Raw genomic sequence first — 57,296 nt, 5'->3', positions numbered from 1 at the left:
GTGCTACCCGACGGCTCGCCGATGACGGTGGAGCGCCTGCAGCTTATGGGCAGCGACTTTGGCATGAAGCCGAGCTTTGAGCGCATGCATTGGATTATCGACCACGCTTTTGTTGACGGCGACGGCACGCTGAGCTGCGGTGCCTCAGTATCCGATAGCTTTTTGATGTGCGCCTTCGAGCGCACCAACACGCGCGCGAATCCGCTGTACTGGACGCTTCAGGAGTTCATCTACGCCGACGGCGACACCATGCCCATTCGCTGGGCCGCGGCAGAAGAGAAAGCCCATCGTACCGAGTTCGACACACTCGCGCGCCCGCTCATGTTTACCGGCGAGGCCATGTTCCCGTGGATGTTTGAGCAGATGCCCGAACTTAAGCCCTTCAAGCCCGCGATGGATCTGCTGATGGAGGACACCAGCTGGGACAAGATCTACGACCCGCAGCGCCTGGCCTGCAACGAGGTGCCGCTCCAGGCCGCGGTGTACTTCGATGACATGTACGTGGACTCGGGCCTGCAGCTCGATACGCTCAGCCGCGTGGGCAACTCGCATGCCTGGGTGACGAACGAGTTTGAACACGATGGCCTGCACGGCAGCGTGGTGTTCAAGCACCTCTTCGACGAAGCCCTCAACCGCGGAAACCTGCGCCAGATCTTCTAGCAAAGGAGTGTCCCCGTCTGCCGGCACAAAAGGAACGTCCCCAAGTGCCGGAAAAGGAGAGGCAGCACTGCTGGCAAAACGAGCCGCAGCGCTGCCTCTCCTTATGCAAACACTATCAAGTTGTCCCTATGGATCGCGGGCTTCTCGGCCAGGTCTGCGAGCAGGCGGTTGCTGGCAATCTGGTCCTGGCGGCGGCCGGCTGCAAGCTCCAGCACGTCCGAATCGGCCTCGGCGATACCACGGGCGACAACCATGCCGCTCGGGTCGCACACGTCGAGCACATCGCCCTCGGCAAACTGGCCATCGACCTCGCGAATACCCACCGCGAGCAGCGACGATCCGCGGCTGACCAGCGCCTTCGCGGCGCCGTCATCGACCGTCACCGAGCCGTGCGCCTTGTCGCCCAGTGCAATCCACAACTTGCGCGGCGCAATGTCCAGGCGCTCCGCCGGCGGATCGAACAGCGTACCCACGCTCTCGCCGCGGGCCAGACGCACGAGCGCATCGGGCTCCTCGCCCGAGCAAATCACGCTTTGAATGCCCGCCGTCATGAGAATGCGGCTCGCGCGAATCTTGGTGATCATGCCGCCCGTACCCACCGATGTGGAAGAATCGCCCGCCGAGGCGATAATCTTGGCATCGATCTTATGCACGACCGGGATAAACTCGGCCGTCGGATCCTCATGCGGATTGGCGGTGTAGAGGCCATCGATGTCCGAGAGCGTCACGCACAGATCGGCGGAAACCAGGCAGCTCACAAGCGCCGCCAGCGTGTCGTTGTCGCCAAACTTGATCTCATCGACGGTGACGGTATCGTTCTCGTTGACGACCGGCACCACACCCAGCTCCACAAGGCGCAGCAGGGCGTCGCGCGCGTGCAGGTAGGACGTGCGGCGCGCCGTGTCGTGGCGCGTGAGCAGCACGAGCGAGGTGAGCAGGTCGCGCGCATGGAACTCCTCGTCATAGACCGACGAGATGATGCACTGACCAGCCGAGGCGCAGGCCTGCAGGCTCGGCAGGTCGCCGACCGGCTTACGGTCGAAGCCCAGCACGGGATAGCCGCAGGCAATGGCGCCCGAGCTCACCACGACCAGGCGCCAGCCAAGCTCGCGCAGCGCTGCGGCCTGATCGGCAAGCCCGCCGATAAAGGCGCGGTTGACCTTGCCGTCGGCGCCCACCACCGTAGACGAACCGATCTTTACCACCATCGTTTTATAAGAAGTCGTCATACGTTAAACCAATCAACTGTTCAGCGAACGGGCGAACGGGCGAGCGAGAAAATAATCCGTGTTCCTCCGTCCCCTTCGGATTATTTTGCCCAGGGGAAGGCCGAAGCCGCGGCCATGTTCTTGCGCACGAGCTCGTCGCGCACCTGAGCCAGGCCCTGTTCCATGCCCACCACATAGGTCTGCGGGTACAGGAAGCGCTTGAAAGCTGCGTCCAGATGATCGAGTGCCCAAGCACAGCGCTCGCGCGCGTCCTGGATGCTCTCACGCGGAGCCACCGCGCTGCCATCGCGCACGATCGGCACCAGCAGCTCGCGATACTCAAGTTCGGACACGTCGGTCACCAGGGCGGCATCATTCACGGCCACGAGGGTATTGCCGCGCGCGGCACCCTCCCCCGCCAGATGGTCCTCGTCGTAGATCATGTCGCAGACCGGGCCGCCAAAGCCGTCGTAATAACGGCGCACGCGTTGCACACCCGGGATCGTGCGCTTGTAGGGCTGCTCAGAGAGCTTGACCACCGGCGTCCATGGATCTGCCTCGCTCGCACGGCGGGCGGAAAGCTTGTACACGCCGCCCAGCGCCGGCTGGTCATAGCAGGTCGCAAGCTTGGTACCCACGCCAAAGCTGTCGATGGGCGCGCCCTGGTCGAGCAGCGACTGAATCGTGTACTCATCCAAATCGTTAGAAACCGAGATCCCCACATAGGGCAGGCCCTCGGCATCAAAACGGCCACGAACATACTTGGAGAGCTTGGCGAGGTCGCCCGAGTCAATGCGAATAGCCGACAGACGCTCGCCCACCGCCTCCATCTCCTTGGCAACCGTAATGGCATGCTCGCAGCCCTCACGCACATCGTAGGTGTCGATGAGCAGCGTGCAGTTCTTAGGGCTCGACTTGGCAAAGGCACGGAAGGCCTCGAGCTCAGAATCGAAGCTCATGACCCAGCTGTGCGCATGCGTGCCAAAGACGGGAATACCGTAGCGGCGACCGGCGAGCACATTGGACGTAGAGGAGCAGCCGGCCACATAGCTTGCGCGGGCGACGGCCAGACCGCCATCGGGACCCTGGGCGCGACGCAAGCCGAACTCGGCAACGGGGCGACCATCGGCGGCCAGTACCACGCGCGCCGTCTTGGTGGCAACAAGCGTCTGGAAGCCGACGATGTTGAGCAGCGCGGTCTCGAGCAGCTGACACTCCAACGACGGGCCGGTGACGCGCACCATGGGCTCGCGCGGAAACACGAGCTCGCCCTCGGGCACGGCGTCAATGTTCACGTGCGCACGGAAGTTGCGCAGGTAGTCGAGGAATGCAGGCTTAAACATCGCGCCGCCGGCCGGAGCCTGGAGCGAAGCTAGATAGTCGATGTCCTCGGGCGTAAAGCGCAGGTTCTCGACCAGCTCGGGCAGCTCGGCGGTGCCGCACATGACGGCATACGCGCTGCCGAAGGGATGGTCGCGGTAAAACGCGGTAAAACAACCCTGCTCATTAGCCTTGCCGCTCTCCCACAGGCCCTGGGCCATAGTGAGCTCGTACAGATCGGTGAGCATTGCAATGTCGGTGGGATGCGAGATGTCGGTCAAAGCCATGGGGCGACCTTTCGGATGTGTTGTGCAGAGGCTGAGGGTTGGGCGAGGCGGACGTGCGGGCATGGAGCCCGGCGCGAACAGGTTAGTGCAGGCCCATGCTGCCCGTGATTGTGTAGGCCATAAAGACGATAAACGCGATGAGGGCGAGCACGATGATGATTTTTTGAGCCGGAGCCATGCCGGGAATCTCATTCTCGCCCGTAGGCTCCTTGGAGGTGACCATGCGCTGGGCAAAGGTCATCTCGTCGCGGCTCGGTTTGGGCTCGACGGGCTTGGGGCGAGCGGCTTTTTTGGGCTGAGGTTTGGGTGCGGCGGGCTTGGGCGCAGGCGCGGGCTTCGCGGCGGCGGGCTTGGGCGCGGGTGCAGGCTCGGATGCGACCTTCGCAGCGGCCTCCTCGGCCTTCTTGCGCTCGGCACGCAAGGCGGCCAGCTCCTCACGCTCGCGGCGCGCCTCTTCCTGGGCCTCGCGACGAGCCTTCTCGGCGCGGAGCTCTTCCAACTCGGCGCGCTCCTCGGCAGACAGTGGTTGGGACTCAAGCTCGGCCATGGTACAGCCCTTTCTTTTTAAAAAAAGCCGCCGACACAATGTCAGCGGCTTATCAAATCCAAGGGTGGAGACGAAGGGAGTCGAACCCTCGGCCTCTGCCATGCGACGGCAGCGCTCTCCCAACTGAGCTACGTCCCCAGGACAAGTTGATATTTTACCTACGGCTCGCCAACTGTCAACGCCCAATACCCAGTCTTTTTGGGACGGGGCTTTTTTGACTACTTTTCGAGCAAGCGATCCTCCCGATGATTTTTTAATCCCCGCCCCAGAAATATCATCGGCAAACGACTACTTTGCACTGGTAAGGACGCCGGTGGTGTCGAACGCCGGGGTAAAGCTCTCGTCTACCGCTCCACCCTCTTGCCAGAACATCGTCGTAAAGCCCAGGTCGTCGGCATGGTCGAGCACCTGCTCGTACTCCTCGCGCGTCACGGCACGTGCCAACTCGCCGCCTTGCTCGCGCATGAGTGCATTGGGCGTGTACTGGTTCATGACCGAAATCGGCACGTCGCCCACCGTCTGCCACACCAGGTCCAGCACGCGGCACGAATCGTCAGCATGACCCGGCAGCACCAAGTGACGCACGATCATACCGCGCTTCATGAGCCCATCGTCGTCCACCAGCTCTCCCCCGCGGCGCTCGATCTCGCGCGCCATCTGTGCCAGGCCCGACACGGCCACGCGCGGGTAATCCTTAATATGAGAAAGCGACTGCGCAAGCCCGGCATCGGCATATTTAAAGTCGGTGAGCCACAAATCAACCAGGTCACCCAGGGCAGCCACGGCACTCGCCCTCTCATAGCCGCTCGTGTTGTAGACGATCGGGATGTCCAGCCCGCGCTCCCGCGCTGCGGCAATCGCGGCCGGCAGCAGGTGAGCATAATGCGTCACAGTCACCAGGTTAATGTTGTTGGCGCCCTGGTCCTGCAGCTCCAACATAATCTCGACCAGGCGCTCGGGCGAAATCTCAAGCCCAAAATTGCCCGTCGAGATCTCGTGGTTTTGGCAGTAGACGCATTTGAGCGAACAGCCACTAAAGAAAATCGTGCCCGAGCCGGCCTCGCCCGAGATAGGCGGCTCCTCCCACATATGGAGCGCCGCGCGGGCAACCTTAAGCGTGTCGTCTGCGCCGCACACGCCACGCGCGCCCTCGTCGCGTGCCGCGCCGCAACGGCGTGGACACAAATGGCAGGCGGGCGAAAAAAGTTCGGTCAACGACGTCGGCATAAAAACATGCTCCAAAACAACGATTCAGCAGCTCAAACGCAAAGGCCCGGACCGCACAGACGGCTCCAAGCCCAAGGCGCCGTAATCGTCCGACACGAATTTTGTAATGTCAAGACTGGAATCAACAAAGCGCCGCTTTATGATATAGGTATTCCGCCCCCCGCGGAGCAACTGGGTGAACCGTCGCGTTTATTTAGGGAGCCCACACAGTCGTACTTAGTACAGGTATCCTTCGTTGTTAAGGACGCTGGAACGGTCGATGAGGGCACCCACCTGTTTTAGGTGGGTTCATTTTCGTAACGTGGGGGGTGGTTTTCTTTTGCCGATTTTGCCAAGAATTGCCATCGCAGATCCCGTATGACACCCAACAACGGCACTCGGCAGAACCTCCGCCAACATCCCAATATCTGGTAAGCGCGTGATAATCGCACGGCGCAAACCCCCGCGCCCCCTCGGTCGAGTATCATGGGTCAGCTATGCCCTTTTGCGCGTAGCGCCCTTTGACCTTTTCCTTCGACGCTTGGCGGTTTTCGATTCATGGCTTCATCCCCGAGCTTCATACCGTACTTATGCGTGGCGGCCGCTGCCTTTATCACGACCTTTCTCACGGTGCCCCTGGTCAAGCGCCTGGCAATTAAGCTCGACGCCGTCGACTATCCCTCCAAGCGCCGTATCAACACTAAGCCCATCCCGCGCATGGGCGGCACCGCGGTCTTTTTGGGCCTCGTCGTCGCCTGCATCGTGCAGATCCTGGGCACCTGGTACCTGGGCTGGCCGCCCGTTTTGGTGCCGCACCCGCGCCTGCACATCAGCTACCCCGTGCTGGCACTCTCCTTTACCGTGATCTTTGCGACCGGCGCGATCGATGATGTCTTCCAACTCAAGCCCAAGCAAAAATTGGCCGGTCAGGTGCTCGCCGCGCTTATCGCCTGCGTGGGCGGCCTTAAAATCGGCGTCATCGTCAACCCGTTTGCCCCTGGCGAGATCGTGCTCGGCTGGCTCGCCTACCCCATCACCGTGATCTACCTGGTGGCGTTCACCAACATCATCAACCTCATCGACGGCCTCGACGGCCTGGCCACGGGCATTTGCGGCATCGCATCGTTCACCATGTTCACGATGGCCATGCTTTCGGGCCGTATCGACGCCGCCGCGCTCTCCATCGCGCTCTTTGGCTCGTGCGTGGCTTTTCTGCATTACAACTTCAACCCCGCGAGCATCTTCTTGGGCGACTCGGGGTCGCTGCTGTTGGGTTTCGCTTTGGGCTCCATCTCGCTGCTCAACGTGAGCCGCACCGCCGCGCTCACCTCACTCATCATCCCGCTCATCGTAGCCGGCGTGCCCATCATCGACACGTTCAGCGCCATCGTGCGCCGCAAGCGCGCCCACATTAGCATCGGACAGGCCGACAAGGGCCACATCCACCACCGCCTGATCCAAGAGGGTTACAACCAGAAGCAGGCCGTGCTGCTCATCTACGCCTGGTGCATCATGCTTTCGGCCGGCGCCGCCGCGATCAATCAGGTCGAGGTGCCCACGCGCGTGCTCATCTTTGTCGTGCTCGCCATTGGCTCGGCTGCCTTCGCCAAGCATCTGCACCTGTTTGAGCCCGTCCTGCGCCACCATTACAACAAGCGGACGCACGAAGACGAGCTGGTAACCCCCGACGACCCCGCCTTTAAGCAGGAGGAGCAGGCAGCCGAGGAACGTAGGGAAGAGCGCCACCACAGGCGCTAGGGTAAGCTGCCGAGGATGCGCCCAGGTGCCGCTGGCCAAGCGCAGCCACGCCGCACCCGTCGCACAGCTCTGTACCCATCGCGCAAGTCGCCCTTTCTCGCCCCTCTCCTGCTTACGCCTCACCCCCTTCAATAAACGCGTTATCATCTTGACCAATACGCATACGTAAGGAGCAATCATGCCAAACGAGAACAGCTACGAAGTCGCGCTGCAAAAGAGCAACGCCATTCGCGAGGGCCTGGCAAAGACGCCCGAGAAGTTCACCATGCTCACCGGCGACCGCCCGACCGGACGCTTGCACCTGGGTCACTACTTCGGCACCCTCAAGGGACGTGTTGAATTGCAGAACATGGGCGCCAAGACCAACGTGCTCATCGCCGACTACCAGGTCATCACCGACCGCGACACCACCGAGCATATCCAGGACAACGTGTACAACATGGTCATGGACTACCTTGCCTGCGGTATCGACCCCGACAAGACCATGATCTACGCGCACTCCGCCGTACCCGCCGCCAACCAGCTCATGCTGCCGTTCCTGTCGCTGGTCTCCGAGGCCGAGCTGGCGCGCAACCCCACGGTTAAGGCCGAGATGGAGGCCTCGGGCCACGAGCTCACCGGCCTTCTGCTCACCTATCCGGTGCACCAGGCCTGCGACATCCTGTTCTGCAAGGGCAACGTGGTTCCCGTCGGCCGCGACCAGCTGCCGCACATCGAGCTCACCCGTACCATCGCACGCCGCTTTAACAACCGCTACGGCAAGGTATTTCCCGAGGTCGAAGCGCTGCTGTCCGAGACCCCGCTGCTGCCCGGCCTTGACGGTCGCAAGATGAGCAAGAGCTACGGCAACGCCATCAACATCTCGATGACCGCCGAGGAGACGGCCAAGCGCATCAAGAAGAGCCAAACCGACTCCGAGCGCATGATCACGTTTGATCCCGAGAACCGCCCCGGCGTGTCCGGCCTGCTTTCGACGGCCGCCATCTGCACCGGTCGTTCCGAGGTCGAGATTGCCGAGGAGATCGGCATGGGCGGCTCCGGCCAGCTCAAGAAGTACGTGACCGAGGCCGTCAACGAGTACTTCGCCCCGATCCGCGAGCGTCGCCAGCGCTACGAGAACGACCTGGATTACGTGAAGGACGTGCTGCATGAGGGCAATCGCCGCGCCAACGAGATCGCCGAGCAGACCCTGGCCGAGGTTCAGGACGCCATGGGCATGGTGTACTAAACCGATCTGCTGGCTTGAGCTTTCGATTGCTTTAGGGCGGGCGCTACGGCGTCCGCTTTTTTGTTACCCGACCGGTTCGGCTCCGTCCATCGCACTCCCCCGACAAACAGGAACAGGCCCGCTGGCAGTTAGTTGCCAGCGGGCCTGTTCCCGAAGTACACCGTTGAATCGCACAGAGGGGAGGAACGCGAATCAAACTCAACAGGGCAGGCTTTTTCATCGCCTAATGCCTGCTCCGTTGCTGAAACCAATATAGTTCACCGTGGTTTACTTTCAGGCGGAAATTAGCGCCGCCATAACTTCTCCATAAGTTAGCTCAGGTAAACTAAAACCACCACAAAGGGGACAGGCACCTTTGTGGTGGTTTTGGCCACGGCGGAGCCGCTAGAGCCCTGCTGGCCAGCGACAGACGGCCAAGTCGACGTGCATGTCGTCCTTAAACGTCACGCCCTCCCCCAGCATAAGTTCGCGCTGAGCATCGGGACCGCCAAAAGCAAAGCCCTCGCAAATGCGGCCATCGGCAAACACCACACGATGGCAGGGAATCTGACCAGGGCGCGGATTGCTATGCAGGGCATACCCCACGTACCGCGCACTTCGTGGACGACCGGCAAGCAGCGCCACCTGGCCGTACGTGGCGACCATCCCTTCGGGGATCTGCTCGACCACCTCGTACACCCGCTCAAAAAAGCCCTCAGACGCCATTGCTCGCTCCCTTCAACCCAAACCAGCATAAACCACCAAAAAGGGGACAGGCACCTTTGTGGTGGTTTTGACCGGAAAGCTAGTTGGCGGGGCGGAAGAAGGCTACGGCTACGGCGCCGGGGCCCACGTGGGTGCCGATAGTGGCGCCAATGGTGTGGATGGGCAGCTCGCTCTCGGCATGGCCAGCCCACAGCGCCGCACTGTCCTCGATATACTTCTTGAGCACTGCATCCGAAAGGCCCGTATAGCCGAGCGCCAGCGGCATGGAAAAGTCGATGCCGCCCGCCTTTTCGACCTTCTGGTTGAGCAGGTTACGACCGTTCTTGGAACCGCGCGCCTTACCCAGTTGCACGATCAGGCCATCCTCGGCGGCCACAACAGGCTTCACGTTGAGTAGCGTACCCACGGCGCCGGCCGCAGCAGACAAGCGGCCTCCGCGCACCAGGTACTCCAGCGTCTCAAGCAAACCGATGACCACCACGCGGTCGCGAACGGCCTCGACAGCCGCCGCAACCTGAGCCGCGCCCTGGCCCTCGTCCACCAAGCGCAGCGCATACTCGACCAGCACGCGCTCGCCCAGGGTGACGTTGTTGCTATCCACCACATACACGTCGCTGCCCGGCGCCTCGGCAAGTGCGGTGCGAGCACTCTGGTTGGTGCCCGAAAGCTTGGCACCCACGGTAATAATCACCGCCTCGTCGCCGGCCTCACGAACCTCGGCAATCGCCTGCGAAAAGGCGTACGGGTTGACCTGACCGGTCTTGGGCAGCTCATCACGCTCCACGAGCATCTCGTAAAAGCGTTGGTGATCGATGTCGACGCCATCCATGTACACATCGGTGCCAAAGGTGACGGACAGCGGCAGAACACGCAGAGCGGGGTGCTCCGCCGGAGACATATCGCTCGCGGAATCGGTAATAATGCGGACGGACATAGCGAATCCTTTCTTGCGCAGGTCTCGCGCAGGGAATTTTGACAACAATGTCCCGGCGCGGCGTGCGCGCTCAAACGGGACGATGCAGTTGTTGGCTGAAAGATAGTGCCAGCGCGGCTCTAAATCTCGCGCAGGGTGCTGAGGATCGTGCGCAGCGACGCATACATCTGCTCGCGCTGCTCCACGCCCATGGCCTTGCCGGTGGTATCGAGCACATCGCGAATGATGCGATCGGCCTCGCTCATGCTCTCGCCGCCCAGAGCAGTCAGGCGCACCGGAGCACGGTACTTGACGGCCGCATCACCCGAGTCGTCAACCTCGACGTAGCCGCCCTCCTCCAGATGAGCCAGTGTGCGCGAAACGGCGGCACGGGTAACGCCGGCCATGCGGGCGAGGTCGGCGCCAGTCAGGCCGTCCTTGCTGCGCTCAAGATAGTACAGGCACATGACATCGGAGCCCTTAAGGCCGAGCCTTGCGCCTTCGGACGTCTTGATGCGCTGAATCTCCTTGTAGAGGCCGCTGATCAGTCCGACAAAGTCCTCAAAACGTGTCTCGTCGTTCTGCTGCATGGTGACGACCGCCTTTCGCTTACATGATGCTAACGGGTAAACATCTTAGCCGCACAAGGCAACACCCGTACCCAAATATCCGATTTGTTAACCCATCAACATAAAAACCACCACAAAGGGGACAGGCACCTTTGTGGTGGTTTGAACCTCAATAAGTTTTAGGCGTTGCTACAACTCCACGCAAGGATTGTCGCGGGTCACAAGCGTCTTAACGACAACCGTCGCTCCCAAATACCGCTCGAGCAGCTCAGCGAGGCGATCGATCGCAGCCTGGCAATCCCCCATGCGCTCGGGCTCTACGCACTCAATCGCCAGGAACGCATCGGCCGAATCGTCGGACAGCGCCGTGCGAACGCCATCGCGCCAGTTCCAGCAGCGGCACACGGCGCCTGCATCGTCGATATAGGCAAGCTCGTCGGGCAGCGTCGGATCATCCGCCTCCTCGCCAAGTGGCAAGAACGCGTCGCCGCCGTCGGTCACCGTCAGGCGCAGATTGCCCTCAATAGCATGCAAATCCTCACCGCCAACGGGCAGCGCATAAGTCAACGAAATCGTGTTGTAGATATCCACCGCCGGCGTGATGTGGCCGACCGGCTTGCCTTTGAGCACGCGCTTGAGCAGGTTCTCAACTGAGCAACGCGCGCCCTTCTTGGTCTTGAACAGGCGATAGGCCTCGCGCCATGCCTTGACCGGCGCGTTCTCGCTGATGGTATCGCTGGTCAGATGGCGCTCCGCATCGATGTTGGCGCGGTCAAGCAGCGCGGCGATTGCATCCACGTCCTCCTGGGGAATCTGAGCCGCGGGCTTCATGCCCTTTACGACCACGACGCCGATAGCCGCCTGCGGAAACAGCTCCCAAAACGAATCCTCGGCAACGAAACTCTTCATATGTTCTCCCTTCATAGCGGACGCCCGAGTCCGGACGCCTAAACAAAAAGCGCCCTCACAGCGGCCACCTTCAAAGTCCTACGGTGCCGCCACAAGAGCGCTTACGCTGCCCCCATCCGGAGAAGGGGGCGATATGTCAGGCGTATTGTAACCCGAGTCATTCGCGTGAGTAAAACCACCACAAAGGCGCCCGTCCCCTTTGTGGTGGTTTTGGGCCTGAGGCGACGCTAGTGGCGGAGCCCCAGCAGGCCGCGGCCGCGATGACGGGCCTCAGCGGGCACCTGGGCGTGCGGGCCGGCGGCCTTGACGGACTCGGGCAGGTGCGAGTACTTCTTCTCGAAGTTCTCCTCGAACATCACGGCCAGGTTGTGCGCTGCCTCGTCGTAGCGAGCGGTGCTCTGCCAGTACTGGCGCGGCACCAGAATGCCGTCGGGCACACCGTGGCACGTGGTGGGAATGTCGACGTTAAAGATATCGTCATGCACGAACTCGCTGTCCTCGATGGTACCGTCGAGGGCACGGGCCACCAGGGCGCGCGTGTAGGCAAGCTCGATGCGATGGCCCACGCCATAACCGCCGCCGATCCAGCCGGTGTTGACCAGGTACACACGCGTGCGGCCGTCGGCGATGCGCTCACCGAGCATCTTGGCATAGACCATGGGGTCGAGCGGCATAAACGGCTCGCCAAACAGCGAAGAGAACGTGGGCGTGGGCTCGGTGACGCCGACCTCGGTGCCGGGGATCTTGGCCGTAAAGCCCGTCACGAAGTGGTACATGGCGGCATCGGCCGTCAGGCGTGAGATGGGCGGCAACACGCCAAAGGCGTCGCAGGTCAGGAACAGCACGACGCTTGGAGTGGTGCCCATGCCCTTGGTCCACGCGTTGGGAATGTGCTCCACAGGGTATGCCACGCGCGTGTTGTGCGTGATCGAGATGTCGTCGTAGTTGGGCTTGCGGTTCTCGTCGAGCACCACGTTTTCGCAGATCGCGCCAAAGCGGACAGCGTTGAAGATCTCGGGCTCGTGGAAGGCGTCCAGGCCCTCGCATTTGGCGTAGCAGCCACCCTCGATGTTGAAGATGCCCATGTCGGACCAACCGTGCTCGTCGTCGCCGATCAGCAGGCGCGTGGGATTGGCCGAAAGCGTGGTCTTGCCGGTGCCGGACAGGCCAAAGAACACGGCAGTCTCGTGCGTGACAGGATCCATGCTGGCCGAGCAGTGCATGGGCAGCACGTCGTCCTCGACGGGCAGCAGGTAGTTCATGACGCTGAAGATCGACTTTTTGATCTCACCGGAGTAGCCGGTGCCGGCGACCAGAATCACTCGCTCCTGGAAGTTGATGACCACGGCGGCGCTGGAGTTGAGGCCCTTGATGGCGGGATCGCACTGGTAGCCCGGCGCGGCGAGCACGCAGAAATCCGGCTCGCCAGTGCGCGCGATTTCGCGGGCGAGCGGGCGGGCGAGCATCTGCTTAATGAAGAGCGCCTGGCTGGCACGCTCGCAGGCGACAAGCAGACGGCGCGTGTGGTTGCGGTCGGCGCCGGCCATGCCGCGGGTGACGAACACATCGCGCTCGTTGAGATAGTCGACGATGCCGGCTTTGATGACCTCGTAGCTTTCGACGGACAGCGGGCGGTTGACGGCGCCCCAGGCAATCTTGTCGTGGACATCGGGGGTGTCAACGATAAAGCGGTCGTTGGGCGAACGTCCGGTACGCTCCCCCGTCTCGATCACGAGTGCGCCGTTGGAGGCCATACGGCCCTCTTCGCGGCGAATCGCATGCTCGACGAGCTCGGCTGCCGGCAGGTCGACCAGCAGGCGGGGCTGGTTCTCGGCGGGATCTTCGACCAGCGTAATGCCAAAGTTGGATAGAACTTCTGCAGGGGTAACACCAGGCATGGGGCCTCCTTTAAAAACGCGACACGTGGACGCGGCGCGCACTTTACTCACGTAAAGCCCGTTGTACCCGATATGCAAAAACGTTTTTGCGGCAAGGGCGAAGCGCCCGCCCAACGGTCAAAAATCGCACGCAAGCGGCCTAGTCATTGGGGACGTTCTTAAACGACTAGTCGTTGGGGACACTCTTGAACAGGCAACATTCAAGGAGTGTCCCCAGATGCCGGCACTTAGGGACGTTCCTAAAGTGCCGACTACTGAATGGCACCGCCGAATATATTGAACAACCTGGTCAAAAACACGAGTCGATACCACCGCGGCTATACTAGAGCGCAGCAATAGAAAGGAATCGCCTTGAGCATCACGCCCCTCGATAGCATCCGCCGCACCATCGCCCGCCGTAATGGCGTCGCCGACCCCGCCGCAACGAGCAGCGGTACCGCAAAGGCCCAGGGCGGACGCATCGAGAACGGCCTGTTCCCCGCATCGCACACCGCCGAGGAGCTCGCACGAATCCAAGAGCTAAGCCAGCGTAACGCCGGCGGTCCCGACAGCAGCCAGGCCACACGCCGTCGCCGCGAGCGCGATCGCCAACCCGGCCCCATCCACCGCATGGTTAACGCATGGTGGAACCGCCTGCTCGGCGCTGTCTACGGCGGCGGCTTCTCCACGCAAGAAGCCGAGTACGAAGATCACGCCACCCGTCTCGACTACCTTTGGAATACCCTGGGCACCGCCGTGTGGGGCATGGCGTTTCCGTTGCTCACCATCGTGTCCACGCAGCTTGTGGGCGCCGAGGAAGCCGGCAAGTTCTCCATCGCCTTTGTCACCGGCACGCTCATCATGATCGCGTGCAACTACGGCGCGCGTAATTTTCAGGTCTCGGACATCGACGAAAAGACGTCCTTTGCCTCCTACCAGCTCAACCGCTGGCTCTGCGGAGCGCTCGCCCTAGGCTGCGGCCTCATGTACAGCAGCGCCCGCGGCTACGATGCGCAGATGGCCACGATCGGCCTGGGCGTCTACCTCTATAAGGTAATCGACGGCGTGGCGGACGTGTACGAGGGCCGCCTGCAGCAGGCCGACAAGCTCTATTTGGCCGGCATGAGCCAAACGCTGCGTTCCATCGGCGTCATCGTGGTCTTTAGCGTGGCGCTGTTCCTTACGCGCAGCATGCCCATCGCGGCCATGGCCATGGGCGTCGCCGCCATCGCCTCGCTCGTGCTGGTCACCGCCCCGCTCGCCCTGCTCGAAACTGAAAAATCGCGCCGCGTGAGCCTGCGCGAGGTCGGCTACCTGTTTGTCCAGTGCGCCCCGCTCTTTGGTGCGCTGTTCCTGTTCAACCTTATCGAGAGCAGGCCCAAGTTCGTGATGGAAGGCACGCTGGCCTACAAGTATCAGTTGTACTTTAATGCCCTATTCTTTCCGGCGCAGGCTATTTTATTGAGCATTGAATTTATCTATAAACCGCAGCTCCTGCGTCTGTCGAGCATTTGGGCGAATCCGCGTAAGCGTCGCCGCTTTGACCTGATTATTGTTGCCGTTATGGCACTAATCGTAGTCATTACCGGAGCGTGCGCCGCATTTATGGCAGGCCCCGGCATCCCCATCATGAGCTTTATGTACGGCCTTAACTTTGAGCGCTACCGCACGCTGGCGCTGCTAATGGTTGTCGCCGGCGGCGTCACCGCGGCAATCGACTTTATCTACGCCATCATCACGGTGCTGCGCCACGCTGGAGACGTCACCAAGATCTACCTGATCTGCTTTGCCGTAAGCGTGGTGCTGCCGGTGATCCTGATTAAGCTGCTGGGTCTGATGGGCGCTGTGGTGAGCTACCTAGCCATCATGGCCCTACTCCTGGTGCTACTGATTATCGAGTACGCCCACATCCGCCAACGCATCGAACGCGACCGCAACCCATACGGCGCCTAATTCGAATCAATTTGAAGAAAAGAAACGTCGATGTTTTGGCACCGACAGCGAGCAGTCTCGAAGTGCCCCAGGTTGGCGCGAAAGAGGAGCGACGCGTACTTCTGTACGCGAGCGACGGTTTGAGCGACAAGATGGGGTGCTTCGGGGCTGCGCAGCGTCAACGTGACCGCCGTTCGGTAGAACGGCGGAACAAGGTTATTCGCCCGGGTTGATGTTCGCATAGAACTCCACACCATCATCCAGGCGCAGGATGCCTACGCGGCCGAACTCGGAGCCGGTGGCGGCGGCGCAGTCGATGTCGATGCGATCGGGCACGCCGGCGGTGTCCTCGCCGCCCAGGCGCACGATCTGCCCGCGCCCCGACTCCTCATCGAGCCCCGCCAGGCCGCCTACCTCGCAATAACGCCCGAGCGACACCGTGGGCGTGTGGCCGCTCACCACGACCGGACCCTTGCCCTCGGCAGAAAGAAGCCCCGTCGGCGCATCCCAGTAGCCATGGCGAATCCACAGCAAGTCATCGGACGACTGCACGGCAAGCATCTGCTGCAGTAACTCGCGATCGGCATCCACTGCCCCCGCACCATCGGCACAATCAACCCCATGTTCAAGCAAAAACGCCCGCGCCGTCTCGGTCTGGATGCCGGCATGTACCAGCAGGTACGGGCGCTCGCCAGTCTCGGCAACCGCGTAGAGCGGCAGCGTCGCCATCCAACGCACAAGCTCCTCGTACGTCTCAAATTCCATATCGTTGAGCTGCTGGCGGGTATTCCAACCGCCGTTGATATCCCAGGTCTCGGCATCGAGCGGATCCTGGCCAATGATGGCGTCGAGCATGATCTGCTCGTGGTTGCCCTTGAGCACGCGAGCGTTGGGTAGCGACCGCACGAGCTTAATAACGCCAACCGGATCGGGTCCGCGATCGATCATGTCACCCAGCACGTACAGCGTGTCGTCGGACGCCAGCGAAATCTTGGACAGGGCCTCGTCAAGCGCACGCACGTGCCCGTGAGCATCAGATGTCACATAGATCGCCATGGTACGCCTCTCCTTGCATTGCGGCCGAAGCCCGGCGCCGCAACTAAAACTTCAAGTTGAACTTAAACGTTACCCATTGTACTCCGTAGCAATAAAGCTGGAAAGGGTTGCATACCGTCAACAGTCGCCGGCGCACGCCCGTCAACCCGCACCGCTCACGCCGCGCCGTCTGATACAGCGCCCCAACCAGCGCCGCCCGCACCTTCGCCTCGTGTCGAAAATGCGCACGCCTGCAATCCGCCCCCATAAACCCACCATCTTTGGGTACAAATAACAGCAGACAACTGACCGTGCCACGCAAACCACCCAGGAGCGGACACCATCCATGAACCAGATACTTCTCTTTATCGGACTCGTCATTATTCTGTGCCTGACCATCAAACCCGTCGGCAAAAAGCTCCCCTTCCCCACCCTGCTCATCTTTATCGCGCTCGGCATGCTGCTGGGCGTCAACGGGCCGGCGCACATCGACTTTAGCGACTACGCGCTCACCGAAACCGTCTGCAGCACGGCGCTGCTGTTCATCATGTTCTACGGCGGCTTTAACACCAACATCGACCGCGCCAAACCTGTCGCTGTGCCAGCGGTGCTGCTGAGCACGCTCGGCGTCGTCATCACCGCTGGCATCACGGGCGTGTTCGCGCACTTTGTACTGGGCTTCGACTGGATCGGCGGCCTGCTGCTGGGATCAGTCGTGGCATCCACCGACGCGGCCAGCGTCTTTAGCGTGCTGCGCGAGCACAGTCTTTCGCTAAAGGCCGGCACCGACTCGCTGCTCGAAGTCGAATCGGGCTCCAACGATCCCGTCGCCTACATGCTCACCGCCGTGCTCGCGACCCTCGCGGCGGGCGGCGACGTTAACATCCCCGTGCTGCTGGCCAAGCAAATCATCCTAGGCGTGGGCCTGGGCATTGTCATCGGCTGGGCATCGGGCCGCTTGATCGAGCGCGCACATGCAACAGCCGAGGGCGCGCAGACCATCTTCTTGTTCGCTGTGGCGATCGTCGCCTACGCACTGCCGAGTTATCTGGGTGGCAACGGCTTTTTGGCCGTGTACCTTGCCGGAATTGTGCTGGGCGCGAGCGACATCACCGGCAAGGTCGAGCTGGCGCACTTCTTCGACACCCTCACCGAGATGGCCGAGATGACCATCTTCTTTTTGCTCGGCCTGCTCGTGACGCCCGCCCGCCTGCCGCAAATGCTGCCGCCGGGCCTGGCACTCATGGCGTTTATGCTCTTCGTGAGCCGCCCCATCGCCGTGGGCATGCTGCTGGCGCCCTTTAAGACCAATCCTCGCCAGGTAGCACTCGTAAGCTGGGCGGGCCTGCGCGGCGCGGCTTCGGTCGTCTTTAGCCTCTTTGCCGTTGTGGCCGGTGTTCTCGGTGGCCACGACCTGTTTGACCTAGTCTTTGTGATTGCCGTGTCGAGCATTGTGGTGCAGGGCTCGCTGCTGCCGGCGGTGGCAAAGAAGCTCGACATGATCGACGCGGAAGGCGACGTGCGCCGCACCTTTAACGATTACCGCGACGAGGACGGCATGTCGTTCGTTAAGCTCAAGGTGGGCGCGGGCCATCCGTTTGTCGGACGCTCGCTCGCCGATATTGGCAGCGTCACGGACATGCTCGTCGTCCTGGTGCTGCGCGACGGTGCGCACCCAGTGCTGCCCAACGGCGATACCGTCATCGAGGAAGGCGACCTTCTGGTTATGGCCGCGCCAACGTTTGAAGAGCGTGCCGAGGTTACGCTGCGTGAGATCACCGTAACGCCCCACGGTCGCCTGGCCGGCCAGCGCCTGCGCGACGTGCCGCAGGGCAAGCATCCGTTTATTGTGGTGATGCTCAAGCGCGACGGCCAAACGATCATCCCCGACGGCAACACCCTCATATACGCCGGCGACGAAGCCGTCATCGCCACGCTGGCATCGTAGCGGGCGGGGGTAGCTAATTTGCGACGAAGAGATCAAGCGCCCAGAGAACCTCATGCCTTCGCTCGCAGATTTGGATTTTCCTGAGAAGTAAGGCACCCCTCCCCCATGTAACCATCCTGTAAATCATAGCGGCGCACTCGAGTTTTACCGTGATGCGGTCGCGCCTGACGCTGCACTGTGCTAAAGTATCCCGAACGTTCAAACGACTACGAGGGGAACTAGAAGATGGCACGTGTGCACAACTTCTCAGCTGGCCCGGCCGCGCTGCCTACCAGCGTGCTCGCCGAGATCGCCGACGAGATGATGGACTACCACGGTTGCGGCATGTCCGTGCTCGAGATGAGCCATCGATCTAGCATGTACCAGCAGATCATCGACGACGCCGAGGCAACCCTGCGCCGCCTGCTGAGCATCCCCGATAACTACCGTGTTCTGTTTTTGCAGGGCGGCGCCACGCTGCAGTTTGCGGGCATCCCGATGAACCTCATGCGCCGCGGCCGCGCCGGCTACGTCGTGACCGGCAACTTCGCCAACAAGGCGTACAAGGAAGCCGCCAAGTACGGCGAGGCCGTGCTGCTCGCGAGCTCCGAGGACGCCAATTTCGACCGCATTCCCGCCATGGCCGACATCAACGCGAGCATTGCCGCCGAGGCCGCGGGCGGCGGGCTCGACTACGTCTACATCTGCCAGAACAACACCATCTTTGGCACCATGTACCACGAGCTGCCTAACTTCGGCGACGTACCGCTGGTCGCCGATGTCTCGAGCTGCTTTTTGTCGCAGCCGCTCGACGTCGAGCGCTACGGACTCATCTACGCCGGCGCTCAGAAAAACGCCGGCGCCGCGGGCGTCACCGTGGTTATCGTGCGCGACGACCTGATCGCCGACGGTCCAGCCTTTGCGCAGACGCCGCAGTACATGGACCTTAAGACCCAGGCCGCCAAGGGCTCCATGCTCAACACGCCCAACACCTTTGGTATCTACGTGTGCGGCAAGGTGTTCCGTTGGGTTGAGCAGACCGGCGGACTTGCCGCCATGGCCGAGCGCAACTGGGCCAAAGCCAACCTGCTCTATGACTTGCTCGAGCAAAGCAAACTGTTCCATGGCACCACGCAGGCCGACAGTCGCTCCATCGCCAACGTCACCTTCCGCACCGACGACGCCAGGCTCGACGCGGCCTTTGTCGCAGGCGCGGCCGAGCACCAGATTCAAAACGTCAAGGGCCATCGCCTGGTGGGCGGCATGCGCGCCAGCGTCTACAACGCCGTCACCATGGAGGACGTGCAGGCGCTGGCCACGTACATGAAGGACTTCGAAGCGCAGCATAGTTTGAGCCCGCGATCTAACTAGCCCGCAGCACGCGGGCCGACCAGCCATCTCAAACCACCCTGTTTAGATCAAAACCTGCTAAGGAGTTTTTCCATGCGTAAGATTAAGACCATCGACGACATCACCAAAGACGGCAAGGTCGAGTTTGGCGAGGGCTACGAGTTTGTGGGCACCGCCGAGGAGGCCGACGCCATCCTGATGCGCTCCACCGACCTGCACGGCTACGAGCTGCCCGAGGGCATCCGCGCCATCGCCCGCTGCGGCGCCGGCGTCAACAACATCCCCGTCGAGGAGTACGCCAAGAAGGGCGTCGTCGTCTTTAACTCCCCCGGTGCCAACAGCAACGCCGTCAAGGAGCTCGTCCTGGGCATGCTGGTGCTCTCGAGCCGCGGCGTGGTACAGTCGATGAACTGGGTGCGCAACAACGCCGACGACCCCGAGATCCAGGTCGACGCCGAGAAGGCCAAGAAGGCCTTTGTGGGCCGCGAGCTCAAGGGCAAGCGCATCGGCGTCATCGGCCTGGGCAACGTGGGCTCCAAGGTCGCCAACGCCTGCGTCGACCTGGGCATGGACGTCTACGGCTACGATCCGTTCATTTCCGTCGAGCACGCGTGGGTGCTGAGCCGCGAGGTGCAGCGCGTGGGCACGCTCGAGGATCTGTGCCGCGGCTGCGACTACCTCACCGTGCACGTGCCCAGCAAGGCAGACACCATCGGCATGATAAGCACCGAGCAGATTAACCTGCTGGCGCCCGACGCCGTGCTCATCAACTACGCGCGCGAGACCATCATTGACGAGGACGCCGTCGACGCCGCCCTGCGCGAGGGCAAGCTCAGCTGGTTTAGCTGCGACTTTGCCACGCCCAAGACCGTCAAGATGCCCAATACGTTTATCACCACGCATTCGGGCGCCGGCACCGGCGAGGCCGAGGCCAACTGCGCCGACATGGCCATCAGCGAGCTCAAGGATTACCTGGAAAACGGCAACATCGCGCACAGCGTCAACTACCCCGCCTGCAGCATGGGCAAGGCGCGCGCCGCAAGCCGCATTGCCTGCCTGCATGCCAACGTGCCCAACATGATCGGCCAGATCACGGCCATTCTCGCCAAGGACAACGCCAATGTGCAGCGCATGACCAACGAGTCCGCTGGCGAGAACGCCTACACCATGTTCGACACCGATGAGCACCTGAACGGCAGCACGATCGAGGCGCTCAAGCAGATTCCGTCGATGTATCGCGTGCGCGTGATTAAATAGCGCCGGTGCCAAGCCTGCCAGACAGACCACGAAGCCCATTCGCCCCCCGTTTTCACGAAACGGGGGGCGATTTTGTTGCTCCGGACGACTTTAAAATGATACCCAGAACAAGTTTTTTCAGATAATCGATAGTGAGGCTCCAGTCGCTAAGCACACCCGCTTTGATAAACAGCTTTATCAGGGACTTTAGTAGGTAAAAATCGATCTCTATGTGCCGAATGTAAGTTGACTGTCGATTTTCCGAAACAACTTATTCTAGATAGCATTTTTAAGGCCCCTCCAAGGCAAAATCGAAGCCTTTTTTGCGACCAAAACTCTAGTCCGCGCGACCGTTTTCCACCCGCGCGGCTACATTCCTGCCCAATCGATAAAAATCTCCTCACGAAGCCGCCGTTCGAGCTCCTGCTGTCGCGGCGTCTTGTCTTTCAGCGGCACATCGAGATAGGCCATGATGAGCTCCATCACCACGCGGAAGGCATCGGAGTCGGCCAGCTGACCATAGGTCATCAGAATGACGGGATATCCCATCGCTTGCAGCGCCGTCGTTCGATCGGAGTCCGAAATCTTGGATTCTATGGATCCGTGAATGGCTTTACCTTGGCATTCAACCAGACACTCTCTGCTGCCGTCCTTATTTGCCAGCAGGATATCGGCATAGCGCCTATCAAGCCCCGAAATCAGGCGGGCGCTGCGCGTCATACGAATCTCAACGTTATTGGTAAGGCGCAGCCCTTCGCCGCCGCGCAACCTCGTAAGGCCAAACAGCATCGAAGCTTGGACCTCGAGCGGCGATGCCGCCACCCCCGTAATGCATTTCGCGGCACGCGTGAACGATTTAGCGCCGCGGAGCCCCGGGATCTTATCGACGTACTCGGTAAGTTCAGAGAGCTCAATCAAGGGAGGTCGTTTCCACAAGTCTGTTGGATTCCCCGAGGTATCCTTTACGTTTTCCCAGCCCGACCGTGCGTCACCCCACCGGCCCCCGTATGCCTGCTCAAGTGCCGACTTTACCTGAGGCGCAATCTTGCACACGGCAAAGGTGCCGCACATCTCATACATGCACATGATCAGACGCTCGTTTGAGACCGAGGAAGCCAGGGTCAGCAGGGTAAAGAGCGGGGACGCGACATCGAGGCCAAACTCTGTCTGTCGCATGGAATCAAACGGCCTCTCCCCGTTCCAAACATGCCTGACAATGCGATCGCCCTTACGTCCGCAGCTGCCCTGCGCCAACACGTGTAACGGGGTGCCCAGGAAATGCGTGACGAGCGGATGCTCACATAGGTGCTCCCTGCGCGGATCGTCTACAGAATCAGGCAGGTCCGACATTATTGCCAAGACCTGTGGGGGTATCCGGTGATACCGAAAGGCAGATATGTCGCACAGCATGTCGTCCATGAAGGGTACGTACCCGCTGCGTCGCTTGTGAACCCGCTCGGACGGCAAACGCGCTGGCTCGGCCTGCGAACGGTAAATACTGCCACGCCCACGTCGCGGATCTCTCAGGAGGCTTACAATCGGTTTGGAAAGCAAACTGATTGTGAGGTTGCATATGGTTGATGAGGACTTTGCCTGGCGGCTTGCGCAGGAGCTTGTGCGGATCGAAAGCTCAGACCCGGGCGCGTATGAGGACGAGATCGAGCGCTTCATTAAGAGGCTCATTGAGCAGCAGCTGGCACAACTTGATAGTTCTGCGCTCGATGCCGTGCAGATTGAGGAGCTCGAAGTGCTGCCCGGGCGCCGCAACCTTAAAGTCACCGTGCCGGGCCAAAGCGACGAGCCGCGGCTGATCTATATCTGCCACATGGATACCGTCACCTTGGGCGATGGCTGGGACGCAGACATCGCACCGCTTGGGGCGGTTGTGCGCGACGATAAACTCTATGGCCGCGGTGCCTGCGATATGAAGGGTGGCCTGGCCTGCGCCATTGCCGCACTGGTCCATACGCTCGAGCGCGTGGCGGCGGATGGCGCGCTGCCACGCCGCGGCTTTTCGCTCATCTGCTCGGTCGACGAGGAAGACTTCATGCGCGGCTCAGAGGCCGCGATCGATGCTGGCTGGGTCGGCTCGCGCGAATGGGTGCTGGACACCGAACCCACCGACGGACAGATCCAGGTGGCGCACAAGGGTCGCACGTGGTTCGAGATTGAAATGGCTGGCGTGACGGCGCATGCGAGCCAGCCTTGGAAGGGCGCGGATGCCGTCGCCGCCATGGCCGAGGTCGTGTGTTCGCTTCGTCGCGCGTTTGCGGCGCTGCCCGCGCACGATGAGCTGGGGCCTTCGACCATCACGTTTGGCCAAATCGAGGGCGGATATCGCCCCTACGTCGTACCCGACCGCGCCAAAGTTTGGGTCGACATGCGCCTGACCCCGCCGACCGATACGGCCGCCGCAATCAATATGGTCGAGCATGCCATCGCCGTCGCCGAAGCCACCGTTCCCGGTTGCCATGGCAGCTACACCGTGGCGGGCGACCGCCCCGCCATCGAGCGCGATCCGGTCTCTCCCCTTCTAGCTGCACTCAAGTGCGCAGCAGACGATGTAACGGGCACGGATACGACCGTCGGCTTCTTTACCGGCTACACCGACACTGCCGTCATTGCCGGCAAGACGGGTAACCGTAACTGCATGAGCTATGGCCCAGGCTCGCTCGCGCTCGCCCACAAGCCCAACGAATATGTGCCCCACGCCGACATCGTTCGTTGTCAGCAGGTGCTAATCGCGCTCGCCGATAACGTGCTCTGGGACGCGAGCGGCCAAGTTGGGGCATAATAAGCCGCGAACAAACCGACTCGTGCGTTAGGACCGCCCCATGAAAGCACTTCCGTTTCCCTGCATCCGCCCGGCTCAGGACCGCGTGCTCGAGGCACTGCCTGCAATGGGCAGCATCCTGAGCGGCAACGATGCTCTGCGCGGAGCCATTGCCGATGGTCTGATGCTCAAGGATCCAGGCGCGGCGTATTACGTGTACGAATGCTCGGGTGAGCCGGGACGCGTGACGGGTGTCGTGGCGATTTGCCCGGTTAACGTGCTGACGGGCGGCGACGAGGCTGCCGCCGAGAGCATCGACGCACTCGCCACCGCGCGCGCGATCGCCGAGCTCAAGGTGCAGCCGCGCCCCGTGTCGCTCGCCTACGAGGCGTCGCCCGTCATGGATATCATTTTGAGCGCTGCCAAAGAGGGCGCATCGCTCTACGCCGTCACCGATCCCGCGGGCGTCACACATCGCGTGTGGGAGGTCAAGCGCGAGGACGCCGTTGCCGCCATCCGTGCCATGCTCGATCAGGCGCCCGACCCGGTGTTCGCCGGTGACTCCGCCTATGTCGCCGCACTGGCTGGGGCATCGCAGATTCTGGCCGACGAGGCCCGCGCTGCCGGCGCCTACTCTGGCAAAGAGCCGTTCAACTTTGCTGTAGCCGTGCTGTTCCCCGCCGCGCAGGTCAGCGGCAGCGCGCCGCAGGTTCCGACGGGTCTGCTCACTCACCAGGTCTCACGGTTCTAGCGAACTCAAACGCTAAGCTGGAAAACCCAGCATCCAAACAAACAAGGGGCGGAGATGCAGCAAACGCATGCACCTCCGCCCTTTTCGCATCAAACAATTACGCCGGTAAACCGGGCCGCAACGTCAGCGTTATCCACGCTGCGGACCTGCCGCCGCCACGAGCGGCTCTAGCCCCAGCTCGCGCGCGTAGTCTTCCTGCGTAAAGACTTCGACCAGTTCAAACGTATCGGCCGCATCGTCAAACGCAAAATGCAGCACTGAGCAGTTGCCCGGCACGCGTTCGCGCTCGTCGGCCGCCGCGCCCCGCACGTGGTCCAAAAACTCCTTGATAGCTGAGCCATGACTTACCGCGAGCACGCACGTATGGTCCGGACGCTGCATAAGATCGGTCAGTGTCGCCACCATGCGCGTGCGCACCTGGATCTGGCCCTCGCCGCCAAACTGCCGATAGAAGTCGCGCCACGGGCGCTCGGGCATAAGCATCACGCGCTCGGCCTCAAAGTCGCCAAAGAACCACTCACGCAGGCCGTCCAGGCGCTCGTACGCCAAGCCCGGCCACAAGTTGGCGATAGTCTGCTCGGTGCGATGAAGCGTAGAGGTGTAGGCATGATCGGGCTCAATGCCGCGCGCACGTAAAAACATGCCGGCGCGCGCCGCCTGGTCGCAACCCAGCTGCGTAAGCGGCGAGTCACTCCACCCCTGAATGATACGCTTAAGGTTGAATATCGTCTGTCCATGACGGACCAGATACAGATCTTTATTCATAGGGGTCCTTTCGTTCGTTACCAACCCAAGAGCGAAAACGCCCCGTCGCAATAGCCAAAATGAAGCACGGCACCGTTGTCGGGTAGCTCTCCCCCGCCAGTCACATACTCAAGAAACTCCTGGCAGGCTGAGCCGTGGGAAACCGCCAGCACGCAGTCGTGCTGCGGCCGGGCCATAATACGGGACAGCGCCGCGACCATGCGCGACTGAAGCTGCACTTCCGACTCGCCGCCAAAGGCCACCGGATAATCGCCCCAGGGCTGCGGCGGCATCTCGCGATTTGATGTGCCCTCCAGCGAGCCAAAATGCCACTCACGCAGGTCATCGACCAGCTCAATGGAACGGCCCTCGCCAACGATAAGCTCGGCCGTATGCCGCGCCCGGCCCAACGGCGAGGAATACACATGATCAAAGGCCACGCCACGCGCCGCAAACGCCGTACGCGCCGTCAGCGCCTGCTCGCGCCCGTGCGCCGTAAGCGGCGAATCGTGCCAGCCCTGCAAAATGCTCTGCACATTGAGCTCAGTCTGCCCATGCCGCACCAAATACAGATCTGCCACACACCCTCCCCTCGTACCACCACAAAGGGGACAGGAGCCTTTGTGGTGATTTTGCCGCCGGATTACACCGCAACGACGCTCAGCTACACCAGCACGTCGGCGAGCGAACGCTTGGGTACGTGGTGCACCTGTGCCTCGTCGCGCCAATAATTGATGGAGCCATCGGGGTTGGAATCGATCGCATCGATCACCTGTATCTCGGCCGGAACGCCAAAGGCCATGATCAGCTTGAGCTCATACTTGTCGTTATCGAGCCCCATGGCATCGATCGCATGGGGCGTAAAGGCCTTGAACATGCAGGCTGCCACCTCGGGCGTAGCGCTGCGGGCGGCGAGCATCATCGTCTGCGCGGCAATGCCCGTGTCGACCTCGGTAATGGGAGCGGCAGGCTTGCCCGGAACGGCGCGCTCAGCCAGAATCGCGATGTAGCCGGTCGGGCGCTCGCCCTCGGCAGGACCCGGCCAATCCTTGAGCGCACCGGCCCATGCAAGCTCGTCAAATACACGCGCGCAGTCCTCTGCACCGCTTACCACATGAAAACGCAGACGCTGAGCATTGGCACCGCAGGGAGCCAGGTGCGCCAGTTCCGCCAGCTCGAGCAAAAACTCGCGCGGCACGCGCATGGACTCGTCAAAGCGACGGCACGTACGGGCACGACGGACCAGCGCATCAAACGCTTCCAGACCGAGCTTTTCGCAACCTTGCTTTGCCATCGATTCGACACTCGACGGTGCCTCGGGAACTGCTTCGTTCATAGGGACCCCCAATACAAGCCAATTGTCCTTAGGAAAATCTAACCTAAAACGTAGGCAATAACGAACAGGGCCGCAATGTTCTACACCTGTTGAATAGAAAATCGCGACGTGGGGAACAACGGAAACAATTCGGGGCCTTTGGGTTACGTTTCGCCCTCCCCGACCCATACGTCAGCGCCCTTAGGGGATACTGGTTGTAACGATCAAGGCTTACGCCGCACGGAAAGGAGACATTATGGGCATCTTTAAGAACGATGACCAAAAATCGAGCCAGTTTGGATTTGACGAGAAAAGCATGGCGGGCAAAGCCGTCAAGGCCGTACGCTGGATCTACGCCATCACGGGCGTCTTAGCACTCATTGCTGGTATCGCGCTGCTTTTTGCACCCGCCAAGTCCCTCGTCTTTTTGACGACCGTCCTGGGTTTTTACTTTGTAATCACTGCTGCCATCAGACTGTTCACTGCCATTTTCGAGCCGCTGCTGCCCACCGGTTGGCGCGTGACGAGCATCATCTCCAACCTACTCATTATCTTGGGCGGCGTCATAATCCTGCGCAACCAGGCCTTCTCGACCGCGACGCTCACCACGATGGTGGTTATCGTGGCCGGCTTTGGCTGGATTGTCGAAGGTGTCATGTCCATTCTGGAGTCCGAGCTTTCGTCCAACCGCGCCCTTGCCATCCTGAGCGGTGCACTCTCCATCATCGCCGGCATGTTCGTGTTTATCTATCCGCTGTGGTCGGCCAAGATGCTCGTCATCTTTAGCGGCGCCGCGCTGCTGGTGTTTGGCGTAACGCTGATTGTTCGCGCTATTCAATTTGGCAAACTGGTGCACTAGATGCCGCGAACGCTCTTTATTGATGCCGACGCCTGCCCGGTCACGCGCGAGTCGATTGACTGCGCGCGGCGGGCGGGCGTCGCCGTTGTTATCGCCGGCAACAGCACGCAAAACCTGGAACGGCACATTCGCCGCGACGACCCGCGCGATGCCGAGCACGCGCGACGCGGCTTTTGGGTCACGACGCTCGACGTGAGCGTGGGCGCCGACAGCGCCGACTTTGCCATTGTCGAACGCCTGCAGGCGGGCGACGTGGTCGTGACGCAGGACATTGGCTTGGCGAGCATGGTGCTCGGGCGCGATGCCGCCGCCATCGGTGTGCGCGGGCGCGTGTACGACAAGGCGACTATCGATATGCAGCTGTTTATTCGCCACGAGGAAAAGAAGGTACGCCGCGCCGGCGGACGCACTCGCGGTCCGGCAGCATTTACCAGCGAAGACCGCGCCCGCTTTAAACGCAACCTCACCGAGTTGCTGCACTAACCAAGGTAGATTTTTTGGGACATGCCTAAAAATCTACCTTTTTGTTTTGGCGATTGACGCGCATCCAACGCCCAAGTCATGGCGGTAGATTTTACGGCATACCCCAGTTTTTACGGCATATCCCAAACATCTACTTAGAGGCCAACGGCGGAGAGGATGAGGCCCCAGCCAGCGCCGATGACGTACATCATGATCAGGAACACGGCATTTTCGCGGGCGCTGCGGTTGGTGCGGAACAGCACCAGATAACCCACGCCGGCGGAAATGAGCGTGCCGGCGAGCATCGGCGCCAGTTGCAGCGCGCCTTCCAGATACAGCTGTGTAATGACCACGCTCGCCGAGCAATTGGGAATCAGCCCGACAAGCGCCGAACCCAGGACAGCGAGTGTCTCGTTGCCGCGCAGGAACTGCTCGATCGCGGACTCGCCGAACGTCTCGAGCACGGCGACCAGAATCAGCGTCACCAGAAAAATGAATACCGAGACCTGCACGGTGTGCGAGATCGCACTGCGGATGATCGACAGGACAGGCGTCCCTTCGTGGGAGTGAGAGTGACCGTGACCATCATGGTGTTCATGTTCGCCCTCATGACCGTGATCGTGGCCATGTCCGTGTTCGTGCTCGTCCTCGTCTTCATCACAACCGCAATGGTCGCGCTCGCACAGCTCGTGGATGTGGTCGGCGCTCACGCCTGCCTCGGCCACCTCGTCGATGATGTCACCGCCGCTGTGGTCGTCGTGCGCGCAGTTCACGTGGGCCGGGTTGGCCGCGGTTCCCAGCACGGTACGGCGAATCGCCGCGTGCGCGCGGGCGTTACGGCGCAGGCCGCGAATGGCAGCGTCCACGATAAAACCCGTGACCAGTGCGATCAGCGCTTTCGAAGCCAAAAGCATCGCCATAGTCTGCACGGGAACCTGCTCGGCAAGTAGCAGCGGCAGCATCTCGTCGGAGGTCGAAAGGAACACCGCCACCAACGTGCCCAAGGTCACGACACGGCCGGCGTACAGCGTTGCTGCCATGGCCGAAAATCCGCACTGCGGCACCATGCCCAGCAGCGAGCCAACCACGGGACCCGCGGCGCCGGCACGCTTGATAGCGCCGTTGACGCGGTCGCCCGCAACGTGCTCAAGTGTCTCGAGGGCAAGATACGTCACCAACAAAAACGGCACCAGGGACAGCGTGTCCTTGCCAGCGTCGAGCAGAATATCAATCAGTAAATCCATGACGGATGGAACCTTTCGTGTCTTTCGGCAACATTGTAAAAGTCCTAGCGGTCAACTAGGGTATTGTAGTTGTCCCGGGCGCGGTGCCAATAGTTGCCCATGGTAAACTATCATCTCGCCACAACTCAGTAACCCCGAGCCGCGCGACGCGGCCCGTCCAAGGAGCAGCATATGAACGTATCGCAAGCACTCGAATACGAGCGCCAGCCGTTTATCCCCATGTTTATCTACGGCGACCACGGCGCCATGGAGTCCGAGCGCCAGAAGGGCGAGGAGGCCCTCAAGGTGCTCGAGACCGAGTACTTTACCGCCGAGGGCGACCCCGGCTTCGACTTTGCCACCGTGCGCGACCTGGCCGACCGCAACCGCGACCTTTGCGACCAGATTGGCGAGGCACGCCTGCGCAATGTGACGCCCGCGACGCTCTCGCGCGGCCTGTCCGACGCCGACACCTGCGCCGCCATCGGCAAGATGCAAAAGCGCACCGCCGCGTCCGTTATGCGCGAAATCCGCGGCGACCGCGACGCGCTCGGCGTGGCCTACGCCCGCAAGCCCATCCAGGGCACCGTGCTCGGTATCGACATCGAGACCACCGGCCGTGCGCCCGAGCGCGGCTATATCATCAACGTGGGCTGGGAGATCATGGAGCTCACCAGCGACGCCGTCCCGCACGACGCCGAGGCACACTACTGCGGCCTGCCCGACATCTACCGCGGCGAGGATGTACCGCTGTCGAATATCCACCACATCACCTGGGACGACATCGACGGCAAGAAGCCGTTCCGCGAGAACAAGGAGCTGCAGAAGCAGCTGCTCAAGCTCATGAAGAAGTACCCGTACATGGCACACAACGCCGCGTTTGAGGACAGCTGGTTCAAGATCCACCTGGACGGCTACGCCGAGGCACGCCGCGCGGGTAAGATCATCGTCATCGACTCGCGCCAGATCTGCCGCAGCCTGGACGCCGACGTGCGCTCGCTCCCCCGCGAGTCCGCCCCCGCCGCGCTCGAGAACTGGGCACGCCGTCGCGGCACCCTCGCGCCCGACGCCAACGAGCAGCATCTGGGTCTGGACGACACCGACCTCATGCTCCGCACGGTACAGGCCGAGTTCAACCTCAAGAACCTGTTTGCGAAATAGCAACGTCTGAGACAAACACTGCTTGCTCACGAGCGGCCTCGCAGCGGGAAACACCGCAGCGGGGCCGCCCTACGTTCCACAGATAGATCTGCCATCACAAATTCTGAACCCTCATTTTGAACGATTTCGGCCAATTCCCGACACGTAATTCGTTGTCGGATGGTGATGCATCGATATCAAATGTGCAGCAATTGAGTTTTTATATGCTATAGCTAAGCTGCGAGAACATTGATTTTAGGCGTGCCAGCCCATAATCGCGTCAAGCTTTTGGACAGCATTTGGTTAGGCCCCTAAAACGGCTTTCCCACTCAGTGCCATCAACACGGCATTAGCTGACACGATATATACCATGAGTATCGTATTGTCACATACCACTGCAAAAGCGGTCTACCAGGCCGCGCATTCGGCTTCTGCGAAAGACACCGAGCCCTGTAACCCTGCCGCGATTTACGGATCATGTCCCACCGGAACGCTCCTTGACGCAGCCGCAGAATGGCTCACCAAACACGATGTTTCCCTCGACGCAAATGATTGCCTCGAGGTAATGGTGTTTGATCGCAAGAATGCGCGCTATGCAACGAACTGTCAATGCCACGTTTCGTCAAAACGATTCTCGAACTCACGCTTTATAGAGCTCAAAGATGGCATCTTCATTGTTGGCGTTGAGCTTTGCGCACTTCAGGCCGCCACCTATCTCCCTTTTCGCGAACTGGTGGAGTACTACTTTGAATTGTGCGGCGTTTACTCCCTTGGAACCGGCTCTTCCACCTCTTATAACGAGCGTTTCGCGCTCACCTCGACCGAGAGGTTGAAACAGTTCTTTAATTCCATTACCAGATGCGACGGTCTGGCCCTTGCCCGAAAGGCGATCCAATGTGTGCGCGACGGATGCCGGTCTCCTATGGAAACGGCCTTTGTCATGATGCTAACGTTGCCTAAAAGCGAAGGAGGGCTTGGTATTAAGGGAATTGAGACCGATTACGAGGTGCAGGTCACCGCTGCCGCAAAGAATCTCACGAGACGCAAAAAGTTCTTTATGGATGCGTATCTAAAGAAATCTCGCACAGACATTGAATACAACGGGTTTTATCATGACGCGGAAGAAGACCGCGCCATCGATGAGGAGCGCAAGAATGCGCTTGCGTCCATGGGATACGGAATCATCACCGTCAGTCGTTATTCCTTTATGCATGCCAGCGCTTTCGTTAGGGTCATGGAAGCGATCCAACGGAAAGAGGGCATACGTCCCTCGCGTCTGCCAAAAGACTTTCAAATCATGCAAGAGAACCTGAGACAGTTTGTGCTCAGAAGGTTTATAGAAGAGAAAAAGCGAATTCAGAAGCAGCTTCGCCAGGATTCCGAAGATCGTCAACGAATCGACCTCGAAAAAGCAACACTCGAAGGTATCACGCTGGATGACCCGACAATAAATGAAGTTCCGGCAATCGATGACATGCAGACTGTCGAATCCGACAGCCCATCATTTGCCCAAATAAGCAGCCTCGCGCCCGAGGGCAGAATCTTCGGGGCCGGAAGCTAGACCGGCTAACAAGGTGGGTACCCTAGCGATGTGCAAAATTGCGAGTATTCAGCAGGGTCGGCCCTCCAGCACCCACAAGTTAATCCAAATGAGAAACAAAAACGCTATCGAACGAGAACGTTAGGCAACATTTGAGGAAGACCTTGTCTGTTTACCGCCCTTGGATAACTCTTGAGCGGCTTTATTTGGCCTGGAATAGATTAACGGACCCCCTATAGTTGCAGAATACTCCAATTTTTGCACGGCGCGGGGGCACCCACCCCGGCATCGGCTATCAAAACCGCTCAGTCCGGAATCTCGTCCACTATTCCCCATCATTTTGTGCGACGAATTACCTGAACGTCATTGACATATGAACATGCGCTCATATAATCGGAAGTAAGTTATATGAGCGCATGTTCATATGAAAGGATATTGCAATGAGCAGCCACGCTGATGAAACAAAGACTGGCATCGAGGCCACCGAGCCGATCGTCCCCACCACCTGCTCGCCCGAGGACCTTCCCGACGAGGAGCTTCTCTACGACCTTGCCGACCTGTTCAAGGTCTTCAGCGACACCACGCGCATCAAGATTCTCTATGCCCTCATGGGCCGCGAGCTCTGCGTGGCTGACATCGCCGAAGCGACCGCGACCTCGCAGTCTGCGGTGTCGCACCAGCTGCGCACGCTTAAGCAGTCGCACCTGGTCAAGTTCCGCCGCGACGGCCGCAACATTCTCTACTCGCTCGCTGACGATCATGTCTATACCATGCTTAACCAGGGCATGAGCCATATCTGCGAATAGCAATCACCCACGGTATCAGCGCGGCCGGCACCCAGACCGCTAACACAGGGAAAGGAACCCACCATGAAAAAGCAGTTTAAGCTCGACGAGATCGATTGCGCCAACTGCGCGCGCGAGCTTCAGGACGAACTTGCCAAGCTCGAGGGCGTCAAGTCCGTTTCGGTCAACTTTATGACCCAGAAGCTGACGCTCGAGGCCGACGACGCCAAGTTCGACGAGGTCCTGGACCGCGTCGTTGAGTTCACCGCCGACGCCGAGCCGGACTGCGAGATCATTCTCTAACCCGCGCATACGTTGACCTGCGAGGCCGCGCTTGCCGCGGCCTTTGCTCGCGAAATAATATGAGCGAGTGTTCATAAACTCAAATGGGAGGTTTGAATCATGGCAGCCGCCGATCCCAAAAAGAAAAAGAAGAAGCGCAAGAAGAAAGAGTCCCTTGAGCACAAGCGCAACCGCATCCTGGTAGCACTGGGCATTTTTGCCGTTGTTTATGCCCTCGACGAGCTCGGCGCCCTCACTATCGCATTTGGGGAGCCTGGCAACATCTACGCCAGCTTCGCGCTGTTCCTCGTGCCGTTTTTGATTGCCGGATACGACGTACTGCAAAAGGCATTCAATAACATCCGCCGCGGCAAGGCCTTCGACGAGAGTTTCCTTATGGCAGTCGCGACCATCGGCGCGTTTGCCATGGTGCTCTTCCCCGATACCGACCCGCACATGGCCGAAGGCGCCGCCGTCATGCTGTTCTACCAGGTCGGCGAGCTGTTCCAGGCATACGCTGTGGGCAAGAGCCGCAAGTCGATCAGTGCCATGATGGACATCGCGCCCGACTACGCTAACGTCGAGCAGCCCGACGGCACGCTCGAGCAAGTCTTCCCCGATGACATCGCCGTCGGCACCGTGATCGTGGTCAAGCCTGGCGAGCGCGTGCCCATCGACGGCATCATCGTCGAAGGCGAGACACAGCTCGATACCGCCGCCCTTACTGGCGAGTCAGTCCCCCGTCCGGCCAAAACCGGAGACGATATCATCAGCGGTTGCATCAACATGACGGGCCTCATCCACGTGCGCACCACCAAGCCCTTTGGCGAGTCCACCGTCGCGCGCGTCCTGGAACTCGTGGAGAATGCCAGCGAAAAGAAGGCGCGCACCGAGAACTTCATCACGCGCTTCGCCCGCGTCTACACGCCCGCCGTCACCGGCGCGGCCGCGGTACTCGCGCTCGGCGGCGGTTTGGTCACCGGCGCCTGGTCCGACTGGATCCTGCGCGGCCTGACCTTCCTGGTCGTCAGCTGCCCGTGTGCGCTCGTGATCAGCGTGCCGCTCAGTTTCTTTGGCGGCATCGGCGGCGCGTCCAAGCTGGGCGTTCTCATCAAGGGTTCCAACTACCTCGAGACGCTCGCCGATGTGGACACCGTCGTCTTTGACAAGACGGGCACCCTCACCAACGGCACGTTCTCGGTCGTCGCGGTGCACCCCGAGGCAGGCTATACCGAGCAGTCGCTACTCGAGGTCGCAGCCCTCGCCGAGTCGTTCTCCGACCATCCCATCGCGCAGTCGGTGCGCACCGCCTTCCAGGGCGAGCTCGATCCCAAGCGCGTAAGCGACTCCGCCAACGACGCGGGCCATGGCGTGACGGCGACTATCGACAGCAAACATGTCGTCGTCGGCAACGCCAAGATGCTTGCTGCGGCCGGTATCGACGCTCCCAATTGCGAGGTCGTCGGTACGATCCTCCACGTGCTCGTCGACGGCACCTATGCCGGCCACATCGTAATTGCCGACACCATCAAGGTCGATGCGGAGCAAACGATTCGCGACCTGCACGCCGCCGGCGTCAAGCGCACCGTCATGCTCACGGGCGACCGCGAGGAGGTTGCGGCGTCTGTGGCCAAGCAGCTCGGCCTCGACGAGTTCCACGCGCAGCTGCTGCCGGGCGACAAGGTCGAGCGTGTTGAAGCGCTGCTCGCGGCCGAAAGTGGCAAGGGCAAGCTCGCCTTTGTCGGCGACGGTATCAACGACGCGCCTGTGCTTACGCGCGCCGATGTGGGCATTGCCATGGGCGCCATGGGCTCGGACGCCGCGATCGAGGCCGCCGACGTGGTGCTGATGGACGACAAGCCGTCCGACATTTCCCGCGCTATTCGCGTGGCGCGCAAGACCATGTCGATTGTTTGGCAGAACATCATCTTTGCGCTGGGCATTAAGCTGCTCATCCTTGTGCTGGCAGCGCTGGGCATCGCCAATATGTGGCTTGCCGTCTTTGGCGACGTGGGCGTGGCGATCATCGCCATCCTGAACGCCATGCGCGCGATGGGTGTCAAGAACCTGTAGCGCCTGTGGTCCCTCCGGCCGGGGCCGGGCTTGGTTTTGAAAACGTCCTCGACCAATGAAGCGCCCCCGTTCTGCTCCTTCGGAGCTACGAACGGGGGCGATTCTGGTCTGCGGAATGTTTTCAAAACCAAGCCCGGCCCCGGCCTGCGGCGACACAACTGGCGGTTCTTGGGCATCACTTACTGGCGGGGTTCCTTGTCTGAGTTGGACTTGGTTGGTGGGGTTACTGATCCCGGTCGCTGCCCCGTCTCAGCATCGATCTTAGCTTCTCGAAGCTCTCCTCGCTCAGGCAGTGCTCCATGTGGCAGCCCTCTTGCGACGCGACCTCGGGCGTTACGCCTGCGTCCTCTAGCAGACCTACAAAAAAGCAGTGGCGCTCCCACATTTGACGGGCAACCTCAAGACCGCGTTCCGTCAGATGCACGTCGCGTTTGCCCATCTCCACGTAGCCGGTGCTCTCCAAGGCCGCCATGGCTTTAGAGACGCTTGCTTTGGTTACGCCCAAGTATTCGGCAACGTCGATCGAGCGCACGATGCCCTGACGTTCCGATAGGACGTAGATCGATTCGAGATAGTCTTCTCCGGATTCACGTAGGGCCATGGGCCGCCTTTCGCGATGATTGCTAGTTAGCCTTTGGATACCTTCCTTGGCTTACTTTACCGCAAAAGTTGACCATGTCTTACTGCATTGACCAAAAAGTTAGCCGCGTTTCACAAAACGTGCGAGATGAAAACAAAATGGGAACGCCCCGCAAGGAGTGTCCCCAGCTGCCGGCAGATAAGGAGCGTCCCCAAGTGCCGGGTCGCAGCTACACGAGGCCAAAGTGCTTCGCGGCGTTGTAGATGCCGTCGTCGTCTACGGCGGTCGTCACGTAGGTCGCTGCGGCCTTCACGGTATCCTGCGCGTTGCCCATGGCCACACTTGTGCCCACGGCCGAGAACATCGACAGGTCGTTCTCGCCGTCGCCAAAGGCGATCGCCTCGCTCGCGTCGACACCCAGGCGCTCCAGCGTCGCTGCCACGCCCAAGTCCTTGCCGCCGTTAGCGGGAATAATGTCGCAGAACAGGTCGCACCAGCGCGTAGTGAGCGAATGCGACACCGCATCGGTCACGATATGCTCGTCGGCAGGATCCACAAAGGCGCAAAACTGGTAGACCGGCGCTTCAAAGGCGTGCTCAAACGGCTCCTCGTGGTAGACGATCCCCGCGTTGTTGCCGGCCGTCACCACGCGCTCGGACAGGCGGTTCACAAACGAGTTCTCGCCCTGCATGCACAGCGAGTCGTAGCGCCCCTCGGCCACCTGGTCCACAATCACCGCAACGTCGTCCGGATCGATCGGGCAGCTACGGTAAACGCCCTCGGCATCAAAACAGTGCTGGCCCGAAAGCGTAATGTACGCATCCCAACCAAGATCGAACAGCCAATCGGGCATCTGGTAGGTCGGGCGACCCGTGGCAATGACGCACGCAATCCCCTGCTCGTGAAAGCTGTCGAGCACCTGCTGCGCCGACGCCGGAATCCGGTGCGTCTCAAAGCTCAGCAGCGTGCCGTCGATATCAAAAAACGCGGCCTTGATCATCCTCGCCTACTCCTCGCCCTCGAGCTTTTCACTCGCCTCGAGCCACGCCATCTCCAGCTCGTCCATGGCGGCGTGGGCCTCGTCGATCTTTGCCTGTTGCTCGCCCAGCGCCGTGTAGTTGGTGGGATCGACCTGGGCCATGGCGGCCTCGGCCTCCTCCACGCGAGCGCGCTGCGTTTCCATCTTGCGCTCGAGCGAGCTCACCTCACGACGGAGCTTTTGGCGCTCGGCATTGGAAAGGCCGTTGGGCTGACCGCTCGACTTGGGCTTTTCGGCCGCAGCCGCCGCGGCACCGGTGTCGAACGTACCGGTCTTGGCGCTCGGTGCACCCACGGGCTCGCCCTCGGCGGTGGCGTTGCACAGGCGCAGGTACTGGTCGACGCCGCCGGGCATATGCGTCAGGTGGCCGTCGAGCAGCGCCCACTGCTGGTCGGTCACGCGCTCCATCAAAAAGCGGTCGTGCGTCACCAGGATCAGCGTGCCGGGCCAGCCGTCCAGCAAGTCCTCGACAATCGCCAGCATGTCGGTATCCAGGTCGTTGCCGGGCTCGTCCAGGATGAGCACGTTGGGCTCGTCCAGGATCGTCAGCAGCAGCGACAGGCGGCGGCGCTGGCCGCCCGAAAGATCGCCGATGCGGCTCCAGAGCTGCTGCGTCGTAAAGCCCAGACGCTCGCAGAGCTTCTCGGGTGAAGTCTCCTTGCCGTCAATGACGTAGTACTTCTTATAGTGGCTGAGCACCTCGCGGATCGTGTCGCCCATGTAGGGTTCGAGCTCCTCGAGCTGCTGCGACAGCACGCCAAAGCGCACCGTCTGGCCGATCTTCACGCGGCCGCGCAGGGGCGCGATCTTGCCCTGGATCACGTCGAGCAAGGTCGACTTGCCGGCGCCGTTCTCGCCCAAAAGACCATAGCGGTCGCCCGCACCAATGAGCCAGGTCACGTCGTTGAGCACCTGCTTGGGCGCGCCATCGGTATCCGCATAGCCGGCGTCCACGTCGACCACATCGATAACCTGCTTGCCCAGGCGGCTCACGGCCAGGCGCTTGAGCTCCAGCTCGTCACGCACGGGCGGCACGTCGGCGATCAGCTCGCGAGCGGCATCCACGCGAAACTTGGGCTTGGTGGAGCGCGCCTGGGCGCCGCGGCTTAGCCACGCGAGCTCCTTACGTGCCATGTTGCGACGGCGCTCCTCGGTAACCGCGGCCATGCGGTCGCGTTCCACGCGCTGCAGGATATATGCCGAATAGCCGCCCTCGAAGGGATCGACCTGGCCGTCGTGAACCTCCCACATGCTGGTGCAGACCTCGTCCAAGAACCAGCGATCGTGCGTGACCACGAGCATCGCGCCCTGACCGCGCTGCCAGCGGGCCTTTAAGTGACGCGCAAGCCAGTTGATGGTGCGCATGTCCAGATGGTTGGTGGGCTCATCGAGCATGAGCACGTCATAGTCGCCGATCAGCAGGCGCGCGAGGTCCACGCGGCGGCGCTGACCGCCCGAGAGCTCGCCTACCATGCCCTCCCAGGGCACATCGCTAATGAGGCCGGCGAGGATCTGGCGCGTACGGGGGCTCGACGCCCACTCGTACTCGGGGGCGTCACCCACAACGGCATGATGCACGGTATCGGTATCGACAAGCTGGTCCTTTTGGCCGAGTAGACCGATCGTGATGCCGCGGCGGTGCGTCACGCGTCCGTCATCGGGCTCCAGCGTGCCGGCGAGCACGCTCAGCAGCGTCGACTTGCCGTCGCCGTTTTTACCGACAATACCAATGCGGTCGCCCTCGCCCACGCCGAGCGTCACGCTATCGAAAATATGCTTGGTGGGAAACTCTAGGCTGACGGAATCGCATCCCAAAAGAATCGCCATATGCCCTGCTCCTTCGTAGAAATTCAACGTTCTCCATGATAGCGAAAACCACCACAAAGGGGACGGGCGCCTTCGTGGTGGTTTTGGGCAAGCGCACCAGCACACGACACAAAAAGGCGGGCCATCTCCCGCAAGAGATGACCCGCCTCTCCAATCAGTCCCGCGGCAACCGTGGCCGCCGCGGGCCTCAAGCATGTCCCGGACTAGGAGAACATGCCGGTGAGGTAATCATTCAGCCGCTTATCCTTGGGCCGTTGGAAAATCTCGTCGGTCTCGTCGTACTCGACCATATCGCCCATGTAGAAAAACGCCGTGCGGTTGGACACGCGCGACGCCTGCTCCATGTTGTGCGTCACGATGACGATGGCGCGGTCGGCCACGATCGACGACATGAGGTCCTCGATCGCCAGCGTCGAGATGGGGTCGAGCGCCGAGCAGGGCTCGTCAAACAGGATTACGTCGGGGTTGAGCGCCAGCGTGCGCGCAATGCACAGACGCTGCTGCTGACCGCCCGAAAGCGCGTAGGCGCTCTTGTCGAGCTTGTCTTTGACCTCGTCCCACAGCGCGGCACCGCGCAGACTTTCCTCGACCATGCGGTCGAGCTCGTCACGGTCGGTGATGCCGTGGCGCTTGGGCGCAAAGGTGATGTTGTCGCGAATGGACTTGCGGAAGGGGTTTGGCTGCTGGAACACCATGCCGATGGAGCGACGCAGCTCGTACGTGTTCTCGGTCTTGGTGTTCACGTTGCGCCCGCGGTAGTTGATCTCGCCCTCCACGCGACAGCGGCGAATCTCGCGATTCATCAGGTTGAGGCTACGCAAGAAGGTCGACTTGCCGCAGCCCGAAGGCCCGATGAGCGCCGTGATCTCACCCTTGTGGAAGTCGAGCGACGTATTGTGCAGCGCATGGTGGTCGCCATAGTACACGTTGACGTCCTTGGCGGAGAGCACGACCTCGTCGCTCACGGCCTTGCCGCTCACGCGCACGCGCCCCTCGCTCTCCCCCACGCTCGACAGAAAGTCCTGGGGGGTGTCGGACGTGGCCGCCTCGGTTGCGGGCGTTGCATTCATATCGCTCATTCGGCCGTCATCTTCCTTGCCAGTTGCTTGCCCACGATACGGGCGACTACGTTAAACAGCAGCACGCAAATCATCAGCAGTGCCGCGGTGCCCCAGACGATCTGCTGGGCCTCGGGGCTGCCCTCGCCATAGATCTTGTAGATGTGCACGGCCAGCGACTCGCCGGGACGGAACACGTTCCAGGCGCAGGTGGGGCTCGACAGGTTAAAGCTCAAGAAGTTGAGGCGGACCGGCGAGCTCATGCCCGAGGTAAAGAGCAGCGCCGCGGCCTCGCCAAACACGCGGCCGGCCGAAAGCACGATGCCGGTCACGATGGCGGGCATGGCCTCGGGAATCAGGATGTGCAGTGTGGCCTCCCAGCGAGTGAGGCCCATGGCCAGGCACGCATCGCGCTGGGCCTGCGGCACGTCCTCGAGCGCCTGCTGAATCACGCGCACCAGGATGGGGATGTTGAACATGGTGAGCGCGACGGCGCCGGAGATGATGGAGTACTTCCAGCCCAGCTGCACCGAGAACACCAGAAAGCCGAACATGCCGACGACGATGGAGGGCAGTGAAGACAACGTCTCGATGGCGGTCGAGGCGATGTCGCGAATGGGACCGTCGGGCGCGTATTCAACTAGGAAGACCGCGCCGCCCAGGCTGATGGGCACCGAGATGATCAGGGTAATCAGCAGCAGATAGAACGAGTCGAACAGCTGGTAGAGCACGCCGCCCTGCGTTCCGTTGGCGCATGCGGGCTGCGTGAGAAAGCCCGGCTGGAACAGCGTCGAGATACCCTCGAACAGGATGTAGGCCACCATGGAGACGACGATAAGCATGACGATGGCGACAATCGCCGTCAGCACGCCCGTGGCGATACGGTCTTGCCTTTGGACACGCCCGAGTCTCGCCTCGTCGATATGGATGCGCGTGCTAGCCACGAGCCTTCGCCCCCTTGCGGCCAATGAGATGGATGATCAGGATAAAGATGAGGCTCATGCCCATCAGCAGCAGGCCGAGCGCCCACAGGATGTCGTCCTGGGCCGAGCCCTCGGCATAGACCGCCATGGACGTGGTGAGCGTGGTGGTGATGGTAGACGCCGGCGACAGCAGCGACGTCGGCATGGCCTCGATGCCGCCAATGACCATGCGCACGGCGAGCGTCTCGCCAAAGGCGCGGGTCATGCCAAGGATGACTGCGGTCATGAGCGAGGGCATGGCGGACTTGAGCACCACGTGCCAGATGGTCTGCCAGCGGGTGTAGCCCAGCGCGAGCGAACCCTGGCGGTAGCTATCGGGCACGGCGCGCAGGCCATCGACCGAAAGCGTGGTCATCGTCGGCAGAATCATGACTGCCAGCACGATAGCGCCGGGCAAGATACCCAGACCCGTGCTCACGTGGAAAACGCTCTTCATAAGGCCGACGACCACGTGAAAACCGATCAGGCCAAAGACGACCGAGGGAATACCGGTCAAAAGCTCAATGAGCGGCTGAAAAACCTTGGAGCCAAACTTAGGCTGAATCTCGACCGCAAAGATGGCAGAGCCGATGGCGATGGGCAGTGCGATGAGCGTGGAGAGCACCATGACCGCAAACGAGGTGACGATCAGGGGCAGGGCGCCAGTGTAGGGCAGGCCGTTTTCGGCCGTGTTGGCCAGGTCCCACTTGGTACCGATAAAAAACTCGACGATCGAGACGCCGTCCTTGAAAAAAGCCGAGAGGCCCTTTTGGGCGACCATAAAGATGAGCGCGGCAACGACAAGCGTCACGAGCGCTACGCACGCACCCGTGACGCCCAGGCCCACGTTCTCAAGCTCGCGCTTTGGCAGCTGTTTTGCCATTGCAAACCTTTCCGGGGGCGATTACTTATTTAGCGGAGACCTTGCCACTGGCGTCCTTGACGACCTTCATGGCAGAAACGGGAATAAAGCCCTGCTCCTCGACGAGCTTGCCCTGGACGTCGTCGGAAAGCATGAACTCCAGGAAGGCCTTGGTGGCCTCGTCGGCGTCCTTAGCACAGTACATGTGCTCGGTCGCCCAGATCTTGAAGGAGTCGTCGGTGACGTTTGTGCTCTTGGGCTCGACGCCCTCGACCATGATGGCGTTGAACTTGGAGTCATCGAAGTGCGAGAAGTCAAGGTAGGAGATGGCGTTGTCGGTGCTGCCCATCTGAGTCTGGACATCGCCGGACTTGTCGAGCTCGGCGTCGCCCTTAAAGTCGACGGCCTCGTCGCCAAAGACGGCGGCCTCGAAGGTGGCGCGGGTGCCGGAGCCGGCCTTGCGGTTGAGAACGACGATCTTGGCGTCGTCGCCGCCGACCTCCTTCCAGTTGGTGATCTGGCCGGAGAAGATGCCCTTGAGCTGCTCGAGGGTCAGGTCGTCGACTGTCACGTTCTTGGAGACGACGGGGCCCATGCCCACGACGGCGACCTCGTGATCGACGAGGTTCTTGACCTGATCGGCCTCGAGCTTGGTCTCGGCGAAGACATCGGAATTACCGATGGTGACGGTGCCGGCGGCGACAGCGGTCAGGCCCTTGCCCGAACCGTTGCCCGAACCGGAGACGGAGACGTCGGGGTTGGCATCCATAAACTTCTCGGCAGCAGCCTCGACGAGAGCCTGGAACGAGGAGGCGCCGTCGTAGGTTACCTCGCCCGAGACGGACTCGGCAGCAGCGGCGCTGCCCTCAGCAGCGGTGTTGGCGGCGTTGGAGCCGCCGCAACCAACGAGACCGAGACCGACGATGCTGGCAAGACCACCAGCGAGGCCGAGGAACTGACGACGAGAATAAGCCTGATCGAGCATGATCTTCCTTTCATACATGCGACTCGCGGGCACCCTGCCCGCTTTGCTGTTTGGAAAGATACGGTCTCGATCGGGCGACGACCGCCTTATCTGCGGTTTCTTACGGACATTTGATAGACCCTTACCGCAAGCTCTGCCCAGCCTTTACAAACGGATAACAATCCAGCGCCAAGCATGGCGCGCCTTTTACACCAATAAAAACAAAGTTGCAGTGAAATAGTTCCTGCTTGGCCATCAAATGGCCCATTCTAGGAACTATTCCACCGCAACTTAAAAAGCCCGGACGAAAGGGGTGCTAAGTTGTTAAAACGCCGCAGCCTTAAAGCTCAAGCTCGTTCAAACGTAAGATCGCCACGATATAAATCTTGAGCGCCTGCTTGAGCTGTTCCTCGTTGGCGCACTCATTGGGGCCGTGCATCTGGCCGCCCCATGCGGGCAGCTCCAGGCCGGTCTCCTCGGGGCCAAACGAGACGGCGCGGGCAAAGTTGCGTGCGTACGTGCCGCCGCCCATGGCAAAGGGCTCAGCATGCTTGCCCGTAAACTCGTTATAGGTATCAATAAGCGCCTTCACGGCCGGATCGTCGGCAGAGACCGAGAACGGCACCTTCGCACGACCCACACGGCACGTCACGCCAAAACGGCCCACGAGCGGATCGAGCTGCTCGCGGATGGTATCGGCACTCGTGCTGTCGGGGAAGCGCACGTCGATGACCTGCTCAATATGGCCATCCGCCACGCGGATGACGCCAGCGTTGCAGGTAAGCGGGCCAAACGCCGGACTCGTCGCATCGATACCCAGGCCGCGACCATAGGCGTCCGCATGCACAAAGGCCAGGAACTTGACGAACTCGTGCTCGGCAGGCGTCAGCAGGCGCTCGTCGCGTGCACCAAACGCGTCCTCGGCCTCGCGCAGATACGCCACGATCAGCCCGACGGCGTTGATCGTTCCCTCTGGCATCGAGGCATGACCGCCAATGCCGTGGGCGAAAATCTGCGCATGCCCGTTATCGAGCGCCGTGATCTCCAGGCGGTCGCCGTTCTCGACCGGCGCCGGCAGCTCATCGGCGGCAATCGCAAGCTCGCAGATAGACTGCGACGGAATGGCGTTGCTCGCCTCGGCACCGCTCCAGGACACAATGCGCCCGCCGTCGATCTTGGAGCTCACAAATGTCGCCCCAAACTGGCCCTTCTCGGCATTACAGACCGGGAACTCGGCATCGGGCGTAAACAGAAAGTCGGGGTTCGCGTGGTTCTCCAGATAATGGTGAACGTCGGACATGCCCACTTCCTCATCGCAGCCCAGCAGTGCGCGGAAGGTGTAGCGCGGAACAATGCCGTGCTTGAGCAGATAGGCGCCGGCGTAGAGCGACAGCACCGCCGGACCCTTGTCGTCGATAACGCCGCGGCCGAGCAGCCAGCCCTCGCGACGCTCCATCGCAAACGGGTCGGTGTTCCAGCCCGGGCCGGCGGGCACCACGTCCACGTGGCAGATGGTCGCGAGCTGCTTGTCGCCGCGGCCAGGAATATCGGCAATGCCCACATAGCCCTCGTCGTCGCTCGTCTGATAGCCGAGCTTCTGCGCGATGCCGAGCGCACAGTCGAGCGCGTCACGGACCGGGCGGCCAAACGGCGCGCCGGGCTCTGCATCGGCAGAAACTGCCACGGACGGATAGCTCACCAGCTGCTCGATATCGGCGACGACATCTTCCCAGACCTCGTCGACATACTCGGCGACGCTCTGCTCCACCTGATTCATGGACGACCTCCTTACCAATGAGCGGCGAGCGCGCTCGCCCCTCACATTACGTCATTAGATAGCGAAAAGTTTAGCAAGCTCGGCCACCGAGTGCACCACCGCATCGGCACCCGCCGCCTCGTGCTCGCCCGGCGCCGCCGCGCCCGAATAGATGCCGATGCACGGCACGCCCATTGCGTGCGCGCCCTCCACATCGTTAAAGCGATCGCCGATCATCACGGCATCGTCGGCCGTCGCGCCGAGCGCCGCCAGGGCATCGCGGACCGAATCGGCCTTGGTCTCGCGTCCCTGCGGCGGATTCATGCCAATCACCGCCTCAAACTGAGAGAGCCCGAGCTCATGCACCATGTCGATGCACTTGGCCTCCATGCGCGACGTCGCCACGGCCATACGTTTGCCTTGGGCGACCAACCCATCCAGCAGCTCGGGGACCCCATTGAACACGGGATACTCCTCCGGTCCCAGTTCATCAAAAAAGGCGCGGTACTCATCGGCCACCTCAAGCGACTCCTCGCGGGAAAAGCCGTAAAAGTCGTGAAAGCTCTTCCACAGGGGCGGCCCGATCATGCGGCGCAGATCACCCATCTGCGTCTCCGAAAACCCGCGCGCAGCCAGCGTCTTGCGCGTCGAGGTCATCACTGCCCGACCCGTATCGGCCACCGTGCCGTCAAAATCGAACAGCACAACCGGCCGCTCGCAAAGTTGCAATGCCGCCATCGGCACCCTTCTTCCCCAGTTGATGATTTCCACACCACCGCTTCAAACTGTTGACTATTCAACAATTGAACCTAGCAATGTAGAGCAACTCCACTATACTTGTCGCACTTTGCTTTCAGAAGGCGGCGCTGCCGCGCCCCAACGAAAGGTGCAATTATGTCTTTTGCCATCATAACCGACTCCACGTCGGACATCTCCCCCGCCCGTGCCCAAGAGCTCGGCATTTACGTGATTCCGCTGCATGTGATTATCGAGGGCGAGGACCTGCTCGACCAGGTGCAGATTACCGCCGAGGAATACGTCGCCCGCATGGCCGGCTCCGAGCAGCTGCCGCACACCTCGCAGCCGAGCGCCGGCGAGTTCAAGGCGCTGTTTGACCGCGTACGCGCCGATGACCACGACAGCGCGATCTTTATCTCGCTGTGCAGCGAGTGGTCCGCCTGCTATTCCAACGCATGCCTGGTCGCCGAGACCCACGAGCTCGACGTGCGCTGCATCGATTCGCGCACCGGCTCGGGCGCCGAGGGCCTGCTGGTGGAGTACGCGCTTGCCATGCGCGAGGACGGCCGCAGCTTGGACGAGACCGAGGCGCAGATCCGCGCGACGCTGCCCGAAGCCCACCTGCTGCTGATTCCCCGCACGCTCGAGAACCTGGTCAAAAACGGCCGCGCCCCCAAGCTCGCCGGCCAGCTGACGCAGATGCTCAACATTCGCCTGGCCGTTTCGCCGGAGTGGAAATCGGGCGAGATCAAGGCAATCAAAAAGGGCCGCGGCGCCAAGCGCATCGTCGCCAACACCATGGCAGATTGCCTCGCGTTTTTGGACGAGCACCCGGGCTCAAGCGTGCGCGTGCTCACGACCGGCGCCGCCGAGGAGCAGGAACTTGTCAACGAGGCGCTCGCGGGCCAGGACTACGTAGACGCCGGCACTGGCCCCATCGGCTGCACCATCGCCACCCACGTAGGCGTCGATGCCATCGCCATCAGCTACTGCCCCCGCTACCAGCCCATCCACTAGGGGCACCTTTACCTCTTGCGGTGGAATAGGGACTGTTTTTGGCTTATTAGCCGCCAATCAATCCCTATTCCACCGCAACTTAGAAATCGGCGATCAGCCCAGCGGACCCTGAAACAGTTCCTGATGAGCGCCCATTCTCACCAGCCTAATCACTGGGTTAGTCTTATGGGGAAGATAAAGAACGACCACATCGACCAAGCCATCGGATAGGTGGAAATCGATGTGGCCGTTGTAGTTTCCGCCCGGGTTTGAGAGCTCGTGGGCGCCATACTCCGCCGGAAGTGACCCATGAGCCACAAGCTCTGCAACCGCCGCTTTAAACTCACTTTTTAGCTGCGGATGCATGCGCATCGTTCGTTTGTAGTCCACCTTAAATTGAGCCTCGACTTTAATCTCGAACATCGCTATTCCTCATCGAGGAATGACATAAGCTCATCAGCGTTATTGAATGACAGGCTATCGTCCGGCAAAATCCCCAGCTCATGAGCCTCGGCGATCACCATGGCGCGCCTCGTCACCTCGTTGGGCACCTCCGCCCTTCCTACAATCTCAAAAGGAATCTTTCGCTGATTTACCAGCTGCCGAACGGCAAGATTGAGATAGGAATTGAGGCTGAGGCCGACCGAATCCAAGAACTCAGTCGCCTGCTCCTTGAGCCCCTCTTCGATTCGAACCGTCGTAGGCTTAACTGTTGCTGTAGACATTTGCGACCTCCTCGCCCTCGTCTTTTACACCAGTATACCCAATATAAATGGCAATCTGATGTTAGATAACATCAGATTGCCATGCGTATTCATGTCGCGTGGGCACGATTGATCTACATCAGCCCGCTGAGCGCAATGTCAACGGCCTCGTTGAGGTCGTCGGTAATGTGTACCAGATCCGGATCGAGCGGGCTAATCATACCGGTGCTCATCACCGGACCGTTGAGCCAGTCGAATAGGCCCTGCCAGTACTCGGTGCCCACCAGCACGAGCGGCATGCGCTTGACCTTGTGCGTCTGCACCAGCGTGAGAACCTCGAACATCTCGTCGAGCGTGCCAAAGCCGCCGGGAAATACGATGGCGCCCGAGCTGTACTTAACGAACATGGTTTTGCGCACAAAGAAGTAGCGGAAGTCCATGCCGAGGTTCACGTATTTATTGAGCCCCTGCTCGTGCGGCAATTCAATGCCTAGGCCAACTGACTTGCCGTTGACACTCGCCGCTCCCCTGTTGGCCGCTTCCATGATGCCGGGGCCGCCACCGGTGATGACCGCCACGCCACGTTGCGCGATCTTGCGCCCGACGGTACGCGCCGCCTTGTAGAGCGGATCGGTCTTGGGCGTGCGGGCGCTACCGAAGATGGTCACCGCAGGTCCAAGCTCGGCAAGCGCGCCAAAACCATCGACAAACTCTGCCTGAATGCGCAGCACGCGCCACGGGTCGGCATGCAGCCAGTCGGTCGAGTCCTCGGGCGCCAGCAGGTTGGCGTAGGTGTTGTCCTTAGGAATCATGGGGCCGCGCATGACCACGGGGCCGCGGCGGTACGTCTCGTCGTAGACAGGCTCGCCCTCGACGTTCTCATTCTTAATCATGGGTACTCCTATCGAGAAAAAGAAAAACGGGCGGGGTCGACGCTGTGCGCCAAACACCCGCCCGAACATCAACTATTCGGTATGGTACCCACGATGCATCAAGTGCTTGCAAGCTATCGGTCATCGGTCGCGCAAGCGGTGTTAGCAAACGTGATGACCGGCCGGCGCTCGCCCCTTGCCGTTGCCCGCGCCCTGCAAGCGCCCGTGCTGCTCTTAGTAATCCACCGCCGCAGGGCTGTTCATCCAGTCGCTCACGAACGCGCCGTAGCGGCCCTCGATAATGGCCTGGCGGGCCCGCTGCATAAGGTTGAGCAGGTAGTAGATGTTGTGCATCGAAAGCAGAATGCCGCCGAGCATCTCCTTCTGCGTGACCATGTGACGGATGAGCGCACGGCTGTAACCGCCCGTGCACACCGGGCAGGTGCAGGTGGGATCGATGGGACCGTCGTCGTGCGCAAAGCGAGCGTTGCGGAAGTTGAGGCGACCCTCGCTGGAGAATGCCGTGCCCATACGGCCGGTGCGCGTCGGCAGCACGCAGTCAAACATGTCGATGCCCACGCCAACGCCGCGCACGAGCGTGGTCGGGTTGCCGACACCCATCAGGTAGCGCGGCTTATGCTTGGGCATGTACTCGCTCACGAGCGGCGCCAGGGTCTCGAACATGGTCTCGTGATCCTCGCCCACCGAATAGCCACCGATACCATAGCCCGGGAAGTCGCCGCACTCCTCCAGATGGCGCAGCGAACGCAGGCGCAGATCCAGGTGCATGCCGCCCTGAACGATGCCAAAGAGCGCCTGGTCATCGCGGGTATGCGCCTTATAGCAGCGCTCGGCCCACATGCTCGACAGCTCAACGGCGCGCTCAACGTAGGCGCGCGTGGCGGGATAGCCCGGGCACTGGTCGAGCTGCATGCAGATATCGGAGCCGAGTTTCATGGCGATTTCCATGTTGTCCTCGGGCGTCCAAAACACGTGGCGGCCGTCGTAATCGTTGACGATAAAGCGCACGCCCTCATCGGTGAGCTTGACGGCATCGTTGTGGCTGAAGACCTGGAAACCGCCCGAGTCGGTGAGGATGGGGCCGTGCCAGTTCATGAACTTGTGCAGGCCGCCCAGCTCGGCGATGGTATCCTCGCCGGGACGCATGGACAGATGATAGGTATTGGCGAGCACGATCTGGGCGCCGAGCTTCTTGACAGTCTCGGTAGGAATGCCCTTGACGTTTGCCTTGGTGCCCACGGGCATAAAGATCGGCGTCTCGATGTCGCCGTGCGGGGTGTGCAGTACGCCGGCGCGCGCGTGCGTCGTCGGATCCTCGGCAATCAGGTCGAATTTAAAAAGGTTCTGGTCCATAAACTGGAACTCCTTGGTTGCGGTTCATACGCAAACCATTATACGGGCAACCCGCAAGAAGCACCGACTCGACAGAAACTGGTGCGAGGAGGATACGGCAGGGACACGGCAAATGAGCGTGGATTTTTGGACGCTTACCGGATGAGCGTGGATAATCTCCCACTTTTGCCCAAAGCACAGCCCAAAAACGGGAGATTATCCACTTTCATTCTGCGGGCACTCATTTAAGTACGTCCCCGATGAGTGGAGCTATTTACCAGCCACGGCAACGCCGATATTTTGGCAACGCCGATGTTTTGACAACGTCAGCGAGCGGTCACCAGGGCGAACAAATTGGCATGAAAAGAGGGCGGCATTGACCTTCTGGTCATGCCGCCCTCTTTGAATGACAAGTTGTCGCCCTGGTGACCGCGCAGCGTCGACCCGTTACGCGGTTTGGTAAAACCGCGTAACCCTACGGACGCTGGCCCATGCCACCCTCGAGGGTGACGGTCTCGCCGTTCATATACTTAAAGTCGGGACCGCAGAGCTGAACGACAACGCGGCCGATTTCCTTCTCGACGTCGCCGTAGTGGCCTGCCGGCGGCATGTGGACGTTGGCCTTGAACGCCTCGGGATAGGCATCCTGGAAGTTCTCGAGCGCGGCGGTCCAAGCAAGCGGGCAAACGATATTGACGTTGATGCCGTCCTTGCCCCACTCGTTGGCGGCAACGCGAGTCAGACCACGGATGCCTTCCTTGGCGGCGGCATAGCTGCACTGGCCGTAGTTGCCAAACAGGCCGGCGCCCGAAGCAAAGTTGACCACGGAGCCCTTGGTCTCCTTCAGGTGCGGATAGGCCTTCTGCATGTACAGGTAGGTGGCATACAGGCCAGAGTAAATGGCCAGGTTAAACTGATCCATGGTGTGATCGGCAATGGTCACGCCCGAGGCGCTGGCCTGAGCGTTGTTGACGACGGCGTCGATGCGACCGAACTCCTCAATGGCCTTGTCGATGACGTTCTGGACGACAGCCTCGTTGTCCTGACCAGCAGAAACATCGGCCTGAACAGGCAGAACCTTGACACCGTACTCGGCCTCGAGGGATTCCTTGGCGGCCTCGAGCTTGGCGACGTTGCGGCCGGTGATGACGAGGTTTGCGCCCTCCTTGGCAAAAGCGATATCGATACCGTAGCCGATGGAGCCAGCGGAGCCGTCCTTAAGCGTGGCCTTGCCGCCGCCGGTGACGATCACGGTCTTACCAGTGAAAAGTCCCATATAAAGTCCTTTCAAATCGCGACGGGCCTGCCCGTCGACTGCGCGCATCCAACTTCACGCGCCAAAAGCTGAAATGCAACTTTAGCGGGTTCAAGTGAAAAATAAAGCCCATGGCAGGCGAACGGCGCAACGTCTTTCGGCGAAGGGAATGTCAAGTACAAACTGGATAAAGTGGCCGAGTTTTTGCTATCGACGCGAGCCATCGAACACGTTTTGAAACTTTGCTGCAGCGCGCGGGATGTCGGCGCGAGACTTTATCATAGGGTGACAAACAACGATGAGGAGCACATGCCTATGACAGACGAGCTGGACCCCCAGACTCAACAGCATATTGATGATTCCGCAGACGTCACTGCAGATGCCGACGCTGTGACCTGCGATGATATTGACCTCGACGGCCCATTCTTGGACGAAAGCGCTACGGCGGAAACCCCTGGCGCCGAAGATGCAGACGAGCAAAACGACGATGCGCCCGCTCAGGACGACCACCCCGTACAGGATACTGCTCCGCAAGCTGCGGGCCCTATCGAGGTTTCTTCGGAAGAAGAGCTCGACGCCGTCATGGACTCCATGATGGATGCCGTCAAAGCGATGAAAGACGCCGTGGCCGACGCTGACGTTGACGCCGAGGAAGAGGAGGCCGCCGAGGCAGCCTCGACCTTCGTACCCGGCGAGACTCCGGTTGCCGACCAGGGCAGCACCATGCCCTCGTTTCTGCAGCTCGAGCATCCCACGATTGGCACCGATGCGGTCGACCCGCACGCAGCAGGCTTTTCTGTGATCGAAGGCGGTACCGGCAATATCGCCGTGCCGCAGACTGCCGATGCGGACGCTGCCGACACCGCTCGCCCGACTGCCCCGCACTCCCCCGCCGCGAGCCGCGATCTGGGGACCGCTGTCTCGAACACTGCGAACGCCGTGGGCACCTTTATCGCCCAGGGCGCCTCGGCCATGCGCGAGATGAACGCCGCGAAAAAGGCACTTGCCGATGCCCGCGCCCACCTGGCCGAACTTGAGCAGCGCATTGCCGATCAGGCCGAGGAACTCGAGACGCGCCAGGATATCGCAGGCCGCTACGACCAGATCGTCGCCGACCAGCGTCAGGCGATCGCCACAGCGCAAAAGACCGCTGCGGCAGCCGAGATTGACCGTGATGCCCACGCCGCCAAAGCGACAGAGCTCACTGGTCAGCTCGAACAAATGAAGACAGAGGATGACGCGACTGAGCTCCGCCTGAAGGCCGCGCTCGACGCCGTGGAGGCCCGCGAGGCGAGCTCTCGCGAGACCGGCAACCGCCTCGTTCGACGTCTTGAGGATTCCAAGCGCATCCGCGACAAGGTGAAGGCCGAGCGAGACGCCGGCATTGCGGCCGCACAACAAACCGTCGACGCCACGCGCGCCCAGCTCGAGACGCTGCGCCATGAGTATGCCGAGCTGCAACGCAATCCCTCGGCAAATCCCGCCAACTATACGGTGCGCACCAGCGAGCTCTCGATGCAGATTTCCGACACGGCAGATGCCCTGCGTAAAGCCGAAGAAGATGTCCCGCGCATCACCGCCGACCTTGAGCACTCGCTTGCCGCAGCCGAGCAGGCCGTCGAGCAGGCTCAAGCCCCTATCGCCGACGCAAAACGCGCGCACCAAGCCGTGACGACCGAAGCCGATGCCGCGCGCGACGAGCTGCAGACGGCGAAGACAGCCGCCGCGACTCGTCAGCGCGAACTGCACGAGAAGATCACTGCCGAGGACAAGGCACGCCGCGACCAGGAGCAGAGCATCGCCAACGCCCAAGCAGATGCCGCACATGCGCAGTCGATCATCGAACAGGCGACCGAAGTGCACGACCACCCAGAGATCACTGAGTCGCTTGCAGGATCCTTGGCCCGAGACAAAGCCGAACACGCCGAGACCGAGCGAGAAGTCGCCCAGCTCGAGGCCGCCGAAGACGACGTACGAGAGCGCACCCGCGACTCACGCATCAAATTCACCGGCGCCATCGTCTGCATCGTCGCCGCAATCCTGGCGATCATCCTAGTCTGGCTGTTCGCAAGCAAGTAGTCATTGGGGACGTTCTTAAACGACTAGTCAAACAAGAACGTCCCCAACGACTAGCCCAATGACGAGAGTGGATAATCTCCCACTTTGAGCCCCCAAGCAGGCCAAAAACGGGAGATTATCCACTCTCATTCTGCAGGCACTCATTTAAGTACGTCACCAATGAGTACCTGCCGATGCTTTGGCAAAGTCAGCGAAAACGCCCCTAAGCGAGCAAGGTGACGTGAAAGAGGAGGGCATTGACCTTCTGGTCATGCCCGACGATTGAACGTCAGATTGCCGCTTAGGGGCGTTTGCAGCGTCAACTGGTTACGCGGTTCGTAGAACCGCGTAACTAACAAATGAGCATCGCGTCGCCAAAGCTGAAGAAGCGGTAGCGCTCTTCGATAGCAGCGGCGTAGGCATCCATGATCTGGTCGCGGGTGGCAAGCGCGCTCACGAGCATCATGAGCGTGGAGCGCGGCACGTGGAAGTTTGTGATCAGCGCGTCGACCACGTGATAGGTCGATCCGGGCATGAGGTAGAGCTGCGTCGTGGCGTTCTCGCGCACCACGATGTCACCGCGGCCAAGTGTATCGGCCCCGTCCTCGCGGCCCTCAAAATAGCGCGCCGTCACGGCCGGATCGGACACCGGTGCCTCAGCGTCAAAGGCGCTCTCGAGCGAGCGTACTGCGGTGGTGCCGACGGCGATCACGCGGTGCCCCTCGGCCTTCGCCTTATGCACGGCGTCGACAACCTCCTGTGACACGTGGTAGCGCTCGGTGTGCATGACGTGCTGCGTGGGGTCGTCCTCCTCCACCAGACGGAAGGTATCAATACCCACCTCGAGCTCGACGGCGGCAAACTTCGCGCCCTTGGCCTCGATAGCGGCCATGAGCTCGGGGGTAAAGTGCAGACCCGCCGTAGGAGCGGCAGCCGAGTGCTCCTCCTTCATGGCGTAGACGGTCTGGTACTTCTCGGGATCGCCCTCGTAATCGGTAATGTAGGGCGGCAGCGGCACGTGACCGGCAGCATGAATGGCCTCGTCGAGCGTGCGCGGCTCGCCGGCGGCATTGCAGCCGGCCGGCTCAAAGCGCACCAGACGGCCTCCGCGGCTATCGGTGACAAAGTCGATGACCTCGGCCGTCAGCACCACGGGAGCCCCCTCGGGCGCATGGGCGCCACCGGCGCGATACTCAATCTGAGCACCGGGCTTCAGGCGCTTACCCGGCTTGACCAGGCACTCCCAAACGTGGCCCAGCGGGTCAACATCCTCACGGCGCTTGAGCAGCAGCGTCTCGACCACGCCACCCGAGCCGGCTTTGCGACCGATCAGGCGGGCCGGCATCACACGCGTCTTGTTGATGACGAGCACATCGCCCGGCTCGATATAGTCGATGATGTCGCGGAAGATGCGGTGCTCAACGGTACCGCCGTGCTCCAGCGGCTTCCCCGCCTGGGAGCCTTTGCGATCCACCACCAGCAGGCGGCAGGAGTCGCGCGGCTCGGCAGGAGCCTGGGCAATCAGTTCCTCAGGAAGGTTGTAGTCAAAATCATCGGTACGCATAGACACGTCGGATACTCCTTATATAGCTAAAGTCCGCTCTACATCCTAGCAGGCTGACGTCCCAAATGAACTACTTTTTGGCGGCTTTGCGCTCGTCGCGGATGCGGGCGCGATCCATGGCCGCCTCGACCGCCGAGAAACGGCAGCCGCAATAGTTCTGCCGATACATGCCCAGCTCGCGCGAGCGGCGCGTAGCCTCGGGGTAGTACGGGCGAAAATCGCGAATCACCGGGGTGAGCCCATGGGCGGCCGCCAAACGCTCAAGCACGTCATTGCAGGTATCGAACAGCTGATACGGCGAGACGGCGAGCGTCGTGCCCACAAACTCAAACCCGCGCTCCTGGGCCACGCGGCATGCCTCGGCCAAGCGCAAGGCATAGCACGAGCGACAGCGACGGGGCCGATCGGCACCCAGCGGGGCCACGCCGGCCTCCCAGCGCTCGCGGTCCTCCCCCGCCTCGATGAGCTCGATGTCGCCATCGGCACACCACCGGCGCAGCTCGTCCAGACGCCGCCGCCATTCATCGCGCGGTTGAATATTGGGATTGGTCCAGCAAATCGTGGGCTCAAACCCCTCCTCGCGCAGCAGGCGAACCGGCTCAAGCGAGCATGGTGCACAGCACGCATGCAGCAACAACGACTTCATCGACATCCCCGTCCCAGAAAACTCACCCCGACATCATGGCAGCTAAAATAGCCCCGTCCCAAAAAGACTACTTTGCGAAAAAGCGCACGCCAAAGGACGTATCCTCGCAGGCGACGATACGGCGGTCGCGCAGAATGGTCCGCACGTAATACCAATCACCCACACAGCCCGACAAGTGCAGACCAGCCGCCAGGTAGCACAGCAGCGGATAGTCCGAGAACGCAAACCCCAGGGCAAATGCTGTCGTCACAACAACCGTCGGCGCCAGGCAAACCGCCATGTACCGCCGGCGCGAATACACAACGCCCTCGGCGCAGGCATAGATCATCGCCGTCTCGCGATTCGCCCCAAAGGTCACCTGCGCGCCCGCAGGCGCCAGCAGCTTAAAAAACACCGCATGCACCAGCTCGTGCACGGCAAACGATGCCATTGAGACCGCAGCCAAGCCGACTATCCAGCCCACGACAGCCATCCAGCCGCCCGCCTCAGCCGCGTCCAAGTCCGCAGGCCCGCCCAACAGCATAAACACCGGCACCAGGCACACGGCAAACACCGCGATCACGGCCATCCCCCACACGAAGCAAGCGTGTAGAAAATCCTCGTCCTCAAACGCATGTATGTTGGAAATCTCATTCATAGCATCTTAGGATAGCGCCCCTGCCACGCACCCGCCCGCATGTGCGATAATGTCGAACGATATGCACGAATTGACCACCGCGCTGCCGAACCCCGTGCCCGGCCGCGCTCCCACCATATGCGAAGGAGTCCCATGGCATCCAAATATTCCATGAACGACCGTCCCAGCTGGCCGCGCCGCGCCATCGTTACCGCCGGCGAGCCCTACGGCAACAAGGGCCTGCACTTTGGCCACGTCGGCGGCGTCTTTGTCCCGGCCGACTTCTTCGCCCGCTTCCTGCGTGACCGCCTGGGCCGCGAAAACGTCATCTTCACCTCGGGCACCGACTGCTACGGTTCGCCCATCATGGAGAGCTACCGCAAACTCAAGGAGAACGAGGGCTACGACAAGTCCATCGGCGAGTATGTCGAGTCCAATCACTCCCGCCAGGCCGCGACCCTCAACAACTACAACATCAGCTGCGATATCTACGGCGGCTCGGGCCTTGAGCCGGCTGCGCAGATTCACAACGAGGTGACCGCCGAGATTATCAAGCGCCTGCACGAGCAGGGCACCATCTCCAAGCGCTCCACGTTGCAGTTCTACGACGCCAAGGCCGGCACGTTCCTCAACGGCCGTCAGGTGATCGGCCGCTGCCCCATCCAGGGCTGCAAGTCCGAGAAGGCGTACGCCGACGAGTGCGACCTGGGTCACCAGTTTGAGCCCGAGGAGCTCATCGCGCCCAAGAGCCAGCTCACCGGGGAGGTGCCCGAGCTGCGCCCAGTCGACAATCTCTACTTTGATCTGCCGGCCTACCTCGACTTTATGAAGACCTATACCGCCAAGCTCGCCCAGAACCCGCAGGTTCGCTCCGTGGTCTCCAAGACCATGGAGGAGTGGCTGCTGCCGGCTCAGCTCTACATCCAGAACAAGTTCCGCGAGGCCTTCGATGCCGTCGAGGACCAGCTCCCCGAGCACACCGTGCTGGAACCCGAGGGCAACAAGAGCAGCTTTACCGTCACCTTCCCCAGCTGGAAGGAGCGCGACGACGCCCACGCGGTGCTCGCCAACGGCGGCGTGCGCTTCCGCAGCGGCAAGGCGCTCGTGCCCTTCCGCATCACCGGCAACATCGACTGGGGCGTTCCGGTGCCCGAGGTCGATGGCGTCTCCGACGTCACCTGCTGGTGCTGGCCCGAGAGCCTGTGGGCGCCCATCAGCTATACGCGTACCGTGCTCGCGCGCGATGCCAAGGCAGCCGGCGTGACCGAGGGCGTCGCCGCCCAGGATGCCGCCCTCATGGGCGAGCCCGCTGCCGACTCCACGCAGGTCCCCGCGCCCACCTACCAGCACAGCTCGCTCGACTGGCGCGACTGGTGGTGCTCGGACGACGCGCAGATCTACCAGTTTATCGGTCAGGACAACATCTACTTCTACTGCATCGCGCAGACCGCCATGTGGGAGGCCCTGGGCTGGGACCTCACGCAGAGCACCGTCAGCGCCTGCTACCACCTGCTCTACATGGGCAAAAAGGCCAGCTCGTCCTCGCAGACGCCTCCCCCGCCGGCAGACGACCTGCTCAACCACTACACCTGCGAGCAGATGCGTGCGCACTGGCTGTCGCTCGGCCTGTCCGAGAAGCCGGTAAGCTTTAGCCCCAAGGCATACGACACGCGTGTGACCGGCAAGGACAAGGACGGCAACGAGGTACGCGCCTGCGACGACAAGCGCGTTATCGACCCGGCCCTTAAGGAGAGCGCCCTTTTGACCGGCGTGTTCAACCGTCTGGCCCGCAGCTGCTTCTACGGCGTCGCCGTCAAGGAAGGCGACGAGAGCCCCTACCGCAACGGCTGCATCCCCGCCGGTGCAGCTTCTGACACCGTGGTCGAGGCCGCCGAGCAGGCAGCCCTCGCCTTTGAGCAGGCCATGTACAAGTTCGAGACGCACCGCGCGCTCGCCGTGTGCGACGACTACCTGCGCGCCGCCAACAAGCGCTGGAGCGACGCTTCCAAAGCCGCCAACAAGCTCGAGGGTAACGAGGCAAACGCCGCAATGACGCAGGCCCTCGTCGACGCTTTTACCGAGCTGCGCGTGGCGACCGTCCTGATGCACGGCATCGTCCCGGCCGGCTGCGAGCTCATCTGTGAGTACTTCGACATCGACCCGGTCGCCTTCTTTAGCTGGGATAACATCTTCGCCTCCACGGATGAGTTTGTGGAGAGCCTGGGCGAGAAGCCCGGCGAGCACCGCGTAAAGCCGCTACCCCCGCGCTTCGACTTCTTCAGCAAGCACGAGAGCCAGTACTAAACACTCGACATGTAATGGAATGGGAAGGAAAGACGGATGTCCAAGCCGCGTCGTCGTAAGCAGAAAAAGCAGGTTAAGCCCGAGCTCAAGCTCAGGCAGTTTGCCGCCACCGAGCTTTCCGACCAGCTTGCCGCCCAACACTCCGCCGCCGACCTGCCGCGCTTTATGGTCGACACGGTCGCCGGCGCCTATGCGCCCGCCGATGCCGAGCTCATGATCAAGGGCTTCGGCGCCGCGGCCACACGCCCGGTCACGCTGCGCGCCAACACGCTCAAGGCAACCGCCGAGGACATCGCTGCGGCGCTCGATGCCGCCGGCATCGCTCACAACCCCGTCACCTGGTACCCAGACGCCTTCATCCTGCCCGAGGCCCAGGTTTCCGATCTGTGGGATCTCGACATCTACCGCGACGGCAAGATCTACCTGCAGAGCCTGTCGTCTATGATGCCGCCGCTGGTCCTGGGCGCTCAGGCAGGCGAGGACATCCTGGACATGTGCGCAGCCCCTGGCGGCAAGACGACGCAGATC

General features: G+C 61.3%; 52 protein-coding genes and 1 tRNA gene (2 of these 53 cut by a window edge). 20 read left to right on the top strand and 33 right to left on the bottom strand.

Features of this window, described 5'->3' with window-relative positions; all coding sequences use genetic code 11:
- Window positions 1–660 carry the end of an alpha/beta fold hydrolase gene (locus I2E13_RS03325; protein ID WP_195404182.1) on the top strand. The gene continues 759 nt to the left of window position 1, outside the view, so only the last 660 of its 1,419 coding nucleotides appear in the window; its start codon lies off the left edge, out of view; the stop codon is at window positions 658–660.
- A gap of 101 nt (window positions 661–761) precedes the next feature.
- Here the strand turns inward: I2E13_RS03325 and proB are convergent, their stop codons facing one another.
- From proB to I2E13_RS03300, 5 genes are all read right to left on the bottom strand, one after another.
- Complete coding sequence (proB, locus tag I2E13_RS03320; protein WP_195404181.1) at window positions 762–1,889, bottom strand: glutamate 5-kinase; 1,128 nt, start codon at window positions 1,887–1,889, stop codon at window positions 762–764.
- Between the two features lie 80 nt (window positions 1,890–1,969).
- The gene (locus tag I2E13_RS03315; protein WP_195404180.1) at window positions 1,970–3,475 is read right to left on the bottom strand and encodes a nicotinate phosphoribosyltransferase; all 1,506 of its coding nucleotides are present in this window, start codon (window positions 3,473–3,475) and stop codon (window positions 1,970–1,972) included.
- A gap of 82 nt (window positions 3,476–3,557) precedes the next feature.
- A complete protein-coding gene (locus I2E13_RS03310; protein WP_195404179.1) occupies window positions 3,558–4,022 on the bottom strand; it encodes a hypothetical protein in 465 nt (154 codons plus the stop codon).
- Window positions 4,023–4,087: 65 nt separating this feature from the next.
- Window positions 4,088–4,160: transfer RNA gene (locus I2E13_RS03305), tRNA-Ala, on the bottom strand.
- Between the two features lie 150 nt (window positions 4,161–4,310).
- Complete coding sequence (locus I2E13_RS03300) at window positions 4,311–5,249, bottom strand: radical SAM protein (protein WP_195404178.1); 939 nt, start codon at window positions 5,247–5,249, stop codon at window positions 4,311–4,313.
- 537 nt (window positions 5,250–5,786) lie between these two features.
- Between I2E13_RS03300 and I2E13_RS03295 the strand changes: the two genes are divergently transcribed.
- Both I2E13_RS03295 and trpS read left to right on the top strand, forming a co-directional pair.
- Window positions 5,787–6,986: a glycosyltransferase family 4 protein gene (locus I2E13_RS03295; protein WP_195404177.1), complete on the top strand. Its 1,200-nt coding sequence runs from the start codon at window positions 5,787–5,789 to the stop codon at window positions 6,984–6,986.
- Between the two features lie 178 nt (window positions 6,987–7,164).
- Window positions 7,165–8,214: a tryptophan--tRNA ligase gene (trpS, locus tag I2E13_RS03290; RefSeq protein ID WP_117757745.1), complete on the top strand. Its 1,050-nt coding sequence runs from the start codon at window positions 7,165–7,167 to the stop codon at window positions 8,212–8,214.
- Window positions 8,215–8,598: 384 nt separating this feature from the next.
- Here the strand turns inward: trpS and I2E13_RS03285 are convergent, their stop codons facing one another.
- The 5 genes from I2E13_RS03285 to pckA all read right to left on the bottom strand — a co-directional run bounded on the left by I2E13_RS03285 (window position 8,599) and on the right by pckA (window position 13,208).
- Window positions 8,599–8,919, bottom strand: coding sequence for an MGMT family protein (locus I2E13_RS03285; RefSeq protein ID WP_195404176.1), 321 nt, complete (start codon window positions 8,917–8,919; stop codon window positions 8,599–8,601).
- A gap of 79 nt (window positions 8,920–8,998) precedes the next feature.
- A complete protein-coding gene (locus tag I2E13_RS03280) occupies window positions 8,999–9,853 on the bottom strand; it encodes a DegV family protein (RefSeq protein ID WP_195404175.1) in 855 nt (284 codons plus the stop codon).
- 119 nt (window positions 9,854–9,972) lie between these two features.
- Complete coding sequence (locus I2E13_RS03275; RefSeq protein WP_118328107.1) at window positions 9,973–10,422, bottom strand: MarR family winged helix-turn-helix transcriptional regulator; 450 nt, start codon at window positions 10,420–10,422, stop codon at window positions 9,973–9,975.
- Between the two features lie 168 nt (window positions 10,423–10,590).
- Window positions 10,591–11,310, bottom strand: a complete 720-nt coding sequence (locus I2E13_RS03270; protein ID WP_118328108.1) for a B3/B4 domain-containing protein — start codon at window positions 11,308–11,310, stop codon at window positions 10,591–10,593.
- Between the two features lie 227 nt (window positions 11,311–11,537).
- Window positions 11,538–13,208 (bottom strand): phosphoenolpyruvate carboxykinase (ATP), encoded by a 1,671-nt coding sequence (gene pckA / locus I2E13_RS03265; protein WP_195404174.1) that lies wholly within the window; start codon window positions 13,206–13,208, stop codon window positions 11,538–11,540.
- A gap of 351 nt (window positions 13,209–13,559) precedes the next feature.
- Between pckA and I2E13_RS03260 the strand changes: the two genes are divergently transcribed.
- Window positions 13,560–15,140 carry a lipopolysaccharide biosynthesis protein gene (locus I2E13_RS03260; protein WP_229057800.1) on the top strand — a complete coding sequence of 527 codons (1,581 nt, stop codon included), beginning with the start codon at window positions 13,560–13,562 and terminating at the stop codon, window positions 15,138–15,140.
- Between the two features lie 195 nt (window positions 15,141–15,335).
- On the opposite strand, the gene I2E13_RS03255 is transcribed toward I2E13_RS03260, so the two are convergent.
- Complete coding sequence (locus I2E13_RS03255; protein WP_195404173.1) at window positions 15,336–16,175, bottom strand: metallophosphoesterase; 840 nt, start codon at window positions 16,173–16,175, stop codon at window positions 15,336–15,338.
- Between the two features lie 325 nt (window positions 16,176–16,500).
- Here I2E13_RS03255 and I2E13_RS03250 point away from each other — a divergent pair, with 325 nt between their 5' ends.
- The 3 genes from I2E13_RS03250 (at window position 16,501) to I2E13_RS03240 (ending at window position 20,688) form a co-directional block, all read left to right on the top strand.
- On the top strand, window positions 16,501–18,102 hold the full coding sequence (locus tag I2E13_RS03250) for a potassium/proton antiporter (RefSeq protein WP_195404172.1): 1,602 nt from the start codon (window positions 16,501–16,503) through the stop codon (window positions 18,100–18,102).
- Window positions 18,103–18,327: 225 nt separating this feature from the next.
- Entirely contained in the window at window positions 18,328–19,452 is a 1,125-nt protein-coding gene (gene serC / locus I2E13_RS03245; RefSeq protein WP_195404171.1) for a 3-phosphoserine/phosphohydroxythreonine transaminase, read from the top strand.
- A 72-nt stretch (window positions 19,453–19,524) separates the two neighbouring features.
- Window positions 19,525–20,688 carry a phosphoglycerate dehydrogenase gene (locus tag I2E13_RS03240; protein ID WP_195404170.1) on the top strand — a complete coding sequence of 388 codons (1,164 nt, stop codon included), beginning with the start codon at window positions 19,525–19,527 and terminating at the stop codon, window positions 20,686–20,688.
- A 348-nt stretch (window positions 20,689–21,036) separates the two neighbouring features.
- On the opposite strand, the gene I2E13_RS03235 is transcribed toward I2E13_RS03240, so the two are convergent.
- Entirely contained in the window at window positions 21,037–21,843 is an 807-nt protein-coding gene (locus I2E13_RS03235) for a hypothetical protein (RefSeq protein WP_195404169.1), read from the bottom strand.
- A 397-nt stretch (window positions 21,844–22,240) separates the two neighbouring features.
- Between I2E13_RS03235 and I2E13_RS03230 the strand changes: the two genes are divergently transcribed.
- Both I2E13_RS03230 and I2E13_RS03225 read left to right on the top strand, forming a co-directional pair.
- Window positions 22,241–23,461 (top strand): M20 family metallopeptidase, encoded by a 1,221-nt coding sequence (locus tag I2E13_RS03230; RefSeq protein WP_195404168.1) that lies wholly within the window; start codon window positions 22,241–22,243, stop codon window positions 23,459–23,461.
- 40 nt (window positions 23,462–23,501) lie between these two features.
- Window positions 23,502–24,191 (top strand): DUF1015 family protein, encoded by a 690-nt coding sequence (locus tag I2E13_RS03225; RefSeq protein WP_117637782.1) that lies wholly within the window; start codon window positions 23,502–23,504, stop codon window positions 24,189–24,191.
- A gap of 129 nt (window positions 24,192–24,320) precedes the next feature.
- Here I2E13_RS03225 and I2E13_RS03220 read toward each other — a convergent pair whose 3' ends face one another.
- The 3 genes from I2E13_RS03220 to I2E13_RS03210 all read right to left on the bottom strand — a co-directional run bounded on the left by I2E13_RS03220 (window position 24,321) and on the right by I2E13_RS03210 (window position 26,271).
- Complete coding sequence (locus I2E13_RS03220; protein ID WP_117563979.1) at window positions 24,321–24,956, bottom strand: histidine phosphatase family protein; 636 nt, start codon at window positions 24,954–24,956, stop codon at window positions 24,321–24,323.
- 17 nt (window positions 24,957–24,973) lie between these two features.
- Entirely contained in the window at window positions 24,974–25,516 is a 543-nt protein-coding gene (locus tag I2E13_RS03215; RefSeq protein WP_195404167.1) for a histidine phosphatase family protein, read from the bottom strand.
- Window positions 25,517–25,599: 83 nt separating this feature from the next.
- On the bottom strand, window positions 25,600–26,271 hold the full coding sequence (locus I2E13_RS03210; RefSeq protein WP_199570658.1) for a nitroreductase family protein: 672 nt from the start codon (window positions 26,269–26,271) through the stop codon (window positions 25,600–25,602).
- Window positions 26,272–26,506: 235 nt separating this feature from the next.
- Between I2E13_RS03210 and I2E13_RS03205 the strand changes: the two genes are divergently transcribed.
- Together I2E13_RS03205 and I2E13_RS03200 are read left to right on the top strand one after the other, a co-directional pair.
- Window positions 26,507–27,109, top strand: coding sequence for an HdeD family acid-resistance protein (locus I2E13_RS03205; protein ID WP_117797862.1), 603 nt, complete (start codon window positions 26,507–26,509; stop codon window positions 27,107–27,109).
- A complete protein-coding gene (locus I2E13_RS03200) occupies window positions 27,110–27,592 on the top strand; it encodes a YaiI/YqxD family protein (protein ID WP_055252057.1) in 483 nt (160 codons plus the stop codon).
- A 134-nt stretch (window positions 27,593–27,726) separates the two neighbouring features.
- On the opposite strand, the gene I2E13_RS03195 is transcribed toward I2E13_RS03200, so the two are convergent.
- Window positions 27,727–28,815, bottom strand: a complete 1,089-nt coding sequence (locus I2E13_RS03195) for a putative manganese transporter (RefSeq protein ID WP_055252059.1) — start codon at window positions 28,813–28,815, stop codon at window positions 27,727–27,729.
- A gap of 171 nt (window positions 28,816–28,986) precedes the next feature.
- On the opposite strand from I2E13_RS03195, the gene I2E13_RS03190 reads away from it, so the two are divergent.
- From I2E13_RS03190 to I2E13_RS03170, 5 genes are all read left to right on the top strand, one after another.
- A complete protein-coding gene (locus I2E13_RS03190) occupies window positions 28,987–29,955 on the top strand; it encodes a 3'-5' exonuclease (RefSeq protein ID WP_055252061.1) in 969 nt (322 codons plus the stop codon).
- A 349-nt stretch (window positions 29,956–30,304) separates the two neighbouring features.
- Window positions 30,305–31,495, top strand: a complete 1,191-nt coding sequence (locus I2E13_RS03185) for a hypothetical protein (RefSeq protein WP_195404166.1) — start codon at window positions 30,305–30,307, stop codon at window positions 31,493–31,495.
- Between the two features lie 419 nt (window positions 31,496–31,914).
- Complete coding sequence (locus tag I2E13_RS03180; RefSeq protein ID WP_055252065.1) at window positions 31,915–32,280, top strand: ArsR/SmtB family transcription factor; 366 nt, start codon at window positions 31,915–31,917, stop codon at window positions 32,278–32,280.
- 63 nt (window positions 32,281–32,343) lie between these two features.
- Complete coding sequence (locus I2E13_RS03175; RefSeq protein WP_089572082.1) at window positions 32,344–32,562, top strand: cation transporter; 219 nt, start codon at window positions 32,344–32,346, stop codon at window positions 32,560–32,562.
- Window positions 32,563–32,661: 99 nt separating this feature from the next.
- Window positions 32,662–34,614 carry a heavy metal translocating P-type ATPase gene (locus tag I2E13_RS03170; RefSeq protein ID WP_195404165.1) on the top strand — a complete coding sequence of 651 codons (1,953 nt, stop codon included), beginning with the start codon at window positions 32,662–32,664 and terminating at the stop codon, window positions 34,612–34,614.
- A 223-nt stretch (window positions 34,615–34,837) separates the two neighbouring features.
- Here I2E13_RS03170 and I2E13_RS03165 read toward each other — a convergent pair whose 3' ends face one another.
- From I2E13_RS03165 to I2E13_RS03125, 9 genes are all read right to left on the bottom strand, one after another.
- Window positions 34,838–35,215 carry a metal-dependent transcriptional regulator gene (locus tag I2E13_RS03165; protein ID WP_117639714.1) on the bottom strand — a complete coding sequence of 126 codons (378 nt, stop codon included), beginning with the start codon at window positions 35,213–35,215 and terminating at the stop codon, window positions 34,838–34,840.
- Window positions 35,216–35,423: 208 nt separating this feature from the next.
- Window positions 35,424–36,194, bottom strand: coding sequence for a Cof-type HAD-IIB family hydrolase (locus I2E13_RS03160; RefSeq protein WP_117655830.1), 771 nt, complete (start codon window positions 36,192–36,194; stop codon window positions 35,424–35,426).
- A gap of 6 nt (window positions 36,195–36,200) precedes the next feature.
- Window positions 36,201–38,060 carry an ABC-F family ATP-binding cassette domain-containing protein gene (locus I2E13_RS03155; RefSeq protein WP_117655831.1) on the bottom strand — a complete coding sequence of 620 codons (1,860 nt, stop codon included), beginning with the start codon at window positions 38,058–38,060 and terminating at the stop codon, window positions 36,201–36,203.
- A gap of 203 nt (window positions 38,061–38,263) precedes the next feature.
- On the bottom strand, window positions 38,264–39,139 hold the full coding sequence (gene pstB, locus I2E13_RS03150) for a phosphate ABC transporter ATP-binding protein PstB (protein ID WP_195404164.1): 876 nt from the start codon (window positions 39,137–39,139) through the stop codon (window positions 38,264–38,266).
- Window positions 39,136–40,062: a phosphate ABC transporter permease PstA gene (gene pstA, locus I2E13_RS03145; protein WP_195404163.1), complete on the bottom strand. Its 927-nt coding sequence runs from the start codon at window positions 40,060–40,062 to the stop codon at window positions 39,136–39,138. The genes pstB and pstA overlap by 4 nt, the downstream gene beginning before the upstream one ends.
- On the bottom strand, window positions 40,055–40,963 hold the full coding sequence (pstC, locus tag I2E13_RS03140) for a phosphate ABC transporter permease subunit PstC (RefSeq protein WP_117629066.1): 909 nt from the start codon (window positions 40,961–40,963) through the stop codon (window positions 40,055–40,057). Before pstC ends, pstA begins: the two co-directional genes overlap by 8 nt.
- Window positions 40,964–40,988: 25 nt before the next feature.
- Window positions 40,989–41,927 carry a phosphate ABC transporter substrate-binding protein gene (locus I2E13_RS03135; RefSeq protein WP_117818366.1) on the bottom strand — a complete coding sequence of 313 codons (939 nt, stop codon included), beginning with the start codon at window positions 41,925–41,927 and terminating at the stop codon, window positions 40,989–40,991.
- 319 nt (window positions 41,928–42,246) lie between these two features.
- Window positions 42,247–43,683, bottom strand: coding sequence for a M20 family metallopeptidase (locus I2E13_RS03130; protein WP_195404162.1), 1,437 nt, complete (start codon window positions 43,681–43,683; stop codon window positions 42,247–42,249).
- A gap of 54 nt (window positions 43,684–43,737) precedes the next feature.
- Window positions 43,738–44,433: an HAD hydrolase-like protein gene (locus tag I2E13_RS03125; RefSeq protein ID WP_273377851.1), complete on the bottom strand. Its 696-nt coding sequence runs from the start codon at window positions 44,431–44,433 to the stop codon at window positions 43,738–43,740.
- A 123-nt stretch (window positions 44,434–44,556) separates the two neighbouring features.
- Here I2E13_RS03125 and I2E13_RS03120 point away from each other — a divergent pair, with 123 nt between their 5' ends.
- The gene (locus tag I2E13_RS03120) at window positions 44,557–45,417 is read left to right on the top strand and encodes a DegV family protein (RefSeq protein ID WP_195404161.1); all 861 of its coding nucleotides are present in this window, start codon (window positions 44,557–44,559) and stop codon (window positions 45,415–45,417) included.
- A 93-nt stretch (window positions 45,418–45,510) separates the two neighbouring features.
- Here I2E13_RS03120 and I2E13_RS03115 read toward each other — a convergent pair whose 3' ends face one another.
- The 5 genes from I2E13_RS03115 to I2E13_RS03095 form a co-directional block, all read right to left on the bottom strand.
- Window positions 45,511–45,819 carry a type II toxin-antitoxin system RelE/ParE family toxin gene (locus I2E13_RS03115; protein WP_195404160.1) on the bottom strand — a complete coding sequence of 103 codons (309 nt, stop codon included), beginning with the start codon at window positions 45,817–45,819 and terminating at the stop codon, window positions 45,511–45,513.
- 2 nt (window positions 45,820–45,821) lie between these two features.
- Window positions 45,822–46,121 (bottom strand): type II toxin-antitoxin system RelB/DinJ family antitoxin, encoded by a 300-nt coding sequence (locus I2E13_RS03110; RefSeq protein WP_055250873.1) that lies wholly within the window; start codon window positions 46,119–46,121, stop codon window positions 45,822–45,824.
- 113 nt (window positions 46,122–46,234) lie between these two features.
- Window positions 46,235–46,993, bottom strand: a complete 759-nt coding sequence (locus I2E13_RS03105; protein WP_195404159.1) for an LOG family protein — start codon at window positions 46,991–46,993, stop codon at window positions 46,235–46,237.
- 213 nt (window positions 46,994–47,206) lie between these two features.
- On the bottom strand, window positions 47,207–48,346 hold the full coding sequence (gene tgt / locus I2E13_RS03100) for a tRNA guanosine(34) transglycosylase Tgt (RefSeq protein ID WP_055250876.1): 1,140 nt from the start codon (window positions 48,344–48,346) through the stop codon (window positions 47,207–47,209).
- Between the two features lie 454 nt (window positions 48,347–48,800).
- Window positions 48,801–49,601 carry an SDR family NAD(P)-dependent oxidoreductase gene (locus tag I2E13_RS03095; RefSeq protein ID WP_006235414.1) on the bottom strand — a complete coding sequence of 267 codons (801 nt, stop codon included), beginning with the start codon at window positions 49,599–49,601 and terminating at the stop codon, window positions 48,801–48,803.
- A 294-nt stretch (window positions 49,602–49,895) separates the two neighbouring features.
- Here I2E13_RS03095 and I2E13_RS03090 point away from each other — a divergent pair, with 294 nt between their 5' ends.
- On the top strand, window positions 49,896–51,659 hold the full coding sequence (locus tag I2E13_RS03090; RefSeq protein ID WP_195404158.1) for a coiled-coil domain-containing protein: 1,764 nt from the start codon (window positions 49,896–49,898) through the stop codon (window positions 51,657–51,659).
- 331 nt (window positions 51,660–51,990) lie between these two features.
- On the opposite strand, the gene queA is transcribed toward I2E13_RS03090, so the two are convergent.
- The 3 genes from queA to I2E13_RS03075 all read right to left on the bottom strand — a co-directional run bounded on the left by queA (window position 51,991) and on the right by I2E13_RS03075 (window position 54,485).
- The gene (gene queA, locus I2E13_RS03085; RefSeq protein ID WP_117564472.1) at window positions 51,991–53,202 is read right to left on the bottom strand and encodes a tRNA preQ1(34) S-adenosylmethionine ribosyltransferase-isomerase QueA; all 1,212 of its coding nucleotides are present in this window, start codon (window positions 53,200–53,202) and stop codon (window positions 51,991–51,993) included.
- Window positions 53,203–53,272: 70 nt separating this feature from the next.
- Complete coding sequence (locus I2E13_RS03080; RefSeq protein ID WP_117776767.1) at window positions 53,273–53,848, bottom strand: epoxyqueuosine reductase QueH; 576 nt, start codon at window positions 53,846–53,848, stop codon at window positions 53,273–53,275.
- A 67-nt stretch (window positions 53,849–53,915) separates the two neighbouring features.
- Window positions 53,916–54,485, bottom strand: coding sequence for a DUF3267 domain-containing protein (locus tag I2E13_RS03075; RefSeq protein WP_117564474.1), 570 nt, complete (start codon window positions 54,483–54,485; stop codon window positions 53,916–53,918).
- A gap of 132 nt (window positions 54,486–54,617) precedes the next feature.
- Here I2E13_RS03075 and I2E13_RS03070 point away from each other — a divergent pair, with 132 nt between their 5' ends.
- Together I2E13_RS03070 and I2E13_RS03065 are read left to right on the top strand one after the other, a co-directional pair.
- Window positions 54,618–56,768 carry a methionine--tRNA ligase gene (locus I2E13_RS03070; protein WP_195404157.1) on the top strand — a complete coding sequence of 717 codons (2,151 nt, stop codon included), beginning with the start codon at window positions 54,618–54,620 and terminating at the stop codon, window positions 56,766–56,768.
- A gap of 36 nt (window positions 56,769–56,804) precedes the next feature.
- Window positions 56,805–57,296, top strand: the 5' end (the start) of a protein-coding gene (locus I2E13_RS03065; protein WP_195404156.1) for an RsmB/NOP family class I SAM-dependent RNA methyltransferase. Its footprint extends 612 nt past the window's final position; the window shows 492 of its 1,104 coding nt (coding positions 1–492); it begins with the start codon at window positions 56,805–56,807; its stop codon lies off the right edge, out of view.

This window comes from Collinsella aerofaciens, assembly GCF_015554145.1.
GTDB lineage: Bacteria > Actinomycetota > Coriobacteriia > Coriobacteriales > Coriobacteriaceae > Collinsella > Collinsella aerofaciens_AA.
Note: the sequence above shows the minus strand (reverse complement) of the source record. Positions and strands in the feature narration are given on the sequence as shown.

Coding starts and splice junctions, on each gene's coding strand:
- proB (WP_195404181.1), bottom strand. CDS start 1,889: ATGACGACTTCTTATAAAACGATGGTGGTAAAGATCGGTTCGTCTACG.
- I2E13_RS03315 (WP_195404180.1), bottom strand. CDS start 3,475: ATGGCTTTGACCGACATCTCGCATCCCACCGACATTGCAATGCTCACC.
- I2E13_RS03310 (WP_195404179.1), bottom strand. CDS start 4,022: ATGGCCGAGCTTGAGTCCCAACCACTGTCTGCCGAGGAGCGCGCCGAG.
- I2E13_RS03300 (WP_195404178.1), bottom strand. CDS start 5,249: ATGCCGACGTCGTTGACCGAACTTTTTTCGCCCGCCTGCCATTTGTGT.
- I2E13_RS03295 (WP_195404177.1), top strand. CDS start 5,787: ATGGCTTCATCCCCGAGCTTCATACCGTACTTATGCGTGGCGGCCGCT.
- trpS (WP_117757745.1), top strand. CDS start 7,165: ATGCCAAACGAGAACAGCTACGAAGTCGCGCTGCAAAAGAGCAACGCC.
- I2E13_RS03285 (WP_195404176.1), bottom strand. CDS start 8,919: ATGGCGTCTGAGGGCTTTTTTGAGCGGGTGTACGAGGTGGTCGAGCAG.
- I2E13_RS03280 (WP_195404175.1), bottom strand. CDS start 9,853: ATGTCCGTCCGCATTATTACCGATTCCGCGAGCGATATGTCTCCGGCG.
- I2E13_RS03275 (WP_118328107.1), bottom strand. CDS start 10,422: ATGCAGCAGAACGACGAGACACGTTTTGAGGACTTTGTCGGACTGATC.
- I2E13_RS03270 (WP_118328108.1), bottom strand. CDS start 11,310: ATGAAGAGTTTCGTTGCCGAGGATTCGTTTTGGGAGCTGTTTCCGCAG.
- pckA (WP_195404174.1), bottom strand. CDS start 13,208: ATGCCTGGTGTTACCCCTGCAGAAGTTCTATCCAACTTTGGCATTACG.
- I2E13_RS03255 (WP_195404173.1), bottom strand. CDS start 16,175: ATGGCGATCTATGTGACATCTGATGCTCACGGGCACGTGCGTGCGCTT.
- I2E13_RS03250 (WP_195404172.1), top strand. CDS start 16,501: ATGAACCAGATACTTCTCTTTATCGGACTCGTCATTATTCTGTGCCTG.
- serC (WP_195404171.1), top strand. CDS start 18,328: ATGGCACGTGTGCACAACTTCTCAGCTGGCCCGGCCGCGCTGCCTACC.
- I2E13_RS03240 (WP_195404170.1), top strand. CDS start 19,525: ATGCGTAAGATTAAGACCATCGACGACATCACCAAAGACGGCAAGGTC.
- I2E13_RS03235 (WP_195404169.1), bottom strand. CDS start 21,843: ATGCGACAGACAGAGTTTGGCCTCGATGTCGCGTCCCCGCTCTTTACC.
- I2E13_RS03230 (WP_195404168.1), top strand. CDS start 22,241: ATGGTTGATGAGGACTTTGCCTGGCGGCTTGCGCAGGAGCTTGTGCGG.
- I2E13_RS03225 (WP_117637782.1), top strand. CDS start 23,502: ATGAAAGCACTTCCGTTTCCCTGCATCCGCCCGGCTCAGGACCGCGTG.
- I2E13_RS03220 (WP_117563979.1), bottom strand. CDS start 24,956: ATGAATAAAGATCTGTATCTGGTCCGTCATGGACAGACGATATTCAAC.
- I2E13_RS03210 (WP_199570658.1), bottom strand. CDS start 26,271: ATGAACGAAGCAGTTCCCGAGGCACCGTCGAGTGTCGAATCGATGGCA.
- I2E13_RS03205 (WP_117797862.1), top strand. CDS start 26,507: ATGGGCATCTTTAAGAACGATGACCAAAAATCGAGCCAGTTTGGATTT.
- I2E13_RS03200 (WP_055252057.1), top strand. CDS start 27,110: ATGCCGCGAACGCTCTTTATTGATGCCGACGCCTGCCCGGTCACGCGC.
- I2E13_RS03195 (WP_055252059.1), bottom strand. CDS start 28,815: ATGGATTTACTGATTGATATTCTGCTCGACGCTGGCAAGGACACGCTG.
- I2E13_RS03190 (WP_055252061.1), top strand. CDS start 28,987: ATGAACGTATCGCAAGCACTCGAATACGAGCGCCAGCCGTTTATCCCC.
- I2E13_RS03185 (WP_195404166.1), top strand. CDS start 30,305: ATGAGTATCGTATTGTCACATACCACTGCAAAAGCGGTCTACCAGGCC.
- I2E13_RS03180 (WP_055252065.1), top strand. CDS start 31,915: ATGAGCAGCCACGCTGATGAAACAAAGACTGGCATCGAGGCCACCGAG.
- I2E13_RS03175 (WP_089572082.1), top strand. CDS start 32,344: ATGAAAAAGCAGTTTAAGCTCGACGAGATCGATTGCGCCAACTGCGCG.
- I2E13_RS03170 (WP_195404165.1), top strand. CDS start 32,662: ATGGCAGCCGCCGATCCCAAAAAGAAAAAGAAGAAGCGCAAGAAGAAA.
- I2E13_RS03165 (WP_117639714.1), bottom strand. CDS start 35,215: ATGGCCCTACGTGAATCCGGAGAAGACTATCTCGAATCGATCTACGTC.
- I2E13_RS03160 (WP_117655830.1), bottom strand. CDS start 36,194: ATGATCAAGGCCGCGTTTTTTGATATCGACGGCACGCTGCTGAGCTTT.
- I2E13_RS03155 (WP_117655831.1), bottom strand. CDS start 38,060: ATGGCGATTCTTTTGGGATGCGATTCCGTCAGCCTAGAGTTTCCCACC.
- pstB (WP_195404164.1), bottom strand. CDS start 39,139: ATGAGCGATATGAATGCAACGCCCGCAACCGAGGCGGCCACGTCCGAC.
- pstC (WP_117629066.1), bottom strand. CDS start 40,963: ATGGCAAAACAGCTGCCAAAGCGCGAGCTTGAGAACGTGGGCCTGGGC.
- I2E13_RS03135 (WP_117818366.1), bottom strand. CDS start 41,927: ATGCTCGATCAGGCTTATTCTCGTCGTCAGTTCCTCGGCCTCGCTGGT.
- I2E13_RS03130 (WP_195404162.1), bottom strand. CDS start 43,683: ATGAATCAGGTGGAGCAGAGCGTCGCCGAGTATGTCGACGAGGTCTGG.
- I2E13_RS03120 (WP_195404161.1), top strand. CDS start 44,557: ATGTCTTTTGCCATCATAACCGACTCCACGTCGGACATCTCCCCCGCC.
- I2E13_RS03115 (WP_195404160.1), bottom strand. CDS start 45,819: ATGTTCGAGATTAAAGTCGAGGCTCAATTTAAGGTGGACTACAAACGA.
- I2E13_RS03110 (WP_055250873.1), bottom strand. CDS start 46,121: ATGTCTACAGCAACAGTTAAGCCTACGACGGTTCGAATCGAAGAGGGG.
- I2E13_RS03105 (WP_195404159.1), bottom strand. CDS start 46,993: ATGATTAAGAATGAGAACGTCGAGGGCGAGCCTGTCTACGACGAGACG.
- tgt (WP_055250876.1), bottom strand. CDS start 48,346: ATGGACCAGAACCTTTTTAAATTCGACCTGATTGCCGAGGATCCGACG.
- I2E13_RS03095 (WP_006235414.1), bottom strand. CDS start 49,601: ATGGGACTTTTCACTGGTAAGACCGTGATCGTCACCGGCGGCGGCAAG.
- I2E13_RS03090 (WP_195404158.1), top strand. CDS start 49,896: ATGACAGACGAGCTGGACCCCCAGACTCAACAGCATATTGATGATTCC.
- queA (WP_117564472.1), bottom strand. CDS start 53,202: ATGCGTACCGATGATTTTGACTACAACCTTCCTGAGGAACTGATTGCC.
- I2E13_RS03080 (WP_117776767.1), bottom strand. CDS start 53,848: ATGAAGTCGTTGTTGCTGCATGCGTGCTGTGCACCATGCTCGCTTGAG.
- I2E13_RS03075 (WP_117564474.1), bottom strand. CDS start 54,485: ATGAATGAGATTTCCAACATACATGCGTTTGAGGACGAGGATTTTCTA.
- I2E13_RS03070 (WP_195404157.1), top strand. CDS start 54,618: ATGGCATCCAAATATTCCATGAACGACCGTCCCAGCTGGCCGCGCCGC.